The organism is Desulfamplus magnetovallimortis (genome assembly GCF_900170035.1).
GTDB lineage: Bacteria > Desulfobacterota > Desulfobacteria > Desulfobacterales > Desulfobacteraceae > Desulfamplus > Desulfamplus magnetovallimortis.
In genome coordinates, this window is record NZ_LT828552.1 from 102,935 (window position 1) to 160,605 (window position 57,671).

Annotated in this window: 51 protein-coding genes (1 of these 51 cut by a window edge); 12 read left to right on the plus strand and 39 right to left on the minus strand. The window is 40.3% G+C overall.

The annotated features are described in order from the left end of the window. Positions 1-508 precede the first annotated feature (508 nt). From MTBBW1_RS19200 to MTBBW1_RS19210, 3 genes are all read left to right on the plus strand, one after another. Positions 509-889, plus strand: coding sequence for an Lrp/AsnC family transcriptional regulator (locus MTBBW1_RS19200; RefSeq protein ID WP_245809473.1), 381 nt, complete (start codon positions 509-511; stop codon positions 887-889). A 190-nt stretch (positions 890-1,079) separates the two neighbouring features. Continuing rightward, positions 1,080-2,333, plus strand: a complete 1,254-nt coding sequence (locus MTBBW1_RS19205; protein WP_080806097.1) for a diaminopimelate decarboxylase — start codon at positions 1,080-1,082, stop codon at positions 2,331-2,333. Positions 2,334-2,468: 135 nt separating this feature from the next. Further along, positions 2,469-2,807, plus strand: coding sequence for a hypothetical protein (locus tag MTBBW1_RS19210; RefSeq protein WP_080806100.1), 339 nt, complete (start codon positions 2,469-2,471; stop codon positions 2,805-2,807). 214 nt (positions 2,808-3,021) lie between these two features. On the opposite strand, the gene MTBBW1_RS19215 is transcribed toward MTBBW1_RS19210, so the two are convergent. Continuing rightward, a complete protein-coding gene (locus tag MTBBW1_RS19215; RefSeq protein WP_245809474.1) occupies positions 3,022-5,199 on the minus strand; it encodes an acetyl-CoA hydrolase/transferase C-terminal domain-containing protein in 2,178 nt (725 codons plus the stop codon). A 366-nt stretch (positions 5,200-5,565) separates the two neighbouring features. Then, positions 5,566-6,288, minus strand: a complete 723-nt coding sequence (locus MTBBW1_RS19220) for an enoyl-CoA hydratase/isomerase family protein (protein WP_080806102.1) — start codon at positions 6,286-6,288, stop codon at positions 5,566-5,568. Between the two features lie 1,092 nt (positions 6,289-7,380). On the opposite strand from MTBBW1_RS19220, the gene MTBBW1_RS19225 reads away from it, so the two are divergent. From MTBBW1_RS19225 to epmA, 3 genes are all read left to right on the plus strand, one after another. After that, the gene (locus MTBBW1_RS19225; protein WP_080806106.1) at positions 7,381-9,048 is read left to right on the plus strand and encodes a hydantoinase/oxoprolinase family protein; all 1,668 of its coding nucleotides are present in this window, start codon (positions 7,381-7,383) and stop codon (positions 9,046-9,048) included. Positions 9,049-9,210: 162 nt separating this feature from the next. Beyond that, positions 9,211-10,524, plus strand: coding sequence for a histone deacetylase family protein (locus tag MTBBW1_RS19230; protein ID WP_080806108.1), 1,314 nt, complete (start codon positions 9,211-9,213; stop codon positions 10,522-10,524). 179 nt (positions 10,525-10,703) lie between these two features. Further along, a complete protein-coding gene (epmA, locus tag MTBBW1_RS19235) occupies positions 10,704-11,678 on the plus strand; it encodes an EF-P lysine aminoacylase EpmA (protein ID WP_080806110.1) in 975 nt (324 codons plus the stop codon). A 189-nt stretch (positions 11,679-11,867) separates the two neighbouring features. Here the strand turns inward: epmA and MTBBW1_RS19240 are convergent, their stop codons facing one another. The 17 genes from MTBBW1_RS19240 to rpmF all read right to left on the minus strand — a co-directional run bounded on the left by MTBBW1_RS19240 (position 11,868) and on the right by rpmF (position 27,061). Continuing rightward, positions 11,868-12,281 (minus strand): DUF134 domain-containing protein, encoded by a 414-nt coding sequence (locus MTBBW1_RS19240; protein ID WP_342743943.1) that lies wholly within the window; start codon positions 12,279-12,281, stop codon positions 11,868-11,870. 218 nt (positions 12,282-12,499) lie between these two features. Beyond that, positions 12,500-13,777 carry a sulfate adenylyltransferase gene (sat, locus tag MTBBW1_RS19245; protein WP_080806115.1) on the minus strand — a complete coding sequence of 426 codons (1,278 nt, stop codon included), beginning with the start codon at positions 13,775-13,777 and terminating at the stop codon, positions 12,500-12,502. A gap of 411 nt (positions 13,778-14,188) precedes the next feature. Beyond that, complete coding sequence (locus tag MTBBW1_RS19250) at positions 14,189-14,824, minus strand: HAD family hydrolase (protein WP_245809475.1); 636 nt, start codon at positions 14,822-14,824, stop codon at positions 14,189-14,191. Between the two features lie 50 nt (positions 14,825-14,874). Further along, positions 14,875-15,588: an OS_HP2 family (seleno)protein gene (locus MTBBW1_RS30050; protein WP_262987222.1), complete on the minus strand. Its 714-nt coding sequence runs from the start codon at positions 15,586-15,588 to the stop codon at positions 14,875-14,877. 311 nt (positions 15,589-15,899) lie between these two features. Continuing rightward, positions 15,900-18,476, minus strand: coding sequence for a bifunctional anthranilate synthase component I family protein/aminotransferase class IV (locus MTBBW1_RS19270; protein WP_080806127.1), 2,577 nt, complete (start codon positions 18,474-18,476; stop codon positions 15,900-15,902). Positions 18,477-18,509: 33 nt separating this feature from the next. Beyond that, the gene (locus MTBBW1_RS19275) at positions 18,510-19,130 is read right to left on the minus strand and encodes an MBL fold metallo-hydrolase (protein WP_080806130.1); all 621 of its coding nucleotides are present in this window, start codon (positions 19,128-19,130) and stop codon (positions 18,510-18,512) included. Positions 19,131-19,192: 62 nt separating this feature from the next. After that, positions 19,193-19,624: a transcription antitermination factor NusB gene (nusB, locus tag MTBBW1_RS19280; protein WP_080806133.1), complete on the minus strand. Its 432-nt coding sequence runs from the start codon at positions 19,622-19,624 to the stop codon at positions 19,193-19,195. Positions 19,625-19,627: 3 nt separating this feature from the next. Next, positions 19,628-20,107, minus strand: coding sequence for a 6,7-dimethyl-8-ribityllumazine synthase (gene ribH / locus MTBBW1_RS19285; protein WP_080806135.1), 480 nt, complete (start codon positions 20,105-20,107; stop codon positions 19,628-19,630). Between the two features lie 103 nt (positions 20,108-20,210). Continuing rightward, entirely contained in the window at positions 20,211-21,431 is a 1,221-nt protein-coding gene (locus tag MTBBW1_RS19290) for a bifunctional 3,4-dihydroxy-2-butanone-4-phosphate synthase/GTP cyclohydrolase II (protein ID WP_080806136.1), read from the minus strand. A gap of 177 nt (positions 21,432-21,608) precedes the next feature. Continuing rightward, positions 21,609-22,274, minus strand: coding sequence for a riboflavin synthase (locus MTBBW1_RS19295; protein WP_080806138.1), 666 nt, complete (start codon positions 22,272-22,274; stop codon positions 21,609-21,611). A 128-nt stretch (positions 22,275-22,402) separates the two neighbouring features. Beyond that, positions 22,403-23,527, minus strand: a complete 1,125-nt coding sequence (ribD, locus tag MTBBW1_RS19300; protein ID WP_342743944.1) for a bifunctional diaminohydroxyphosphoribosylaminopyrimidine deaminase/5-amino-6-(5-phosphoribosylamino)uracil reductase RibD — start codon at positions 23,525-23,527, stop codon at positions 22,403-22,405. Next, complete coding sequence (gene nrdR, locus MTBBW1_RS19305) at positions 23,511-24,044, minus strand: transcriptional regulator NrdR (protein WP_080806140.1); 534 nt, start codon at positions 24,042-24,044, stop codon at positions 23,511-23,513. Before nrdR ends, ribD begins: the two co-directional genes overlap by 17 nt. Then, positions 24,041-24,532 (minus strand): deoxycytidylate deaminase, encoded by a 492-nt coding sequence (locus MTBBW1_RS19310; RefSeq protein ID WP_245809476.1) that lies wholly within the window; start codon positions 24,530-24,532, stop codon positions 24,041-24,043. Before MTBBW1_RS19310 ends, nrdR begins: the two co-directional genes overlap by 4 nt. Further along, on the minus strand, positions 24,516-25,757 hold the full coding sequence (locus tag MTBBW1_RS19315) for a serine hydroxymethyltransferase (protein WP_080806144.1): 1,242 nt from the start codon (positions 25,755-25,757) through the stop codon (positions 24,516-24,518). The genes MTBBW1_RS19310 and MTBBW1_RS19315 overlap by 17 nt, the downstream gene beginning before the upstream one ends. 102 nt (positions 25,758-25,859) lie before the next feature. Further along, positions 25,860-26,309: a ribose 5-phosphate isomerase B gene (gene rpiB, locus MTBBW1_RS19320; RefSeq protein ID WP_080806146.1), complete on the minus strand. Its 450-nt coding sequence runs from the start codon at positions 26,307-26,309 to the stop codon at positions 25,860-25,862. Between the two features lie 230 nt (positions 26,310-26,539). Next, positions 26,540-26,773 carry an acyl carrier protein gene (gene acpP / locus MTBBW1_RS19325; protein WP_080806148.1) on the minus strand — a complete coding sequence of 78 codons (234 nt, stop codon included), beginning with the start codon at positions 26,771-26,773 and terminating at the stop codon, positions 26,540-26,542. Between the two features lie 96 nt (positions 26,774-26,869). Further along, the gene (gene rpmF, locus MTBBW1_RS19330) at positions 26,870-27,061 is read right to left on the minus strand and encodes a 50S ribosomal protein L32 (RefSeq protein ID WP_080806151.1); all 192 of its coding nucleotides are present in this window, start codon (positions 27,059-27,061) and stop codon (positions 26,870-26,872) included. A gap of 309 nt (positions 27,062-27,370) precedes the next feature. On the opposite strand from rpmF, the gene gltX reads away from it, so the two are divergent. Next, positions 27,371-28,795, plus strand: coding sequence for a glutamate--tRNA ligase (gltX, locus tag MTBBW1_RS19335; RefSeq protein WP_080806153.1), 1,425 nt, complete (start codon positions 27,371-27,373; stop codon positions 28,793-28,795). Between the two features lie 19 nt (positions 28,796-28,814). On the opposite strand, the gene MTBBW1_RS28530 is transcribed toward gltX, so the two are convergent. The 9 genes from MTBBW1_RS28530 to tgt form a co-directional block, all read right to left on the minus strand. After that, entirely contained in the window at positions 28,815-28,955 is a 141-nt protein-coding gene (locus MTBBW1_RS28530) for a hypothetical protein (RefSeq protein WP_186441514.1), read from the minus strand. A gap of 95 nt (positions 28,956-29,050) precedes the next feature. Continuing rightward, positions 29,051-30,037 carry an AmmeMemoRadiSam system protein B gene (gene amrB / locus MTBBW1_RS19340; RefSeq protein ID WP_080806155.1) on the minus strand — a complete coding sequence of 329 codons (987 nt, stop codon included), beginning with the start codon at positions 30,035-30,037 and terminating at the stop codon, positions 29,051-29,053. A 47-nt stretch (positions 30,038-30,084) separates the two neighbouring features. Next, positions 30,085-30,972, minus strand: coding sequence for an Rpn family recombination-promoting nuclease/putative transposase (locus MTBBW1_RS19345; RefSeq protein ID WP_080806157.1), 888 nt, complete (start codon positions 30,970-30,972; stop codon positions 30,085-30,087). Between the two features lie 47 nt (positions 30,973-31,019). Beyond that, positions 31,020-32,162, minus strand: a complete 1,143-nt coding sequence (locus MTBBW1_RS19350; protein WP_080806160.1) for an SHOCT domain-containing protein — start codon at positions 32,160-32,162, stop codon at positions 31,020-31,022. A gap of 297 nt (positions 32,163-32,459) precedes the next feature. Further along, positions 32,460-33,125 carry a hydrogenase nickel incorporation protein HypB gene (gene hypB / locus MTBBW1_RS19355; RefSeq protein ID WP_080806162.1) on the minus strand — a complete coding sequence of 222 codons (666 nt, stop codon included), beginning with the start codon at positions 33,123-33,125 and terminating at the stop codon, positions 32,460-32,462. Positions 33,126-33,271: 146 nt separating this feature from the next. Then, the gene (hypA, locus tag MTBBW1_RS19360) at positions 33,272-33,619 is read right to left on the minus strand and encodes a hydrogenase maturation nickel metallochaperone HypA (RefSeq protein WP_080806164.1); all 348 of its coding nucleotides are present in this window, start codon (positions 33,617-33,619) and stop codon (positions 33,272-33,274) included. A 236-nt stretch (positions 33,620-33,855) separates the two neighbouring features. Beyond that, positions 33,856-34,170, minus strand: coding sequence for a DUF2283 domain-containing protein (locus tag MTBBW1_RS19365; RefSeq protein ID WP_222424110.1), 315 nt, complete (start codon positions 34,168-34,170; stop codon positions 33,856-33,858). Then, positions 34,163-35,344: a pyridoxal phosphate-dependent aminotransferase gene (locus tag MTBBW1_RS19370; RefSeq protein ID WP_080806166.1), complete on the minus strand. Its 1,182-nt coding sequence runs from the start codon at positions 35,342-35,344 to the stop codon at positions 34,163-34,165. Before MTBBW1_RS19370 ends, MTBBW1_RS19365 begins: the two co-directional genes overlap by 8 nt. A gap of 207 nt (positions 35,345-35,551) precedes the next feature. Further along, on the minus strand, positions 35,552-36,667 hold the full coding sequence (gene tgt / locus MTBBW1_RS19375; RefSeq protein WP_080806168.1) for a tRNA guanosine(34) transglycosylase Tgt: 1,116 nt from the start codon (positions 36,665-36,667) through the stop codon (positions 35,552-35,554). A gap of 686 nt (positions 36,668-37,353) precedes the next feature. On the opposite strand from tgt, the gene MTBBW1_RS19380 reads away from it, so the two are divergent. Both MTBBW1_RS19380 and MTBBW1_RS19385 read left to right on the plus strand, forming a co-directional pair. Then, the gene (locus tag MTBBW1_RS19380) at positions 37,354-37,611 is read left to right on the plus strand and encodes a UPF0175 family protein (RefSeq protein WP_080806171.1); all 258 of its coding nucleotides are present in this window, start codon (positions 37,354-37,356) and stop codon (positions 37,609-37,611) included. After that, the gene (locus MTBBW1_RS19385; protein ID WP_080806173.1) at positions 37,604-38,098 is read left to right on the plus strand and encodes a PIN domain-containing protein; all 495 of its coding nucleotides are present in this window, start codon (positions 37,604-37,606) and stop codon (positions 38,096-38,098) included. The genes MTBBW1_RS19380 and MTBBW1_RS19385 overlap by 8 nt, the downstream gene beginning before the upstream one ends. Positions 38,099-38,406: 308 nt before the next feature. Here the strand turns inward: MTBBW1_RS19385 and queA are convergent, their stop codons facing one another. Both queA and MTBBW1_RS19395 read right to left on the minus strand, forming a co-directional pair. Then, complete coding sequence (gene queA, locus MTBBW1_RS19390) at positions 38,407-39,570, minus strand: tRNA preQ1(34) S-adenosylmethionine ribosyltransferase-isomerase QueA (RefSeq protein ID WP_342743945.1); 1,164 nt, start codon at positions 39,568-39,570, stop codon at positions 38,407-38,409. 28 nt (positions 39,571-39,598) lie between these two features. Further along, a complete protein-coding gene (locus tag MTBBW1_RS19395) occupies positions 39,599-39,790 on the minus strand; it encodes a DUF2065 domain-containing protein (RefSeq protein WP_080806175.1) in 192 nt (63 codons plus the stop codon). A gap of 415 nt (positions 39,791-40,205) precedes the next feature. Here MTBBW1_RS19395 and gatB point away from each other — a divergent pair, with 415 nt between their 5' ends. After that, positions 40,206-41,633: an Asp-tRNA(Asn)/Glu-tRNA(Gln) amidotransferase subunit GatB gene (gene gatB, locus MTBBW1_RS19400; RefSeq protein ID WP_080806176.1), complete on the plus strand. Its 1,428-nt coding sequence runs from the start codon at positions 40,206-40,208 to the stop codon at positions 41,631-41,633. Positions 41,634-41,647: 14 nt separating this feature from the next. Beyond that, the gene (locus MTBBW1_RS19405; protein WP_080806178.1) at positions 41,648-42,448 is read left to right on the plus strand and encodes a hypothetical protein; all 801 of its coding nucleotides are present in this window, start codon (positions 41,648-41,650) and stop codon (positions 42,446-42,448) included. Positions 42,449-42,863: 415 nt separating this feature from the next. On the opposite strand, the gene MTBBW1_RS28535 is transcribed toward MTBBW1_RS19405, so the two are convergent. From MTBBW1_RS28535 to MTBBW1_RS19420, 3 genes are all read right to left on the minus strand, one after another. Further along, complete coding sequence (locus tag MTBBW1_RS28535; RefSeq protein ID WP_186441516.1) at positions 42,864-44,531, minus strand: hypothetical protein; 1,668 nt, start codon at positions 44,529-44,531, stop codon at positions 42,864-42,866. Between the two features lie 437 nt (positions 44,532-44,968). Next, entirely contained in the window at positions 44,969-46,732 is a 1,764-nt protein-coding gene (locus MTBBW1_RS19415) for an FG-GAP repeat domain-containing protein (protein WP_080806181.1), read from the minus strand. A 163-nt stretch (positions 46,733-46,895) separates the two neighbouring features. Further along, on the minus strand, positions 46,896-48,233 hold the full coding sequence (locus tag MTBBW1_RS19420) for an alginate export family protein (RefSeq protein ID WP_080806183.1): 1,338 nt from the start codon (positions 48,231-48,233) through the stop codon (positions 46,896-46,898). Between the two features lie 624 nt (positions 48,234-48,857). On the opposite strand from MTBBW1_RS19420, the gene MTBBW1_RS19425 reads away from it, so the two are divergent. After that, positions 48,858-50,474, plus strand: coding sequence for a hypothetical protein (locus MTBBW1_RS19425; RefSeq protein ID WP_080806185.1), 1,617 nt, complete (start codon positions 48,858-48,860; stop codon positions 50,472-50,474). Positions 50,475-50,493: 19 nt separating this feature from the next. On the opposite strand, the gene mutL is transcribed toward MTBBW1_RS19425, so the two are convergent. The 6 genes from mutL to argS form a co-directional block, all read right to left on the minus strand. Next, a complete protein-coding gene (gene mutL / locus MTBBW1_RS19430; RefSeq protein WP_139786825.1) occupies positions 50,494-52,809 on the minus strand; it encodes a DNA mismatch repair endonuclease MutL in 2,316 nt (771 codons plus the stop codon). 58 nt (positions 52,810-52,867) lie between these two features. Further along, positions 52,868-53,050 (minus strand): hypothetical protein, encoded by a 183-nt coding sequence (locus MTBBW1_RS19435; RefSeq protein WP_080806189.1) that lies wholly within the window; start codon positions 53,048-53,050, stop codon positions 52,868-52,870. A gap of 117 nt (positions 53,051-53,167) precedes the next feature. Further along, positions 53,168-54,652, minus strand: a complete 1,485-nt coding sequence (gene gatA / locus MTBBW1_RS19440) for an Asp-tRNA(Asn)/Glu-tRNA(Gln) amidotransferase subunit GatA (RefSeq protein ID WP_080806191.1) — start codon at positions 54,650-54,652, stop codon at positions 53,168-53,170. Positions 54,653-54,898: 246 nt separating this feature from the next. Beyond that, positions 54,899-55,186, minus strand: coding sequence for an Asp-tRNA(Asn)/Glu-tRNA(Gln) amidotransferase subunit GatC (gene gatC, locus MTBBW1_RS19445; RefSeq protein WP_080806193.1), 288 nt, complete (start codon positions 55,184-55,186; stop codon positions 54,899-54,901). A gap of 19 nt (positions 55,187-55,205) precedes the next feature. After that, entirely contained in the window at positions 55,206-55,991 is a 786-nt protein-coding gene (locus MTBBW1_RS19450; protein ID WP_080806195.1) for an SPOR domain-containing protein, read from the minus strand. 11 nt (positions 55,992-56,002) lie between these two features. Further along, positions 56,003-57,671 carry the 3' portion of an arginine--tRNA ligase gene (gene argS / locus MTBBW1_RS19455; RefSeq protein ID WP_080806197.1) on the minus strand. The gene runs 116 nt beyond the window's last position, so 1,669 of the gene's 1,785 nt are visible here — the last part of the coding sequence; the start codon falls outside the window, past its right edge — the gene reads right to left on this strand; it ends in the stop codon at positions 56,003-56,005.

The window sequence follows — 57,671 nt, forward strand, 5'->3', positions numbered from 1 at the left end:
TTAAAAAAGAGCTACATATAACATTGGAATTGATTTTTAATAACTTGCCCATTCACCTCAGCCCCAGCCACATTTTATAGCTTGGGAGGGGGAGTCTGGGTAAGTTCTCAAAGTTGACACCTATGATCTTGTAAGCCTTGTCAACACTGTCTGAATCAGGATTCCCAGGATTAACAGGATAATACAAGATTATCTATCCTGGACATCCTATCCATCCTGGTTATCCTGATTCAGACAAATGCAATAAGTTCTGAAAAAGCAATAAGATGTCGATTTTGAGTAAGTTAATTAAACCCGATTACATTACGAACTCTTTTCATATAGTTGGAACGGTATCACCCCAAACAATTTTGCAAGCCAAGTCGATATAGAGAAGATTATACACTATAATAATAAATTTTTAGAATTTTATTCTTGACAAAAGATCAAAAATAGAATTATCTTCAGATAATGCCTTTGACTTTTTAGCTTTGACAAAGCAATACATTTTAAAATAAGGACAAACCATATGGATGAAGTTGATTTTAAAATTTTAAAGATCTTACAAAAAAAAGCCAGAATTCCAAATGTTGAAGTTGCAAGAAAAATTGGAATGGCCCCTTCTGCTGTTCTTGAAAGAATAAAAAAACTTGAAGCACGTGGTATTATTTCAGGCTATGAAATGAGGGTGAACCCTGCACATTTCAACCGTTCAATGATTGCTTTTATATACATTAAAACCAAAGCTGGAAAAATTTCAGAAACTGCAAAGCTTTTGAGTAAATATCAGGAATTTCAAGAAATTCACTACATTAGCTGTGATGGCTGTCTGCTTGCCAAAGTCAGAATAAGCGACTGTGCAGAACTTGAAAAAATACTTGAAAAAAAATTGCTTCAATACCAGACATAGAATCAACAAAAACCACAATTGCATTATCAACATATAAAGAGAGCGCCAATTTCCCCCTGCCTGAAATCATATAACCCCCCATGTTTGCTGACGCATCAAAAAAAAACATGAAAGCCGTTGTATATCAGCATGTTACGGAGATTTTCTAATAAATATTACAATAACAACCCGTTACAAGGAGAAAACCACCATGCCAATGTCAGAAGCATTTCACAGAAGATTGTCAGAAGTTCTTGAAAAAACAGTTGAACATTTTGGAACCCCGTTCCATATTTATGATGAAATAGGAATAATTGAGACATGTGAAACCTTAAAAAAAGCCTTTGCAGGAAGAGAGGGGTTCAAAGAGTTCTTTGCAGTAAAAGCCCTACCCAACCCTGACATAATGAAGATCATGAAAGATCAGGGATTTGGATTTGACTGTAGCTCTGCTCCGGAGCTTTTGCTGTCAGAATCCATAAACAGCAGGGGTGAAGAGTTGATGTTTACCTCCAATAATACAAGTGTCAAAGATTTTGAAGCTGCTGCTGATTCTGGAGCAATACTCAATCTTGACGATATATCCCTTATACCAAAAGTCATGGCAATGCCGGAGCTTATATGCTTTCGATACAACCCAGGTCCTCGGCGTAAAGGAAACAAGATAATAGGCAATCCAATTGAATCAAAATATGGAGTAAGCCATGATCAAATTGTGGATGCATACAGATTGGTAATAAATAGAGGTGCAAAAAGATTTGGCATGCATACAATGCTTGCATCAAATGAGCTAAACCATGAATATATGGTGGAAACAACATCCATGCTCCTTTCAATGGTGGAACTTGTTGCAGAAGAACTTGATATCACATTTGAATTCATAAATATTGGAGGCGGCGTTGGCATTCCATACCGGCCTGACCAGATACCTTTAAATATTGAGGCAATGGGTAAAGAGTGCATTGATCTTCTCGACTCTTTTGAAGAAAAAAAAGGCTGGGCTCCTCTGCTGTTCATGGAAAGTGGTAGATATATGACAGGCCCCCACGGAGCACTTATAACCAAAGTTATTAACCATAAAAATATATATCGTAAATATGTTGGAGTTGATGCTTCCATGTCATCTCTGATGCGTCCTGGGATGTACGAAGCATATCACCACATCCATATACACGGAAAAGAAAATGCAAAATCCTATGAAACGGTTGACGTGGTAGGGTCTTTGTGCGAAAATATTGACAAATTTGCAGTCCAAAGGTCTCTACCTCTAACAACAGAAGGAGACATCCTGGTGATCCACGATACCGGAGCCCACGGCCACGCCATGGGATTCAACTACAATGCAAACCTTCGTCCCAAGGAACTTCTTCTAAGGGCAGACGGCAGAGTCGAACTTATACGAAGGGAGGAGACACCAGAAGATTATTTTGCAACACTTCGTTTTGAAAAGGACATTTTACATTAACACCTCATAAGTTATAAGTTACCCAAACGAACATCGCACAAAGTATCTCAAAAGCACCTGAAATACAGTTAGCAGTGATCTATTTGCAAGCTTATAACTCATTAAGATTAACACTCAATTGAAGGAAAAAACATTATGATCAAAATAGGTTCCGTCAGTTTCCCCCAGAATGTTGCAGACCAGGTTGCAGAGTGCTATACCTCACTTCCTGCACCTGCTGGAAATGTAAAAATGGTTGATACCTATATTTTTAATGAAGGAGAGCAGGATATAAGGGCATTTTCCATCTTCGAATATGATGATGAAAACGACAGTGAGCTTACAGTTTATCTGGAAAAAAGATATGCGGCATTTTCCCAAATACCTGGTGTTACTTACAAAATAGAAGACTGGATAAGGGTACAGGATGCTCTGAAAATGCTGGCGGATGGGATTTTTGATACAAACGTTATAAGTTCAAATATGAGTTTCTGAAGGGTGTAAAAAAAATGGGCAGACACATCTTTTGTATCTGCCCTTTTTATCTCTATTTTTTGACTCTGAGCGCCATTCCGTCAATTATGCGTAGGAGGTATCTCCTCACTCATAAAAATTTGACTCTCCGTCCGACTCCGTAAATGATGCGTAGGGGGCATCTTCTTTACGAGAGCATGCCCCTGAAAAGGTTATCAAGGCTGGTTTCTATTCATTATATCTGGCCAGATTGACTCAAGGCAAATATAACCATTTTTTGCATAAGACGTTCCTGCATGCTTGAAGGCTTGTCAAGATCCATTCGTTGGAGATAAGGCATGGCCTTTTCCGGAATGGATGATATTGATTTGCTTATAAGTCCGGGCATTATGGCAAATTTGCTCTTTGATGCAATCTCCTTCAGCCCCTTAAGTGCCTTACCCAGCACAATCTCTTCATCTGTCAAATCAGTACCAAACGGGAATGGCTGAAAGTACCCCTGAAGCCTGTAAGGCCCTAGTTTGCTTTCAAGGGTTTCCGGCAAATTGTTCCTGAACTGATCGGGAATCTGCCATTCTGCAGGAATCTTACCTGCCTTTTTGGCTTTAGCCAGAAGACTTTCCTGAAATCTGGAATCTGCAATACATATCAGTCTCTTCATAACTTCCCTGTCCGGTCTTCCCCTGACATCTGCAATTCCATATTCTGTTACAACAATATCTCTTAAATGACGGGGAATGGTTGTATGAGCATACTGCCATACTATATTGGAGACAGAATGTTCTCCTTCTCCCCTTGAACTTCTGATCATTGTAACAGCGCGGCCGTCAGCAAGCTCATGTGCCATTGATACAAAATTATACTGTCCCCCAGGTCCGCTTATTATCCTGTTATCCTCAAGGCCATCTGCAACAACAGCACCTGCAAGGGTTGCCATCAATCCTGCGTTTATGAAGCGCCCATGTTTTCTCTGAAGACGCTTTAACTCCTCATCTCCATAAAGATGGTTGACATAGTCAACACTTCTCATGTCTATAAGTTTCAGCCTCTCTTCATCCATTTCCCTGAGATCTTTATAAAAAGATTGAGGTCCCACAAAAAAACTTGCATAAAGGGCAATCCCGTTTTTCAGGGTATCTCCAAGGCAGGAGGCAACAACTGCTTCAAGATTGTCTGCATCTGACATGTCAAGGGAGTATGTTTTTCCATCAAGAAGCGCAGAGCCATTTTCGTATGTCATATCCTGTTTGAAAATTCCAAATTTCTGGAACAGATCAAACTCGCTCTTCTTGATTCTTGTATGGACAAGCTTTTCCTTCAAAAGTGCTCTGAAAATCTCCTCAACCTGATTTTCTGTAAAACCATTTGCATTTATAACTTTCTGCAAACGAATATCCTCATATACCTTTCTTTTAAGGATATCTGCCTTGAAAAGCTCAATCAAGCTGTCAACAAGCATCTCTGAAGATCCAAGAATGCCCTCTTCAAACTCGCCGATACCTCCCACAGAATCTATCAACTCACCAAATTTTGAGTAGATATCAGAGTCCTGCATAAATTGACGATAGGTATCATTGTGCTTATGGCGCATCTCAATTCCGGCAACAATGGCATCTCCAAGTGAACCAATCCCCACCTGTATGGTACCACCGTCCTTTACAAGGGTACTTGCATGCATTCCAATCATCCAGTCCACACTGTTGACCGGCTCTTTTGGGGCACCAAAAAGTTTAAAATGGTAATCAGGGCTGTCAATAACCATGTCATAGAATCCTGGCTCAACAACTGCCTTCCCGTACATAAACGGCATATCAGGATGCACCTGTGCAATAATGGCATTTTTTTTGCCTTCACGGGCACGCAGTTCTCTGAGGAAATGCCCTCCATCATAGTGGGTATCAGGATTTGAGCCCATACTGTACATAAGTTTTCCATCAATCTCTTTTTGGGCCACAAGCTGACAGATCACATTACATCCATTAATAAAGGCATCTCTGATAGCATGGGTGTAGTTTGAACCAAGATAGTTCTGGGCAGCATGGGAATTACCCATCCACCCTGCAGCTTTGTTGAAAAACTCAACCAGGGTGAAATTTGGTGGGGTCTTGTTTTTTCTCATATCAAGAACATACTGAAAATCAGGGAAATCTTCCCATATTCTCTCAACAAGGGGCTGCATGAAACGTCTTTCAAGCTCACTTGACCATGTTGGTTTTTCCAGAGAAACTGCCGTAATCAAAGTAAATTGAATGGTTGGATCCTGTTTTGCTCTGAGATAAAGAGCATTAATCAGGTGACAGGGCTTTGCAAGGGCAAGGGGAGCCGCCATTACAATTTTTTTCCCGACATTTGCAATAAGGTCGTCAATACATTTTTCAACGTCAGAATAGTATTCAGGTGCTTTTTTTTCCAATAGTGTTCCCCCTTTTTTAATCGTCAAAATTAATTCAGAATATTTCGTCTTCCGTGTATGACTTCAGAATGATAAGTAACTGGACTAAACTTTTTTTCGTTTTTTTTAGTTGTCCATTGGGGAGAGACTTAAAATCTGTCCCCGTTCCATAAATGGAAATAATTTATCCCTATTACTTACTCAAAATCGACACCTATAACATCTTGAACCTTGTCAATAGTGTCTGAATCAGGATTCCCAAGATTAACAGGATAAGGCAGGATTATCTATCCTGAACATCCTATCCATCTTGGTTATCCTGATTCAGACAAATGCAATAACTTCTGATAAAGCAGTAAAATGTCGATTTTGAGTACTTAGTATGGTTTAACCTTCCACAAACAGTTTTAAGCCATCAATAAACTCCGGATCCTCTTCATCCATAACAGCCACAACAGATTTATACATTCTTCTTTTGTGCTCTCCAAATATTCCCCGTTTTTTTGTAAATGTACGGGCAAACTCCATTACATCACTCTTTAATTCATCAATATCGTCACTTGCCTTTTCAATGATGTGATGTTCGGCAAGTTCCAAAGCTGTAACTCTTTTACCAGTCAATTTCAGTTCATTGAACTTATACTCAGGGATAGCTTTGCGCACAAAGGCTATCATTCCAGGCAGAAAGGGAATATTAATATCAACTTCAGGAAAACAGAAAAAACCCCTGTCTTTTTTCATGAATCTGAAATCACAGGCGCACGCAAGCATTGCACCATTACCAAAAGCGTGACCGTTTATAGCTGCAATAACAGGAAGAGGCATCAGAAGGATTCGCTTAAACACACGATTCATACCATACATGAAAGCCTTGATACTTTCAAGATCATTTTCAGCAAGTTTTCCTCCCATCCACTCTATATCAACACCCTGGGAAAAATTTTTCTCATCGGATGAAGTCAGAACAAGAGAAAAGATATCATTATCAGCCTCAATTTCGTCAAAAATCCTGTTCATTGTCTCTGCAAATTCAAGATTCTGACGATTACTGCCATTACACATAGAGACTACAGCCACACTGCCATCTTTTTTCCACTCAATTACAGACAAACCAATTCTCCTTGTTATCTATAAAAACAATTAGTTAAAGGGTTTTAAAAAAGTTGAGATACCCGTGAGAAACCATTGGGGGAACAGCTCTAATAAAGAGGTCAATCGTTTTTTATATCAAATCATCCCACTTATTACAAAAACAGGATATGATTTTAATAAACTATTTTCTCATAAAGTAAAATAGAATTACTATAGATTGTTGTTTTAATCAAGTCACTGCAACTTCTAATTTTATATTTCCCAAAAGAAAACTCCTCACTAATCAGTTCTTTCGCGACCACCAAACATACTATTTAATACAAAAAAGCTCGGAGAAAGGGCATTTTTCATATTAACTACAAAAGTAATTTACACTTTTGGGGAAATATTGGGCATCCTTCATTTGCCGGTTTACACTTTTTCAATGGCAAAATAACCCAACGGTAGAGACGCAATGCTTGCGTCTCTACTCCAGACAAGACGTGTAAACTACTTTAATCTGATATGAAGGATGCCAAATATTGAACCCTGATTAAAGGATTTAAGGATTAACATGATTTAATAATCAGGTTAAGCCCTTAATCATGAAAATCATGGTTCAGAAAAAGTGTAAACAGATAAATGAAACATGCCGGAGAAAGATATTGAAAGCAGATCACAACGAGCTGATTATCAATATCATATATTTCCAGCCTGTAATGCAGCATGCAAAATCTGTTTGACATACTTTGCATTTTCTGATTATCTCAAATGACATAATCACAAGTTACCAACCATTTGCCTTAAATCGCAAATCCTGAATTCTTATCAAAGTAAATGATTTAGGAAAGAGTTTATTTTACCGTGAAAATGACTATCATTTTTATATTTGGGGGTGATTGATACGTAATCAATCATGCCCGTTTACCGTAAAAATGACTATCATTTTTATATTTAGGGACAATTGATGCACAATCAATCATGCCTGTTTACTTGCCCATTGCACAACAGGCGACCTATGCAGCGGTCAGCCGTTTGAGAATTATCATTGGGCATTTTATTGAGTACTCATTCCTTAAAGTCTTGGGAACCAATATCCTGAACACTTAACTTTTTATATAGGAAAAAGCCATGATAATCGGACTCGATGTTGGCGGAACACATGCTGATGCAGTTCTGCTCAGTGATAAAAAAGTTGAAAGAAGTATTAAAGTCCCCACAGACACCTCAAATCTTTTTAATACTGTACTCACCTGCTTCAACCTCCTTCTTGAAAATATAAAACCCCAACTCATACAAAGAGTCGTAATAAGTACAACACTTACCACCAACAGCGTTGTTCAAAAAAACATTGACCCTGTAGGCATAATTGTCTCAGCTGGCCCCGGAATTGATCCTGATAATTTCAGAAGGGGCAACCACTATTATCCGGTTTCGGGTTCCATTGACCACAGAGGACGAGAAATTAAGCCTATCATACATGGAGAGATCGAAGCCGCAGCAGAAAAGATGAAAAAAGATGGTATAAAATATATTGGAGTTATAGGTAAATTCTCTCCAAGAAACCCTTCCCATGAAATCACAATCCACTCCATACTGAAACACCATTTTGATACCATTTTCATGGGACACAAAGTTTCCGGCAAACTCAACTTCCCAAGAAGAATTGCAACTGTTTACCTCAATGCCGCTGTTTTCAGCATGCACAAAAATTTTTTCAATGCCGTCACAGATACTCTTAAGCAAAAAGGGTTAACAGCTCCTATCCAGATTTTAAAGGCAGATGGCGGCACAATGAATCTGCACACATCCATGGAATTTCCGGGCCAGACCATTTTATCCGGTCCTGCTGCAAGCGTAATGGGAGCCATTCCACACGCACCTGACGACAAAGATATACTTGTTCTTGACATAGGTGGAACCACGACCGACCTTGCCGTCATGGTGAACAAAGCCCCCCTGCTTGAACCCGTTGGCATAGGAAGAGGAAAACACAAAAGCCTTATCCGTGCTCTTCATACAACTTCAAAAGGTATTGGAGGGGACAGCGAGGTTACCATCAAAAGAGGTGCTATTGCAATTGGACCTGATCGTAAAGGCCCTGCCATGGCATTTGGAGGTAACACTCCGACCCCCACAGATGCAATGATATATCTCGGGATTATGGATGCCGGAGACAAATCACTTGCAGAAAAAGGCATGGCACAAATTGCATCAAAACTTGAAATTTCACCCCAACAGGCTGCTGAGGCAATTTTTACCAAAACATGTTCCAAAATTGTTGAATTAACCCGTAAAATGGTTGAACGTATAAATAGCAAGCCAGTTTACACAGTTCATGAGTTCCTTGAAGGGTACAAAATAAACCCTCAACAGATTCTGCTTCTTGGAGGCCCTGCTCCCTTTATGGCTGCCAGAATTGAAGAGATATCGGGTATCAAAACCACTGTCGTACCCATGAGCTCAGTAGCCAATGCCATTGGTGCAGCCCTTGCAAGAACCACCTGTGAGATCTCTCTGCTTGCAGATACTGAACAGGGTATTGAGTCTGCACCTGAAGAGAACTATACAGAGACAATCACACGAAACTACCGGAAAGATGATGCCATGAAAACAGCTCAAAAACTTCTGGAAAAAAAAGCCATCCAATCTGGTGCAATAGAAGAGAATCTTGAGTTGGAACTTACAGAATTCCAGGAGTTCAATATTGTCCGACGTTTTTCCCTTCAGGGCAAAATCTTCAGGGTTAAAATGCAGGTCAAACCCGGATTAATAAAGGGTTTTTCCCTTGCAAGCTAACATAAAAGGTATCCTCCTTAAAAGTTTAAAGTTGTCGGGTAGTGCAGAAGCTTGGAAGTGAGCAATCTTAAGTGATCATCCTCAAAAACAACCCATCAGTTTAAACTTGAAGAAGCACTATAATACAAATTAGATGCATTCTCACGCTAAAAAGAGGTCAAAATGCTGAAATCTGATAAAAAAACCGGTCTTGTATTTTTCCCGGCCTTTGACTGGGCCATTGATCCTACTCATCCGGAACGTGAAGAGAGGCTTTTATATACCCAGGATCAGGTAATGGAGGAAGGTATATTTGACATTAACGGGATTACTGAATACAAACCAGAACTTATAAATGCCGATGATATACGTCGTACCCATTTCTGTGTTCCAGACGAAGCATCTGTCACAACCGAATCACACCTTATCAGTGCCGGAGGTGCTGCAGCCATTGGCAGGGCAGTAATGGAAAAGGAGATTGACAACGGATTTGCACTTGTACGCCCTCCAGGCCACCATGCCATGCGTATTGTTCATGGCGGAAGGGGCTTTTGCTACATCAACATTGAAGCTGTAATGGTTGAACTTCTCCGTCAGCAATACGGTATAAAAAGAGTTGTAATTGTAGATACTGATTGCCATCATGGTGACGGAACAAATGACATTTACTGGCATGATCCAGACACACTCTTTATTTCCATACACCAGGATGGGAGAACACTCTATCCCGGGTCAGGGTTTACAGGAGAGCTTGGTGGGCCTAATGCAAAGGGGTCAAACCTAAACATTCCTCTCCCCCCGGGAACAGGAACTGAAGGCTATCTTTATGTAATAAAAAATTCTGTCCTTCCAGCAATAGAAGAGTTCAAACCAGATATAATAGTCAACTCAGCAGGACAGGACAACCACTACACAGATCCCTTGACCAACATGAACTTTTCTGCACAAGGGTATGCAGAGCTTACAACTTTGCTTAAACCGGACATTGCAGTTCTTGAAGGCGGCTACTCCATTGAAGGTGCTCTGCCATATGTAAATCTTGGTATCATACTTGCTCTTGCTGGAATGGATTACTCCAATGTGGTGGAACCGGATTACCATCCAGAACGGCTGAAACAGGCATCCAATGTAACAGACCATATAAAGCGCACTTCAGATATCATTAACAATTACTGGAAGAAGCGCCATGAAATGCGGGAAAAGGCGGGTGCCAACGGTACTATTCAGGAGAGGCACAGAGAGATATTCTACGATACCGATAATATTTTTGAACGACAGAAAGAGAGAATAAGAATTTGCAGGGAGTGTGCAGGTGCACTTGAGATAGACTCCCAGGCAATGCCCGGATCCAGGATAATGGCTGTTCATATTCCTCTTAATGCCTGTCATGCATGCAAAGAGACCGCATACGATATGTTTGAACAGGCAAAAACCACAAAAAAATACAGCAAAATATTTCTTCAAGACAGACCAAAAGATGAGTATATCTGCTTCTAATATAGGCATCTTTACCGTAAAAATGACTATCATTTTTACATTTGGAAATAATTGGATACACAATCAATCATGCCCGTTTGATATTACAACTATTAATAACGGACATGGCGGATTACCGCCACAATCGAAGGGATGAAAGTCATTTTTAAAACAGTCTGTTAAGGAGACTTTCATATAAAATGAAAAAACATATTGAAAAAAGAGCTCTGATGATAAGAGCCATAAGAAGTTTTTTTGAGTCAGAAGGCTACCTTGAAGTGGAAACTCCTTCAAGAATTCCCATTCCAGTACCAGAGGAGAATATTGAACCATTTGAATCAGAAGGGTGGTATCTTCAATCATCGCCTGAAATCTGCATGAAACGGCTGGCAGCTCAGGGATATGGGAAAATATTCCAGATATGCAAATGCTTTAGAAAAGATGAAAGGGGAGATCGACATCTAACGGAGCTGACCATGCTTGAATGGTACAGGAAAGGTTATTCCTACAAAGAACTTATGGCAGAATGCTGTGACCTTATCCGGTATGTTTCTGCATATATACAAAATTATGGGCATGTTTTTCCCCAAAATGAAAAGAGTTCTACAAAAGAAACAAACAGACACAGAAATAGTAACCAGCCTTATCTACTTGAGTATGGAGAGCACCGCATAGCACTTGGTGATAAATGGAATATGATTTCTGTAAGAGATGCCTTCAGGAAATACAGCTCCATTACAATGGAAGAAGCTGAAAAGTCAGGTAGATTTGACGAAATAATGGCATTTGAAATTGAGCCTGAACTTGGCCTTTCAACTCCTGAATTTATATATGACTATCCTGCATCCATGGCTGCCCTCGCAAAGCTGAAATCCAATGATCACAGCCTTGCAGAACGGTTTGAGCTTTATATTGCAGGAATTGAACTTGCCAACGGCTTTTCAGAACTGACCGACCCTGTGGAGCAAAGAGAACGATTTGAAAGAGTACTCGAAAAACGACGGCAATCTGAAAAAGACAAACATGGAGAAATACTGCCTGAAAAATTTCTCTCTGATCTTGGTAAAATGCCACTGACAGCAGGCATTGCACTTGGTATAGACAGACTTGCCATGATTTTTGCCAACGCTTCAACCATTGACGAAGTGGTAACCTTCACACCTGAGATCCTATGAATACAATTTGTCACTTTGAACCTATAGCTTTCCAGAAAAAAATTTTATTTTTTGGTCAAAAAAAATAATGCAGATAACAGATAGTTAGACTTTTACATTATCAATTTAATTATCTGGAATACTATAATAACCCTTCGGGTAGTTTTTTTCCATAAAGTACGTGGCTTATACCCGCCACAATCAAAGGAACTATTTTCTGGTAATATCATCGTCATGACAAGAAGGGCACTCTTCTGGCCGCCCTGTACCAGGGGACTCCTCCCATTCATGATTACATGTATTACACATAAAGATTCTTGGCTTTATGACAATTTCATAGTTCCCGCCTTCAATATTGATAGCCTTTCCATTTATAATTGCATCGGCTATTACCTTTCTGGCATTCCTTAATATCCTGCCAAAGGTGGCTCTTGATACTTCCATCAATTCACCACCTTCTTCATGGGAAAGTCCCTGGAGATCTGCCAGTCGTATTGCCTCACGTTCATCAACCGTGAGATGTACCTCTGTCAAATCAAGCATGGGAATCCCCCGCGGCTTAAAATAACTTACTTCCGGCTTATATCCAACTTTTCTACTAATGACAGGTCGCACCATTTTCATTCCATTTCTGTTTTATTATTGTAATGTATCAACGACTTTAAGATTCTCTGCATCGCTGACACTTTGTGTCATAGTAAATCTGTAACCAGAAAAGGGGACTTTCATGTAAGAAACTCCCCTTTTTTGGTATTTAAGCATTTTAAAACATTTTAAAGCAACACAACAAACAAATTGGATAGTTTACTGTAATCACTAAAAAAGGCAGTTAAACGTGCATCTTACATCTTTGTTCCTTCGGCATGACTCTGAAGTTTAACCTCAACTTTCTCGGTCAGGCTGGCATAGTACTCACGCAGAATGACAAGAACCTCTTCACGTCCAAAATGGTCAACAACCTCTTCATTATTGGAAAGAGCATGACGAAGTTTTGTTCCGGAAAGAATTACTCTGTCGTCCTTGCCATGTGGGCAGGTTCTCATGGAAGCCATGCCATCACATTTGTAGCAATAGAATGTCCAGTCAATCTTCAGAGCTTCGCACTGAAGAGCTTTTCCAGGCTCAGCAGGAGCTGGAATGGCATCAAAGATCTCCTGTGCTTCAAAAAGTGTATAGAAATCACCAACGCCTGCATGGTCACGGCCGATGATCATTTTGTTTACACCATAGTTCTGACGGAATGTTGCATGAAGAAGAGCTTCACGAGGACCTGCATAACGCATATCAAGGGGATATCCACCCTGAACAACCTTATCTTCAACAAAATAACCTTTTACCAGAGTATCAATACACTTTACACGAACTTCAGCAGGAATGTCACCAGGTTTCAGGTTACCGATCAAAGAGTGAATCAAAACACCATCACAAACATCAATGGCTATCTTGCAGAGATGCTCATGGGATCTGTGCATTGGATTTCTAAGCTGCATGGAAGCAACATTTGCCCATCCTCTTTCATCAAAAATTGCGCGGGTCTGGGCAGGTGTAAGATAGACACCTTTAAATTTCTCGGGGAACTCACCTTCTGAAAGGACTTTTACAGGGCCTGCAAGGCAGAACTCTTTTCTGGCCATAACCATCTGAACACCAGGATGATCTTTAAGAGCGATTTCCCAGAATTTATCATCCGCAGACTCTTCTCCATGACCTTTGTAAACCTTCTCTGATTCCCATTTTTTATCTTCTTCGGTCATCTCAAACTTTTCGGTGACCTTCATTGTGGCATAAATCTCACCATTTCTTTCAAGGGTAATCTCATCACCTTCTTTAATGGCATCTGCGTCAGCCTTGGAAGCGTCCAGCATAACAGGAACAGGCCAGAACGTACCGTCAGCAAGAAGATAATCGGCACAAACACCTTTCCAGTCCGCTTTTGTCATAAAACCATCAAGGGGACTGAACCCACCGATACCCATCATGATAAGGTCACCTTTTACCTGGGAGCTTATCTCAATTTTCTTAAGACCAGCGGCTTTTTTAAGTTCTGCCTCAAGTTCAGCACCTTCAAGTTTGCAGCATACAAGACCTTTTCCACCATGTGGGGCAACTAATTTAGACATGTAACTTACTCTCCTTACTATTAAATATTAACCAAAATAAATGTCACTAACCGACATTTATACAAATTCAATCATACCTTATGATTCAAGCCAGCAATTCATGGACAGACCAAATTTTTGACCTTCAAAATCAAAATGTCAAAATCCTTTTTCTGAAGTCTATAATAGAATGAGCAAAAATCTTATCTCAACTAATAATGATTGAGAATTTTGTCAAGAACAAATATCATTTTTGCTTATATTCAATAAAAAAGCCTGAAAATTAATCAACAATATGTCATCTATAGCAAATAAAAGCACAGTTTTTTTTACTAAACATTTATGGATAGATTAATCCCCTCCGACCATAAATTAGGATAAAAACATTACATCAATTAATACTTATTATTAAAAAAATTACTATTAATAAGTTTATTTCATCTTCATCAATTTAACAAGGGAATCCATACTCTCAGCATAAAAATCAGCAGACAGGGATGAATTTTTAAAAGCTGCAAACCATGTTCCTGCATTTTGTGCCGCCTGTTGATCATACTCTGAATCGCCTATAAACAATATCTGACGCGGAAGCAAGGAAAGCTCATTCATAATTTTGACAAGTTCATCAGGTGCGGGCTTTGCATTTTCCACATCTGCTGCTGTCACAACCATCTCAAAAAAAGAAGTCATTCCATGTTTTATGAGTACGTCATGCATTGTATTTGTCCTGTTGGTTGCAATGGCTCGGATATATCCATGGGACTTGAGCAGAGTCAGCAGTCGTCGGGTGCCTGGCTCTCTTTCCATATACTTGATAAACGGATGGTACCCCATCTTTTTTGCAAAGGCAAATATTGGTTCAAGGGATTCCATTTCCGGAAAAAGATATTGAAATGCCTCCCTTACTGTAAACATATGCACCTTGACAAACTGTTCATCACTTAGTTTCGGCTTACCAAAATTACTTAAAAGGGTATCATAATAGTTTCTGTTAGCCTTTGCTGTATCAAAAAGAACACCATCACAATCAAATACCACTGCTTTTATATTATCAATCTCAATTGTCATATTTTTATCTCTGTATCTCTCGCAACCTGATTTTCAAATTTGACCAGGCACTACTCCATTATGTTCCCAAAAACACTGATTTTTATCTCAGGCTGAATGGTGCTGTCGGTTTTCAGTACAATCATATCAAAATAACGGCCAGGGCGATTCATAATATTTCTTACAACAATCTCGCACCCGTCGTTCTGTGTATTGTTTGACTTAATTTCAGCCACAATATGCTTACCCTCCTGTAGCTTCATGGAGAGCACTTTTAATGGATATCCTGGCTCCGGCACCACTGAGACTGATGCTTCAGTTTTTTCGGATTTTTTTCCCATAAGCCTTAAAACCCTTGGTGAAATTCTGACAATGGCTTTTACCACACCTTCAACAGTGAGATTCATGACTTTGTTGACGGGATCATTGCTATGTATTGAGATCACCTTACTAAGTGTTTTTCCGGCATAACCGTTTGTATCAACCTTTATCTGCAGCTTACCTTCCCCACCCGGGGGAATTTTCCTGTCATATGAGACAGCGGTGCAACCTCAGGCCGTCTTAACATTTTCTATAAAAAGTGGTGCCCCACCCTTATTCTGAATTATAAAGTCATGAGCAAGCTTTGTTCCTTCAGGCACATCATTAAAGGTAAACTGTGGCTCAAGCACAACAATATTAGGGACATTATTATACTTGTTCTCAGTTGATACAGAAACATCTATCTTAAAAACAAAGAGACAAAGCAGAAGCATAAAAACAATTCTGTATTTCACAATTCTCATATATTCCTCAATTTTTTAAGTTTTTTTTGAGGACTTTCATACTTTGTATGACAAAGAGTGCTGCCATAGCCGCCATATAAAAATATCCCCAAGTGGCTGTTTTTATGAGGGCTTTCACGCCTCATTGTGGCAGATGATGCTGCCATGGCCGTTTTACATGAAAGTCTCGGTAACAGCCTGTTTTTAAAACGACTTTCATCTCTTCGATTGTGGCGGTGATCCGCCATGTACGTTATATAAAAGTCTCGGTAACAGCCTGTTTCTAAAACGACTTTCATCCCTTCGATTGTGGCGGTGATCAGCCATGTACGTTATACAACAATAAGAAGCTCCCTGTTGAGCCATTCACAAAAAAACGATACAGAATCATTATGACAGGTGGATAATTTCCTGCCATCAATGGAGATAACCCGAACAGCACCCATAAGGGCATTCAGGGCAATCACATTTTCCATGCCGCACAGCTCATCATAGGTCATTTTTCGATGGATAATATTGTACCCTGAAGCAACAAGCCTTTCCCGTGAAGCAGAAAGGGTGACACTTGGGAGGGCAAACTCTGAAATCGGCAAAAAAACATTTTTACCTTCAATCACCATAAGAGCACAGGTATTGGTCTCTGAGACAGTACCATCTGTATTCATTACAAGTGCCTCATCAAAGCCCTTTTCCTTTGCATAGAGACCTGCAAGATAATAATACATGTAGTTAAGGGATTTGTGCTCTGCAATTGGCGTGTGTCTCGGCACAGGATATGTTACGACATCCAGGCCATCTTTCCTGTAGAAACCACCTTCTGGAAAAGTTCTCTTTTTAAGTAATCTATGGCTGTACGGACGTGCAAATACCCCAAAAAAATGTCCTTTTCCACTTACGGAAATACCTCTGCCATCCCTGTCCATATCCTTTTTAGGAGGGCTTAAAGCCACCACGATCTTGACAGCAGCCACTCCTGAATCCAGGCCGTTAAGTTCTACAATGCTCTTTATTATATAATCCCAGCTTAAAGCAGGTAATTGCTCATTAAAAAGAGATTTCCAGCTATTTGCAAGACGTCTTATATGAGAGTCAAGCCTTAAAATAGAACCTTTTTGCACCCTTATGGTTTCAAAAATTCCGGCTCCATACTGAAAACCCGGAAAAGATGCCGGAACAGCCGCTTGTGATTCTTCAACAATTTTGCCGTTTACCCATGCCACTTTAGATGAAGGAGTTTCTTTGCACAAAATATTATCTGACAAAGATTTTTTTCTGCAGAACAGAGTTTCAAGCAATGTTTTGCCTTTATGCAGGGTCTCCTCATACTCTTTTTCAGGGTCAGAATCAAAAACAATTCCCCCACCCACCGAGAAACCGATCTCCCCACCTGCCACAACAGCAGTTCTTATGGCAATGGATAGATCCATTGTATCATGAAAACTTATATAGCCCACAGAACCGGTATAGACATGGCGCCGCACACTCTCAAGCTCATCAATTATCTCCATTGATCTAATCTTGGGGCAGCCCGTAATGGAACCGCCCGGGAACGAGGCTTTTATTAGATCAACCCCTGACTTGTCAGAAGCAAGCTCTCCTTCAACAATGGAAACAAGATGAAAAACATTGTCATAGGGTTCAAGACGTTTATGCTCCTTTACAATCACGCTTTCCCCCACAGCGACCTTTCCAAAATCATTTCTCATAAGATCCACAATCATGGAAAGTTCTGCATCGTCTTTGGTGCTTCCAAGAAGCTCATCACCATTTTGTTTATCTTCACAATCATTTTTGCCCCTCTGAATTGTACCTTTAATGGGACGGGTCTCAATTTTTTTACCAGACTGATGTATAAAACGCTCCGGAGATGTTGAGATGACCTGATGATCACCTGCATTGATATATGAAAAAAAAGGGGCAGGGTTCTTTTCGAAAAGCCTGAGAAAAAGAGAATAAGGATCTCCCTTAAAACCTGTTGTAAAACGCTGGGAAAGATTTACCTGGTAAATATCTCCAGCCTTTATATAGTCAATAATTTTTTCAACAGATGCCATATATTCGGGTTTAGAAAAATTTGATTTAAAACCTCCAGGGTCAATGGAAAAAGAATTTATGGAAGAAAAAGAAGAAGTATGGGCACTAAAGACACCATCCTCATCTTCAAAATGGGGGGAGATAGTTTCCTGATGTTGATCTGAAATATCAATATCTTCCAGATCAATGGGTTCTCCGGATGATGCCTCAAGATCAGGCTTGAGCAAATGGTATGAGTCACAAAAACGATCATTAATCAAAATGTGCGATGGCACACAAAGAAAGATATCAGGAAGATTCTGATCCATACAGGTATTGGGTAAATCTTCAATGTAATCCTTAACATCATAGGCAAAATATCCAAAAAACCCCGACAGAACAGGCAATTTTCCAGGTGGCTTTCCGGAGAAGCATGGGGAAAAAACCTTAAGTTTATCGCCTGTGTAACATGAAGAAAAAAGATCGGATTTTTCCCGTGAGTGACATGAAGAAGCAATGCCGCCCTTTTCCCGTGAGTGACACGAAGAAGCAATGCCGCCCTTTTCCCTTAAGTGCAATGAGGATAATAGTGATGATAATTGCAAATTATATTTACTTACAACTTCTTGAAGCAGATCAAAGGGATCAGCTTCAAACAAAAACTCATCACCCAACAGGCAGGCTTTTACAACACCTGCCCTGACAGATAGAGTCAACCATGGCCGTACAGCCATTATATTATAACGGGCACAGTCAAGGGATGTACCACTCAAAAGAACAACACTGCCAGGCTCCCTTGAAAAAGAGTTTGCAATATGTAAAAAGGGGATTTCCGGCTGCACCTTGATGCACGAAATCCCCTTAAATAATGGCAGTCGGCTCAGAAAAGAGTTCATTCAGATTCCAACCATTTTACCGTAAACATGGGATTATCGCAGAAAAGGATTACTCCTCTTTTCTCTGGCAAGTGTTGTTTCCGGGCCATGACCTGTATAGACACAAGTATCATCAGGCAAGGAAAAAAGCTTCTCCTTGATACTTGAAATCAAAGTATTGTAATCTCCTCCCGGTAGATCTGTTCTGCCTATGGAGCCTGCAAAAAGAGTATCTCCCACAAAAAGATAGCCCTTTGTGTAAAGACAGACCCCTCCCCTTGAGTGTCCTGGAGTATGAATAACATTAAGGGTAATATCCCCAAAGGAAATGGAATCACCATCATTCAGGTTCTTATCAGCTCCTGGAGAATTTTCGGCAGAAAGGCCAAATGATGCAGCAGCTCTGTTAAGCTGAGATAACATGGGTTCATCTTCAGCATGAATCATTATTGGAGCGCCTGTGGCTTCTTTCATTTTTTTATTGGCACCAACATGATCAAAATGACCATGTGTGTTTATAATATACTTAACCTTCAACTTGTTTTCAGCAAGTGTCATCAATATTCTGTCAGAGTCATCTCCTGGATCAATAACAGCTGCCTCTTTTGTCTTTTCACATCCAAGTATATAACAATTGGCCATGATAGGGCCAACTTCAAGCGATTTAACGATCATGGCATTACCTCCTCCTGATCTTTATGAAGCCGGTTGCTTTATGCGAAAGAATACACTGATCTTCAATCTTCAATGTTTTCCAGTTCACGTACTCTGTCAAGCACTCCGTTGATAAAAGCAGCAGAGCCTTTTGTCCCATAGCGTTTTCCAATATCAACGGCCTCATTTATGGAGACCCTTGAAGGAACATCAGGCAGCTTTAGAAATTCATATACAGCTATACGCATTATATTACGATCAACCACAGACATTCTGGATATCTTCCAGTTTTTTGAGCTTTTGACTATAAGAGCATCAATTTGCTCCTGGGAAGAGATGACACCTTGGACCAGGTTCACAAAAAAAGCCTTTTGCGACTCATTAACCTTCTCGTCAATCATCTCCTTAAAATGCTCACAAAATATGGTCAGCAGCTCTAAAGGGTCTCCCTTGTCCATATCAATGTAAAAAAGCGTCTGAAGTGCAAGTTCCCTTGCATTTCTGCGTTCACCCATTACTTAAATGGCCTTTTTCTGAAAATCGTTCATCAGATTCGCCATCTCTATGGCTGAAAGGGCTGCATCAAAACCTTTATTACCAGCCTTTGTTCCAGCGCGCTCTATGGCCTGCTCTATGGTATCTGTGGTAAGAATACCAAAAATAACCGGAACTCCACTTTCAAGGCTAACAGAAGCAATTCCCTTGGAGACCTCTGCACAGACATAATCATAATGTGATGTAGCACCCCTTATGACAGCTCCAAGGCAAATTACAGCGTCATATTTTTTGGCAAGCACCATCTTTGATGCAACAAGGGGAATCTCAAATGCACCAGGCACCTTTACAATGGTGATATCCTCATCTGATGCCCCGCTTCTAATCAGAGCATCCATGGCACCACCCACAAGCCTCTCTGTAATAAAATCATTGAAACGGGAAACTATAATTCCAAATTTTTTTCCATCTGCCCGCAAAGCGGACTCAATAACATTTGGCATATGTTAATCCTTACTGTTACCGTGAAAATACCCCTCATAATTTTCATAATCGGGGGGGCGAAGTAAGAGGCAAGGCATGCCTTGTCTCTACTGCCATGATGGTTTAATCAAGATCGGCAACACACTCCTTGAAAGTGTGTCCCATTTTCAGAAGCTTGCACCGAAGGTAGCCTTTATTGAACTTATTTGGGGTAACTTCAATGGGAACCTGCTCCACAACACTCAACCCATATCCTTCAAGGCCTACCATCTTGGTTGGATTATTTGTCATCAATCTCATTTTTCTAACACCAAGGTCAGCCAGAATCTGGGCACCGACTCCATAGTCTCTCATGTCAGCCTTAAAACCAAGCCTCAAATTAGCTTCGACTGTATCACACCCCTGATTCTGGAGTTCGTAGGCCTTAAGCTTGTTTACAAGCCCTATACCTCTGCCCTCCTGGCGTAAATAGAGAATAACTCCGCTGCCTTCTTCATCCATCATCTGCATGGCCTTATGGAGCTGGTCACCGCAGTCACATCTCATGGAGCCAAAAATATCACCTGTCATGCATTCAGAGTGCACCCTTACAAGCAATGGCTTTTCAGGATCAATATCACCCTTGACCATGGCAATATGGGTCAGATTATCAAGATCATTTTCATAGGCAATGATCTTAAAGTCTCCTCCATACTCAGTGGGAATAGTTGTAACGGCTGCCTTTCTCACAAAAGATTCATTTTTCAGGCGATACTCCACAAGATCAGCAATTGTACATATACCAATACCATGTTTTTTGCTGAACTCTTCAAGTGATGGCATGCGTGCCATGGTACCATCATCATCCATAATCTCACAGATTACCCCTGCTGGTTTACATCCGGCAAGGTGTGCAAGATCAACAGAACCTTCTGTCTGCCCTATTCTTACCATTACACCGCCTTCCCTTGCCCTTAATGGAAATATATGGCCAGGTCTTGCAAGGTCATCAGCAGTTGCCCCGTCTGCAACAGCAACTTTTATCGTAGTGGCTCTGTCAGCAGCAGAAATTCCGGTTGTTACACCCTTTTTAGCCTCAATAGATACAGTGAAACCTGTACCATACTGGGATGTATTATCTTCAACCATGGGCGGAAGCCCCAAACGATCGGCCATCTCGCCGGTCATGGAAAGACATATGAGACCTCTCCCATATTTAGCCATGAAATTGATAGCTTCCGGGGTTACAGCCTCTGCTGCCATGGTCAGGTCACCTTCATTTTCCCTGTCCTCGTCATCCACCAGAATCACCATTTTACCAGCTTTAATATCCTCAATAGCCTGATCAATTGTAATATGCGGCATTTATTTAAATTCTCACTCCTTATTTTGGCATGCTTCATTTCCCATTTTACACTTTCTGGAAAGAAAACTCTGAGTAGCGGGAATTTCTCACAAAAAAGTGTAAAGTACCTTTAGAGTCATATGAAGGATGCCCTTATTTTGTATCAGAAGTCTTTGCATTGAAAAACATCCTGATAATCAAATAAAACCTTTCCTGGCCAGAAGCTCCATGCTTATATCCTTTTTAGACGAGATATCTTCAGAAGCACTATTACGACCATGATCTAAAAATTTTCTGACATACTTTCCCAGCATATCTGTTTCAATATTAACCTCATCTCCGACACTTTTCATCCCAATGGTTGTAATGTCAGCAGTATGGGGTATGACGCTCACCTCAAACTCTGTTTCAGAGCATCTATTAATAGTAAGACTTATTCCATCCACAGCAACAGATCCTTTTGTGATCATTTCAGCGGCAATACTTGGTTGAACCTCAATGACAACGATCACAGCATTGCTGTGCCTGACCTTGGAAATAATTTTGCCTGTGCCATCAATATGACCTGAAACAAGATGACCATCAATACGATCAGAAAGCCTCAAAGCACGTTCAAGGTTCAGTCTTGCTCCGCTTTGCAATTTCTTGAAAGTGGTTTTAGACACTGTTTCAGGAGCAACATCAACAGAAAAAGAGTGCTTTGCAATGGTCACAGCGGTAAGACATGCACCATTGACTGCAATGGAATCTCCAACTCGGGTTCCGGCAAGATCCATATCAGTATCTATGGAGAGTCTTTTTCCCTCCCCGCTCTGGTGTACTGTTCTCAATGTGCCGGCTCCTTCAATGATTCCGGTGAACATGGCATTTACTCCCCAAGGTAAGTAATTGATTGTTAATAACTTGCCCATTCACCTCACCCCCCAACCCTTCTCCATGGCTGGAGAGGGTGAGTTTGGGTAAGTTAATTCAACCCGATTACTAAACAGATTTATTTTAAATATCCGGAAACAAGAGTGTCATCATCAAAACGGGCAATGTCAACCCTTTTTAGCTGAAAAGCATCTTTCATTAAAAGAGGGCCTTTACCTCTGCATACAGGAATACCATCGTCGCCTCCAAGTATTTTAGGAGCAATAAAAAACATAACCTTGTTAACAAGAGTTTCGGAAAGAAAAGAGCCTGCGACCCTGCCACCGCCCTCTACAAGTAGAGACATTACTCCAATTTTCCCAAGTTCATTCATAAGATAAGGTAAATCAAGACGGTTATATGTTTCACCAGCATTGTTTCTGCAAGGCACTCTTATAAGGGTAGCACCCATGGCTTGAAGCTCTTTAGCCTTTTGCATTGAAGCATCAATGGATGTTACAATAATAGTTTCCGCATTGGATGGTTGATTCAATACCCTGGCATCAGGGGAAATGGAAAGTGAGGAGTCAAGAATAACCCTTTTAGGGTCTCTGGTTTCAACTCCTTCAAGACGGGCGGTGAGAGAAGGGTTATCATTTTTAAGGGTTCCAGAACCTACAAGAATGGCTTCACAGGCATGACGGAGTTCATGAACATACTTTCTGGAAGCAGAAGATGTAACCCAGCGGGAGTCACCTGTTGATGTAGCAAGCCTTCCGTCAAGGGTTGCAGCACACTTTAATATTACAAATGGTTTTTTGTCGTTCTGGACATACCATATAAAATCCTCAATCAGGGTCTCAGCCTCTTCTCTGCAAACCCCCACATCAACAGGAATGCCCATACTCCTGAGAAAATCAATCCCACCACCTTTTACAAAAGGGTTGGGATCTTCTGTGGCAACAACAACCCTCCTTATACCGGCTTCAACTATCTTTCTGGTACATGGAGGTGTTTTTCCATAATGATTACACGGTTCAAGAGTAACATAAATATCAGCACCTTCTGCATTTTTCCCTGCATCGTTAATTGCTTCAACTTCAGCATGTGGCAATCCCGGTGCATGATGCCATCCCCTGCCTACAATATTACTGTTCCTGACAACTACAGCACCAACCATTGGATTGGGGGAAGTGTAACCCCTGGCTTTTGCAGCAAGGGCAAGAGCCTCTTGCATATACTGGATATCATCCATCTCTGACATCTGTCTGCTCCACTGAAAATGCTCCACCTTTATCATTGCCAGTGGAAACAGAATGGTCTGTCTCACATGGTACATTGAGCGCTTTTAATGCCTCAATGAAATCATCTACACTGCTGAACTCCCTGTAAACAGAGGCAAATCTTACGTAAGCCACATCATCAATGCGATGAAGGTGCTCCATAATTTTTTCACCAACAACCCTTGTGGAAATTTCCTTGATATTCATATCTCGAAGATCACGCTCTATTGTATCCACAAGGTCTTCAATCTGTGCTGCACTTATAGCTCGTTTTCCGCAGGCTTTTTTGATGCCTGCCATAATTTTACCCCTGACAAACTCTTCCCTGCGACCATCTTTTTTCACGATCATAACAGGTACATCCTCAATGGTTTCAAAGGTGGTAAAACGGCGTGAACAATCCTGACACTCCCTTCGGCGACGTACCTCTGTCTCTGTTCGACTCAATCGTGAGTCAATGACCCGGTTGTTGAGCTTTCCACAATAGGGACATTTCATGATTCAACCTTTCCATTAATAATCGTAAAAGATATCCCAGCCTGTGAAAACATCTCTGCTGACATGGGATCATTATATGCCTGCCGGAAACATACATGCAGTATGCCGGCATTAATAATCATTTTCGCACATATGGAGCAGGGCTGATTTGTACAGTACAAAACAGAATTTTTAACTGAAATACCGTGACATGCAGCCTGTATAATTGCATTCTGTTCTGCATGAACTCCTCGGCAAAGCTCATGTTTCTCTCCGGAAGGGATCATCATCTTTTCCCTGAGACATCCGGTTTCACTGCAATGGGCAATTCCTGAAGGTGCGCCATTATATCCGCTGCATAAAATTCTTTTATCCCTTACAATTATGGCACCTACTTTTCTGCGCAGACATGTCGAACGGGTGGCCACAAGATCAGTTATACCCATGAAATAGTCATCCCAGGAGGGTCTCAAGATATCCAGGTCAGACATCCTATCTGCCTGTTCCATAAAGAGGAAACTGCCTGCACAAATCTTTTACCCTGCCTGCAACAGAATTAATATCACAGCTCTTATCCAGCACATCACATATACATGCTGCAACTTCTTTCATCTCAGATGTTTTCATTCCCCGAGAAGTCAAAAGAGGTGTTCCTATCCTGATACCGCTTGTGACAACCGGCCCAAGAGGATCGTTGGGAACAGAATTTTTGTTAACAGTGATACCCGCAGTTCCAAGCATCTCTTCAGCATCTTTACCGGAAATTCCCTTGCCTGTGAGATCTGCCAGCATAAGATGGTTGTCTGTGCCGCCGGAAACAAGTCTGACTTCTCTTTTCTGAAGTTCATCTGCCAAAGCAGATGCATTTGCAACAACCTGCTTCTGATACTCCTTAAATGAAGGTTCAAGAGCTTCCTTGAATGCCACTGCCTTTGCAGCAATTATATGCATCATTGGCCCGCCTTGAATACCCGGAAAAACCTGGCTTCTTATCTTTGCGGCATGTTTTGCCTTGGAAAGGATCAAGCCTCCTCTGGGGCCTCTGAGTGTTTTGTGTGTAGTTGAAGTAACAACATCTGCCCAGGGCACAGGTGAAGGGTGGACACCTGCAGCAACAAGACCTGCAATATGCGCCATATCCACCATAAAAAGGGCATTATATTTTTCAGCAACAGAGGCAAAACCTTTAAAATCTATCTGCCTTGGATAGGCACTTGCCCCTGCAAGAATCAAAGCCGGCCTGTTCTTTTTGGCAAGAGATTCAACTTCATCAAGATCAATAGTCTCATTTTTACCAGACAAACCGTAATGTACAAAATCAAAAAGACGGCCGGAAAAACTGACATCACTGCCATGTGTAAGGTGGCCACCATGGGAGAGATCCATCGCAAGCACAGTATCCCCTGGCTTAAGCATAGCAAAATATGCTCCCATGTTGGCACCAGAGCCTGAATGAGGCTGAACATTTACATACTCAGCACCAAAAAGCTGCATTGCTCTTTCAATAGCCAGAGACTCTATTTTATCAACATGGAGACAACCGCCGTAATAGCGCTTTGCAGGATAGCCCTCAGCATATTTATTGGTCAATACCGAACCCTGGGCTTCCATAACCGCACAGCTTGCTGTGTTTTCCGAGGCAATCAGTTCAAGACCGCTCTCCTGTCTTAATGCCTCGTTGGAAATCATTCCGGCTATTTCAGGATCCACAGTTTCAATGGCAGCACTATTCAATCCAAACTCCTTAACTTTTATTCTGTTTATTATTTTTCCAACACTACAGATACTAAGCACAGCAAGAACTCATGACTGACGACTTAGTTTATCACCGGTCATTTATTTCAGGATATCCTCAATACTTTGAATTCTTTTGAGATGGCGACCACCTTCAAAGGGAGTTTCGAGCCAAACCTTAACAATCTCAATAGCAAGAATATCTCCTGTGACCCTTCCGCCAATTACAAGAATATTTGAATCATTATGTTCCCTGCTCATTCTTGCAGAAAAAAGATCACTGCACAATGCAGCCCTTACACCTGGAAAACGGTTGGCTGCCATGGACATGCCAAGACCGGTACCGCAAAGCAGAATTCCTTTTTTAAACTTACCTGAAGAGACAGCACCCGCAACTTTTTTTGCATAGTCAACATAACTCACAGAAGCATCACTATAAGTGCCTGCATCCTCCACATCAATTCCGGATTCTGCAATAAAAGCCCTGAGCTTCTCCTTGAGAAGAAAGGCTCCATGATCACTTCCAATAATAACCCTTTCCAATTCACTCATCCCTTTTTTGTTCTCCCTGGCTTTTAACTCCGGACCAAGTCAATGATCTCTTGGACAAATAGACATCCTGACATGAATAGAGATAAAGCAGGATGCCTTTTGAAAAAAACAAACAGATCAGAATTTTGGCATCCTTCATATCATCCCAAAAGTAGTTTACACTTTTTTGATGGAAATTCCTGATAAATGGGCATGTATCCCAGAAAGTGTAAACCGGTAAATGAAGGATGTCAGAATTTTGACTGAATATAATTTATGGCATCCTGCACAGTGGTCAACTTATCAGTCTCATCCTCATCAATATCAATCTCAAATACCTCCTCCATTGTCATTAGAAGCTCAACAATGGTAAGGGAATCAGCACCAAGGTCATCAACAAGGGACGCTTCAGGAACAACATCCTCAATATCAAGATTAGGCAACTTCTCCGCAATAATCTTTCTGACTTTTGTCTCAATACTCATAAGATAACAATCTCTCATCCATCAATATTAACGCCCTGAAGCGTACAAAAAAATTCACTGCATGAAATTTTTGCTAACACCCATGCCCTAAAAATTTTATTCTTCGTCTTCAATATCCTGGACAAGAACATTTCTTCCACGATACATACCGCATGCAGGGCACGCTGCATGGGGAAGTTTTGCCTCATCACACTCAGGACAGACTGCCAGTGTAGGCACTGCAACTTTCTGGTGGGTTCTTCTTTTTCTGCTTCTGCTTTTTGATGTTTTACGCTTTGGTACAGCCATTAATCTTCTCCTAACTCACTATTTTGTTTCACAATATATCAACAATGTCTTTCTACCAGATAAACACAAACTTCTAATTTAATTATAAAGAATTGTCAAGAAAAATAGGGCATAAAGTCAATTTTTCAAGTTAATTTTAATGCATCTCCCCTACCCTAATCATATCTTACCCTTGCCCTAATCATAATGGTATGGTAGAGAATCTCCAAAAATGGGCATACTTAAATATCTTCGGCAAACACTATAAAATTTCTGGTGAAAAATGCCCTGTTTTGATGTTGAAAAAACCACAATTAATATGGAGAACGCATGGACACTGTTGTTACAAGATTTCCTCCCAGTCCCACCGGCTACCTTCACATCGGTGGAGCAAGAACTGCCCTTTTCAACTGGCTATACGCCAGAAAAACAGGGGGCAGGTTTATTTTAAGAATTGAAGATACTGACGAAGCACGCTCCACAAAAGAGTCCGTTGATGCTATTTTTAAATCCCTTGAATGGCTGGGGATAGACTGGGATGAAGGGCCTTTTTTTCAGACACAAAGATATGATATTTACAAAGAATATATAAATAAACTTGTAGCATCCGGCCATGCCTATTACTGCGACTGCTCTCCGGAAGAGGTCAATGCCATGCGTGAAAAGGCCAAAAGTCTTGGTAAAAAACCAATGTACAACGGTAAATGCAGAGAACTCAACAAAGAGTGGAAACCAGGCATGGTGGTAAGGCTTAAAGCTCCGGCAATGGGCACAACTGTGGTGGAAGATGTTGTAAAAGGAAACACAGCCTTTCCCAACAGCGAGCTTGACGATTTTATTATCCAGAGAAGTGACGGCAGCCCAATGTATAACCTGGCTGTTGTGGTTGATGATATCACAATGGGAATAAACACAATAATAAGAGGTGATGATCATCTTGTAAACACGCCAAAACAGATGCTGATTTATAAGGCTCTTGAAGCTCCGCTTCCACTTTTTGCCCATGTTCCAATGGTACTGGGCTCTGACAAAGCGAGACTTAGCAAGCGCCATGGGGCAATGTCAGTAAGTGAATATATGGATATGGGCTATCTTCCTGATGCTATGCTCAACTATCTTGTAAGATTAGGCTGGTCTTTTGGAGATCAGGAATTTTTCAGAAGAGAGGAGCTTATAGAAAAATTTTCATTAGAGCATATAGGACGCTCTCCATCCATGTTTGATATGGACAAACTTACAGCAATCAATGCCAAACACATACAGGATAAAAGCTCGTCTGAACTTGCTCCAATCTTTTCTGCCCATCTTGCAAAAAGAGAGATTGCATTGCCTGACACACAAGACAATCACGACGGCGACACTAAAAGAGTTGAAAAAATCATTGAAACCCTTCAGCCAAGAAGTAAAACCATGGTTGAGATGGCAGATGCTGCTATTTTCTATTTCAGGGAATCAATTGAATTTGAGGAAAAAGCAGCCAAAAAATTTATCAATTCTGATGCAGTGGAGCTTCTAAAGCTTTCAGCAAGATATATCAAAGAACTCAAACCCGATGAATTCACAGAGAAAAACCTTGAAGATGCCATGAAAAAAGTCATGGAAGAGACAGGACTTAAATTCGGAAAAATTGCACAGCCGCTGAGGGTTGCACTTACAGGCGGTACAGTAAGCCCAGGTATTTTCGAGATGATTCTTGCTCTTGGTCAAAAGAAAACCGTGGAAAGAATACAAAAAGCCATTGAACATATTCAATAAGCCATTTTATATGAAAGTCTCAGTAAGTGGCTGTTTTTAAAACGACTTTCATCTCTTCGATTGTGGCGGTAATGCCGCCATGGCCGTTATATGAAAGTCTCAGTAATTGGCTGTTTTTAAAACGACTTTCATCTTTTCGATTGTGGCTATCATCAGCCATGTACGTTATCAGAAATTATCCATAACATACTGATATATGTAACCTACAAAGGCTGGACAAAGATATTTGTCCGGCCTTTGCATTATGCTAAAAACCTACTCATTATGGCTAAAAAGAATTCCTGAGTATCCCACAAAACTACTTCCAGGGCTTTTGTCATAACTTGTGGCATAATCAAACTCTATCCCCTTGACAGCACCCATTTTTTTGACAGCACCAACAGCCGCTGCCACAGCTCCTGCACAGCAAAGATTCCGATTGCCAATCCCCTGGGCAATGATTTCATCACTCTCCATGGCAACCATTGCCCTTATGGCCTTTTGATCATTTTCATTTTTCATCCATTCCAAAGCCTTTGCACCTGAACCTGCCGGAAAAAAGCCATAATTTTTTCCATAGTGGGTCATATCTGTGGAGCCTATGAAAACCACGCTAAGGTTCAGGGAATCTGCACATTCCACAGCAGCAGTTCCGACTTTTTCAGCAAAATTTGTTGGAGCCACTCCAACAGGCACTATTGAAGCATTGGGAAAAAAATATTTTATAAAAGGCAGTTGAAGCTCAATGGTATTATCATCAGGGAATGTGGAAGCAGACATCTTCCTTATAGATATCCTGTCAGCAAGGGAAGCGGCAAGAGGTTGATGGACATCAAGGTAGCCTAAAGGTGTTTCCCATTTTCCTTCAACCATAATACATGAACTTGAGGAAGGATGCATGTGCATTCCAAAAATTACAACAGCATCAATATTTTCTCCGGAATTGCCATTATGTTCAGTTTCCGGTTTACTGGGAGACAACAATTCATCTTGCTTTTCTACTGAAAAATCATGACCCAGGGTTTTAATTTTTTCTGTTTTACGAATAAAAGGAGAAGATGCAATTGCTGATATGACCCGACATGCAATTGAACCTGAAAAAAACCATCCTGCATGGGGAACTATCCCACCTGAAAATTTTCCACCCTTTAAAAGGGCTGATTCATTACTGTTTTCTGTCAAAAATTGCTCAATGGCTTTCCGGCACTGAAGGGCATCTTCCGGATACCATGAGCCTGAAAATGCTGCTCTTTTTTTCTGCATTTTATAACCTTTTATCTACAACATTATCTTGTCAATGATCTTTTAAATTATCTTCTATTATCTTTCATTGCTTTGATTTCTTCCAGAGCAATCCCTGTAGCTTTACTTATACTTTCAAGGTCAAGAACTCCCGCTGATATCAAATTGGATGCTATTTGCCTTTTCTCTTCATTTTTACCCTCTTTTTTACCCTCTTTTACTCCGATTGTATAAGAGGATTCTACCATGCTGGCCTGATAATGAAGATCATCCTGGTATCTTTCATAGGCAAGTCTTTCTTCTTCAGGCAATTTTAGAATATCAAGCTCCTCTTTGGCCTTTTTCAATCCTTTTGCCTTGAAATTATCCTTTATTTCTTCATTTTTTAAAAAATATATCCATTCATCCAGCGTATTTTTGGCAATATCATCAAAATTATTAACTTTTATAAGATAATATTCAGGGAATATCTCGTAAGCTTTACTTTTTTGATAAAGTTCCTGCTGACCCTGGGATAGTTGAAGCACATCTTTTTTGTGAAGACCCGTAAATGATGTCGAACCATAATAAACATAATCCATGCCATGACCAAGATCAAAATATAGAATGCTTACAGAAATCACTTTTACTATTTTTGAATAAGGCTCTCCCTCTTGTAGGTGTTCCGTTATAACCCTTGAGGCACCGTATAAAATTCTTTGAAGGTAATCAAGTTCTCGATCATATTGAACTTCAATAATAATCACCTCTTCTTTAGAATTTTTTACCTTCAAATCAACACGGTTGAATTTATCCCAACGGTTTACCTTGTTGCTTTCGCTTTCCAGAACCTCAAGAATCGTTATATCATCATCAACAAGCTCACTGAGAAAGCCCTCCAGTATCTCAAAATTGGCCTTACTTCTCAAAAGCCTTTTCATTGCCCAGTCAAAGCTGATAAGTTTTCTTTTTGACATGATTTTCTCTCCCAGTGTTGCACGGTTAGGTTCTTTCGAGTATAGTTTTAATACTTATCTATCAATCTTTTTTTTTGCTGGGTATATTCTTGCTCGGTTATCAACTCTTTATCATACAACTCTTTAAGTTTAATCAGCTTATCTTCTAATGTGGCTTCATCAACTAACATATTTTTATCCAACATCAAATCATGCTTTTCGTTTATCTTTCTTTCTGAAACAGTTGCACCCTCCCCAAAAACATATTTGATATCAAATATTTGGGAACTCCCATGAATGCATAAAAAACTTAATCCCCAGCCTTCAAGAGTTGTTGGGCGATCAGGACAATTAAAATAAATATAAGCAGTTTTTTTTTCACCTGGTATTATATCTGCGTCAGTAAGAAATGTATTCGTTATATACTTACGAATTTTAGCATTGGCCTTTCCAGCCTTAGTCCCTGATATAGTACCGAAAATAATTCCACCTGCAACTCCACTAACAACACTACGCTTTACAACGCTGTAACAAGCCTGATCTTTTGCTTGATCAAGAGACATTTTAGAAACAGTCATACCATTTGGCCGTAATAATTTAATTGAATTAGTATTAATTTTTATGAAATCACTTGAATGATTTGCAATTTTAAATTCAATGGGAACCATGTAATGATGCATTGATGGTTTATCTGTTATATACCCATTATAAAATCTAAATTTAGCCTCCAATTTTAAAGAGATTTCATCTATTATATCAACATATCCACCATTAATAGATATCGCACCAGGAGCAATTTGCTCTTTACTCTCAAGTGCAGCTAATGCAGAATTTGCTTTTTCAATATTACTTGAAGATATTATTTTGGCAGAATCAATTGCCTTTGACAAAATAGTGACGTTTTCCTTTGTATTCGGCATTATATATGCTAATGTCTTTATGGCATAAACGCGAATATCTTCATCAGACTCAGTTTTTATAAAATCAACGATACCTGGAATGGCATCCGCAGCAGCCTCTTTTTGTCGTGAAATACACTTTAATGCTTGAACTCGCGTTTTATCGTTCTCATCATCAAGTGCAAAAACAAGTGCAGGAATTGCCTGAGTAGATAAAAGCTGGCCTTTTTGAAGGCCATAATTTTGATACCAAGCTCCGCCGGAACAACCGATAAAAAATACACCAACCATAATCATCCAAATCTTTTTCATATCACATCCTTTGGTACTCAAAAACGACACCTATGAGCTTTTTAACCTTGTCAATACTATCTGAATCAGGATGCCCAGGATAACCAGGAATTACAGGATAAAAATCATGAGCATCTTGTAAATCCTGGTTATCCTGATTCAGACAAATTCAATAAATGCCAAAAAGGTGTCGCTTTTGAGTTGGTATATTCCGATTTCTGACTTAACACTTTTCTGAAAAATACACCTCAAAAAGGAGATGATTCTCCGGAAAGTGTAACGCTGTAAATGAAAGATGCCCAAGTAATTCATGCAAACTCATTTTTTCCAGGCTTGAATCTGTCCGTTCAACCACTCAATCCATTGATCAAAACCCTCTTCGGTCTTTGCAGAAAGTTTAAATACCGGCATCATTGGATGTACTGTCTTCATATTATTTACGGCAAGGTCAGCATCTACATCAAGATAGGGCAAAAGATCAATTTTATTAAGAATAGCTGCATCAGCAACCTGAAACATCAATGGATATTTAAGGGGTTTATCCTCTCCTTCTGTGACACTCAAAACCACCACCTTGACATTTTCACCAATATCAAATTCAGCAGGACAAACCAAATTTCCAATATTTTCAACAATCAGAAGATCAAGGGAATCAAGCGTCATCTCCCTTGCAGCTTTGTCAATCAAATGTGCTGCCAAGTGGCAATCTCCACCAAACTGATCGGTATTGATCTGAACCACTGCTGCCCCTGTTGCTTCAAGACGGTCAGCATCATTTCTTGTACAGATATCCCCTACAATGACCCCTGTTCTTGTTTCCGGCATGATTCTTTTCAGAGTCTTACAAAGGGTTTCTGTCTTGCCTGAGCCTGGAGAACTCATCATGTTAAGAACAAAAACCCCTTTTTCCCTGAAATAATTGCGATTTTTGTCAGCCATTGTTTCATTGACTTCCAGCACTTTTTTCTGAATAGTTATCTCCACTTTATAATCACCTTATTTTTTATAGTTTTCCCGATAATTTAGTTTACTGAATTTCTCTTTTCCCGACTTTAAGAAAATTATGCAATCATTGGACTATTCGTAGGATACAGAATCAATTTTTGCGCCATTGGTAGATACAGGCCAGATTAATCGGCAAGCTCCAGGGATGAAATCTCAAGTTCCCTGCCAGACAGAATTTCCACTGCCCCATCACGGCATGATGGACATGTAAAGACAGGGCCGTCAACTTCCCATTGATGAGCACATGCCTTGCATTTAACCACAACAGGCACCTTTTCAATCACAAGCTTTGCTCCTTCAAGGGAGGTATCCTTGGTTATGATCTCAAAGCAGAATTTAAGACTATCCTCCACAACGGCTGCGAGATTGCCGATCCTTAAATTCAGTTTTTCAACCTTTGGATTTACAATATCAGATGGTATGGAAGCAATGGCAATATTGACCATCTGCTGGGCAACTCCCATTTCGTGCATTTGTCTATTTCTCCTTTTTACCGTGAAAACACATTCTGTTTTCATGATCGGGGGTGGCCGAAATATCATTTGGCCATGAGGGTTTACCTTGGAAATGGATACAATTTTCCGTATTCAGGGATGGCTGGATGGCAGCCATGACCGTTTACTCAAAGTCGAACAGTTAAGCCAGGCCACTTATGGGGGCATTTTTCAGCTTCAGAGAAATTCAGGCTCAATGAATAATGTTCAATGTGTCAAGCGGACAACCTCTGTTCATTATCAATCTGCTGAAATGATAAATACGGAAGATTTGAATGCTCTCTGGCGTGTTCTATAGTCATGCTTACTATATTTCCATGTATGTCAACGTCAAGATAGACATTCTCGGAAACCTCTATAGTTTCATTTATGTCCTTATTTGAAAATTCAACGAGTGCGGTATCTGTGTCTGGGAAAAATTTAATTTTCATCCTGCATGCCTCTCTTAAAATTTCTGTCAAAAAAAGCGTTGTGTACTGTCTCCCCATCTTCCAGAAGAATAACTCTTTTATAGGATAATTTTCAAACAAAACGCTGAATTACCCGCTTAAATGCCGGAATGGATTTAATTATTGTCTCATCTTCAACGCAGAAGGCAAGCCTGAAATAGCCAGGCGCTCCAAAACCGCTTCCTGGAACAGCAAGTATCAATTCATCCAGAAGCGCACGGACAAATTCAACGTCATCTTCTATTGGAGAACGTGGAAAAAGATAAAATGCACCTGGTGGTGTAACAAAATCATAACCTGCATCACTTAAGCCTTTGCAGAAGATATCCCTCTTTCTTTTATATGCACCAATATCAACGCTTGCTCCTTGAATCATTGGCAGTACCCGTTGCATGATGGCAGGTGCATTTACAAAGCCAAGAATCCTGTTTGTCAGGGTCATGGCCTGGCGAAGTTTATCCCTGTATTCTGCTTCTGGATTAATGGCAAGATAGCCTATTCTTTCTCCCGGGAGTGAAAGATCCTTTGAGTGGGATGTTGCTACAATACTTTCATTGTAACATTTAAAAACAGGAGGAACCGTGACATTATCAAATACTATTTTCCGATATGGTTCATCAGATACCAGATAGATGACTTTACCATATTCGTGGCTCTTTTTTCTTAGAACAGTTCCAAGCTCATCAAGACTTTTGGCAGAATATATCTGTCCTGTGGGGTTATTTGGGGAGTTTATAAGTATTACCCTGGTATTTTTGGTAATAGCTGCCTCAACAGCCTCTATATTAAGGGTAAAATCATCCTTTGAAGGTACTGTTTTTAAAACACCACCATGATTTTCTGCATAAAATGAGTACTCGACAAAAAAGGGAGAGGAGACAAGCACTTCATCTCCAGGGTTTAAAAGAGCTTTAAATATTACATTCAATCCACCGGCTGCGCCACAGGTTATAATGATATCATCTGCTGTAACTTCAGCAGACTGCTCTTTGCGAATATTCTCGGCAATGGACTCCCGAACAAAAGGAAAACCACTATTGGGCATATATCCGTGAACCCATCTGTCCCTGCTTGATGCAACCTTTTCAAGGGCTGACTGAAACTCGTCAGGTGGTGATAAATTGGGGTTGCCAAGACTGAAATCAAAGACATTTTCACTGCCATGCTCCGCCTTAAGGGCTGCTCCCTGCTCAAACATTTTCCTTATCCAGGATGATTTTACAAGACTCTGTTCAATTTTTGCTGCAATTGTCATATTAAATGATTTCTCCAGTTTTTTTCCGTGAAAACAGATCAGATTTTCATATTATGGGATTATTGACACCAAAACATATCTGTTTTGGGCATCTTTCATTTGCCAGTTTACACTTTCCCTAACAGAATGCCCGTTTTTAGGGGATCCTGTTCTGGAAAGTGTAAAGTACTTTCTGTATGATATGAAGGATGCCCTGTTTTGTACTATTTATTTTAATCCACACTCAAGCCTTGAATAAAACGATTTTTTGAAAAGATTAAAACTGCCTTGGGCTACAGCCTGCCTTATGTTTGCCATAAGGGTTAAATAGTAATGAAGATTATGAATTGTATTCAATCTGTAGGCCAGAAGTTCACGGGATTTGTAAAGGTGCCTAAGATATGCTCTGGAGTAGTTCCGGCAGGTATAACAGTTACAAGATTCATCAACAGGAGCTTCATCCATTTTAAATGCGGCATTGGATATATTCAAAGTTCCCCCTGATGTAAAAAGCTGACCATTTCTGGCATTCCTTGAAGGCATAACGCAGTCAAACATATCCACCCCCATACCAACAAGTTCAACCAGGTTTTCCGGTGTACCCACTCCCATTACATATTTTGGCTTTTCATAGGGAAGCAACGGAGCTGTATGGTCGGCCATCTCGTACATCATCTCGGTTGGTTCACCCACACTTAACCCTCCAATGGCATATCCGGGAAAATCAAGATCCTCAAGCTGCTTTGCAGAAAGAGACCTCAACTCCTTGTACATCCCCCCCTGCACAATACCGAAAAGTGCATTGGGTTTGCCATTGTCACGCCAGAACTCAAGACCGCGTTCCGCCCACATGGTCGTTTTTTTCAGTGCTTCCATTGTGGCACCCTTATCTGCCGGATGCCCAATACACCAGTCAAGTGACATCATAATATCAGAACCCAATAGAGACTGGATCTCCACAGCCTTCTCAGGAGTAAAGATATGTCGGGAGCCATCAATGTGGGATTGAAAGTCAACACCTTCATCACTGAACTTTGCAAGCTTTGCCAGGGAGAAAAACTGAAAGCCCCCACTGTCGGTCAAAATGGGTGAATCCCAGTTCATGAAATGGTGAAGCCCTTTCATATGATCAATAACATCACACCCTGGCCTCAGATAAAGGTGATAAGTGTTTCCAAGGATGATCTGTGCACCACAGTTTTTAAGCTCTTCAACAGAAACAGACTTGACACTTGCAAGTGTGCCCACCGGCATAAAAATCGGGGTCTGGATTTTTCCATGAGCTGTATTAATAATTCCGGTACGGGCTCGGGTTTCCGGACATCTGGTTAATATTTCAAACAAAACATTTTCTCCAAAGCATTATGTATGTTGCACTGTCAAAGGCAGAAAAAAAATTATAAACAAGGATTGAATGTTGCCGCAAAAAGTTAAAGAACACCAAACTGCTGTTAGTGCTACTTCAAGTTCATCAAAATCGACACCTTGCTATTTTTTTATCAGATAAGCATACAAGTGTTAACTAAATCTGGACAAGCCAGAGCCAAAGAGGTTTTCCGATTCTCTTGCCAAAAAAATACAAAAATCGGAAATATGAAACTAAAAAACACCTCAATATAATCAACACTTCGGACATTTTTTCTAAGTACCTATTTTTATTGAACCCATTATTTCGGGTTTTAAAATACCTGGTTCAATAGTTTCAATAGGTTATCTTTTCAAGATACCTTGATATCAAAAAACTGTCCATCATAAAAAACAAATTAGTCTGGCAATATTCGTGGATTAGATCTACATTAAAGAGACATCTCCTCAAAAAATAAAAATAATGAAATTATGGCATCTTTCATTTATCGGTTTACACTTTTCTGAACCATGATTTTCATGATTAAGGGATTTTCTTGATTATTCATCATGTTAATCCTTAAATCCTTTAATCATGGTTCAAAATTTTCCGAAAAGTGTAAACTACTTTTGAGCTGATATGAAGGATGCCGAAATTATAGTCTATTGTTCGTTATGGAGGACACATGCAACAGAATCAACTCAGTATAAAATATCCTCAAAATTGGTTGGATACGCTTCAGCTAACACAGCAATCTTTTGAAGAGGAAGCCAAAATGGCAATGGCTGTTAAATTGTTTGAAATGAAGCGCCTCTCTTCAGGAATGGCTGCAAATCTTGTCGGCATGCCCAGAACTAGTTTTCTACTCAATCTTCATCGTTTCAATGTGTCCATGATCGATCTTGATGAAGATGAACTGCTATCGGATATTAAAAATGCCTGAACCAAAACAACTTGTCATGAATACTGGCCCCATCCTGGCTTTGATTGCAGGGTTGGGTAATTTACAAATTTTAAAATCGTTATATGATCGGGTCATTGTTCCTTATGAAGTTTGTCATGAAATTATAGCCGGTGGTTTGACAGGATTCGGTACCACAGAGTTCAATGACGCTGATTTTCTTGATAAATTGAGCGAACCCACAATCGTCCAGCCACATTTACAGAATTCTTTGGATTTGGGTGAAGCTTCAGTTATTCAGACCGCACTCGATAAAATGATACAAACCGTCTGCATTGATGAGCCTGTTGGCAGAAGAATCGCTCGCTTGAACGGTTTAAAGCTAACCGGAACCCTCGGCATAATGATTCGTGCCAAAAAAGAAGGGCACACATTTTTGTTACGAGAAGCTATCGATAACATGCAAACACATGGTATTCATTTAAGTGACAAAATTATCTCATTTGCACTTAAGCAGGTCAGGGAATAGAAAGAATTTTCATAACTACTCAGACATAATAAACACATGATACGGTATGTTTCTTGTCATGACTCACAACATATAGATTGAACAGCCAAGCTTTCTTTCTTAAAGATTGTTTTTTGGGCATCCTTCATATCATACAGAAAGTGTAAACTGGGAAATGAAAGATGCCGTTTTTTGAGTGATAAAATTACAATATATTGTTATTTACTATTTCATAAAAAACAAAATGTAGTGCCTGAGTGGTTACGATTTTTTTCTGATATCCGAAAAAACTTTACAGTATATTCAACAAAAGGCTGACGCTCCAAGTCTCATTCAATAAACATTGCATCTCCATAGCTGAAAAAGCGATATTTTTTTTCCACAGCCTCTTGATACGCTCCAAGGATCATCTTTCTGTCACAAAAAGCAGAGACCAGCATCAACAAGGTCGATTCAGGCAAATGAAAATTTGTGACCATTGCATCAACGACTCTGAACTGATATCCAGGATAAATAAAAAGATCGCATGTACCACTTCCGCTTTTTACAGCATCTGTCAGTAAAGATTTTCTTTCAGAAGCGTCTGACTGATAACAGTGATCATCCAAAGAATGCTGAAGAGTTTCAGCCTGGAGTGCCGCATATTCAAGGGTTCTTACAGAAGTTGTACCGACAGCTATGACGCGGCGTCCCTCTTTTTTTGCACTGTTGATGGCACGGGCACACTCCTCTGAGATGGAGAAAAACTCCGAATGAATCTGGTGTTCCCTTATATCTTTCACCCGGACAGGGGAAAAAGTCCCATACCCGACATGAAGGGTTATCTCGGCAAACCTTATGCCTCTTTTTTTCAAACGTCCAATAAGCCCATCAGTAAAATGAAGTCCTGCTGTGGGAGCTGCCACAGCCCCTTCCTTTGAGGCATATACTGTCTGGTAATTTAACCTGTCCCTTTCTTGAAGCTCCCTCTTTTGCCCATCTCTTCTGATGTAGGGCGGGAGGGGGATTTGGCCGTATTTTGCAAGTTCTTCAGTAAAATCACCTTTACAGAAAAAACTTACCATAAAAACAGCACCCAGATTCTCTTCAACCCTTGCCCTGATACATCCATCACCTGAACCAATAGCATTTTCTACATTGGAGTAAAGGAAAAGAAAAGTACCTGCTTTCGGACTCTTTGATGCACGGATCATGCACTCACACTGAAATATACCCTTTTCCTCCTGCATACGCACTCCACCCGCGTAATCAAGAAGAAGAACCTCAACTTTTCCGCCGCTTTGTTTCACGCCCTTCAGCCTTGCCGGAATAACTTTTGTGTTATTAACAACAACAAGATCTCCATCCCTCAACATAAGTTCGATTTCTCTGAAGCTGTGGTGGGAAGTCCTGCCGTTTTTTCTGTCAAGATGCATCATTCTCGATGAATCTCTCTGGGCAACAGGATATTGGGCAATCAGCTCTTCGGGAAGGCTATAGCTATAATTTGACAATAAATACAATAGTCACCAAAATCTTTTATTATAAAATATTTTTTCCCAAATAGACTATTCCCAATCCTAAAAACATGAGAATAGCACCAAACCTTCTCAATGCATTTTCCGGAAGTTGGGTAACCATTGCAACCATTTCCCTCATCTTTTCAGGAAAAGCAAAATAGGGCAATCCTTCAACAATCATAACCATTCCAATAACGCATAGAAAAAATTTCATATACCCCCACGGCGGTTTAGCTCCACAATTGAAAAGATGAAAATATTCTGCTGGAATTCCATAAGGCAGAAGAGACTATAACACAAAAAATTAATATTGATAAATCAAATCATCGGGGTTATAAGATATATCTGGAATTATTCATAAAAACGATTATTACGTCTCTCTGATGCAATAAAAGAGAGAAAACCAGAACATTATTAAACCGTAGAAGCACAGGCTTTTATCCGTAAAAAAACGGGCATCTTTCATATCAACCCCAGAGTAGTTTACACTTTTTTGATGGAAAACTCCGATAGATGGACATGGTTTTCCAGAAAGTTTAAGGCGGTGGATTAAGGATGCCAGAAAACGGGCTTTTTTTCAGACCACACAATTATTTCAACACTTTTCAAAATTATCAGGAATAAAGATTATGCAGTACGAACCTGTAATAGGACTTGAAGTTCACGCCCAACTGAAAACAGAAACAAAAATATTTTGCGGCTGCTCCACAAAATTTGGTGCTCCACCCAATGCAAACACCTGCCCTGTATGTACAGGTATGCCTGGAGTTCTTCCTGTATTAAATAAAAAAGCTGTCACATTTGCCATCAAAAGTGCCATTGCCACAAACTGCACCATTGCAAGGGAAAGCAGGTTTGACAGAAAAAACTACTTTTATCCGGATCTGCCCAAGGGCTACCAGATATCCCAATATGCTTACCCCATTGCAGAACATGGCCATCTTTCAATAGAGATTGAAGAGGGGCTTGAAAAGATAATTGGCATAACCCGAATCCATATGGAAGAGGATGCAGGCAAGCTTATCCATGAACCGAGACGGGACAGAAGCATGGTTGATCTAAACCGTACAGGTGTCCCTCTTGTTGAAATTGTCAGCGAACCAGATATAAGATCTCCGGCAGAAGCTGCTGCCTATCTAAAAAAACTTCATGCAATCCTGCGATATATTGATGTTTGTGACGGCAATATGGAACAGGGAAGCTTCCGCTGTGATGCCAATATCTCCCTCAGACCATTGGGAGAGGAAAAATTTGGTACCAGGACAGAATTGAAAAATCTAAACTCATTCAAGCATGTTGAAAAAGCTATTCAATATGAAATTCAACGTCAGGCATACATCCTTGATGAAGGGAAAAATGTTATTCAGGAGACAAGGCTCTGGGATCCTGCCAAAAACATAACTAAATCCATGAGGGGCAAGGAAGATGCGCATGATTACCGCTATTTCCCAGACCCAGATCTTGTTCCCCTTATTGTGGATGATGAGTGGATAAACAGTGTAAAGGCTGATATGCCGGAACTTCCGGACGAAAAAAAGATGCGATTCATAAAAGAGTATGCCCTTACTGACTATGATGCTGCTGTATTGACATCATCCAGGGAACTTGCAGACTACTTTGAGGAGACAGCAAAAAAAATATCAGACAAAAAACTTGCTGCAAACTGGATCATGGGACCTGTAATGGGGCTTGTTAAATCTGAAGGCAATGCAATTGAAACCCTTCCTGTTTCATCAGCGTCACTTGGAGAGCTATTACAACTTCTTGAAAATAACACAATAAATGCAAACGGAGCAAAAATAGTTTTTGAAAAGCTTGTCAACTCAGACCAATCACCTGCGTCCCTTGTTAAAGATATGGGGCTTGAACAGGTATCTGACCAGTCAGAGCTTGAAGGCGTAGTTGATGAAATCCTTGAGGCAAACCCTGCCGAACTCAACTCATACAGAGAGGGTAAAACCAAGCTGTTCAGCTTTTTCATGGGGCAGATAATGAAAAAAACAAAGGGAAAGGCTGACCCTAAGATAATAACAGAACTGCTGAAAAAGAAACTTTAATAGCGGAGTACACCTTGATAAAACTATTTTTCGTATTTTTTTGCATTGCATTTCAAATAGTTATAACCCCTGCAACACTGTTGGCCAGCAATGAGCTCAATGCTGAGGAAGGGATTAAAAAGATTGCCATTATACCATTTACAATAAATTCTGAAAACAAGACGCCGTACATACAGAAAGGAATCTTTGACATGCTATCGTCAAGATTATCCTGGAAAGATCACGTTGTAACTGCATCTTTATCGGAAATTAGAGAGATTATCTCATCACTTCATATGGCAGGTGGCTATCCTGGCAATGAAAAACTTGAAAACATGGCATCTGCATCAGAATCCGACTATGTTGTTTATGGAAGCCTCACTGAATTTGATGGTGCCTTCAGCCTTGATACTATAATATTCAATCCTGTATCAGAAACAAAGAGCACATTCTCTGTTCAGGCAAAGTCCATTGAAGAACTCATATCAAGGGTGGAAGTAGTGGCAGCCCGCATAAATATGGAAGTTTTCAACAGAAAAACAGCAGCACTTTCAATTCTGGAACAGGAAGAGAACAACAAGAAAAACGCCACTGAAAATATCCGTACAAACCCTGAAAAATTAATGGGTGGAACTGCTCTCCAGGATGAGGATGATGAGACAAACAAACCATTCTGGAAATTCTGGGGAAATGGTGTCGGCAACGACGGTGAACCAGACTCGTATTCACAAGACAAAACAGAAGAAGATGGAGAGAAGGTAATACTTCTCCCGACAGAGGATAACGATGAGGAGGATGAGCTTAAAAAGAAAAAACCTTTCTGGCAATTCTGGTAATCTGGCAGTTCTCGTAATCTGGCAGTTCTCGTAATCTGGCAATTCTGGTAATCTGGGGCTTCTGGTAATCTGGGGCTTCTGGTAATATATTCACTCAAAATCGACACCTATAACATCTTGAGCCTTGTCAATAATCTGAATCAGGATTCCCAAGATTATCAGGATAAGGCAGGATTATCTATCCTGAACATCCTATCCATCCTGGTTATCCTGATTCAGACAAATGCAATAACTTCTAATAAACCTCCATGTTTGCTGACGCATCACAACGAAACATGAAAGTAGTTATATATCAGCATGTTATGGAGACTTTCTAATAAAAATACAAAAGGGGAGCAGAATATTTTCTGCTCCCCCTTTTTCATGCAATAGTAAAAATACTACACAAAAAACTGAATTTTAAACATCAGCAAAACTAAAAGGTTACTGTCAACGAATGATAAAGGGTATATATCTCGGTTTCAACATTAGGATCAACCACACCACCGCTTGCTCTGGTTGACCAGTAGTCACCGCCGTCAAGATATGCTCCTATTGCTTTATATTGAAGGTTGTCTGTCAGATTCCAGGTAAAGGTTACATCACATTCCATTCCCTGATCATCATCATACCCTTCTCCTTCAGGAACTTCATCAGCGGTGGATAAGGCACCTATTACACCAAGGTTTATATTTTCTGTTACATCAAAATCAAACCCTGCGTAAAACATCTGATATCCATCACACATTGCTGTTGAAGGTGTCGCAAAACCGTTACCAACATGGTTTCCAACTCCATTTCCAAGGGTTGTATTCATGCCGTGATCGTCAGCATTGAGAATAAAAAGCTTTGCCCAGTCAACACCGGGAGAAACAAATCCCATTGACTCAATATCATTATCTGTATAGTCAGCATCGCCTTTTGTATGGGCAAATCCTGCCTCAATACCAAACGCACCAAAATCATAACCTGCTTCTGCAAAATAACCAAATGATTTTACATCTCTGTCTTCTACACCAGGGACATCATATTCAGTGGTTCCAAATACATAATCAAGCTCTGCCTGAATGGTCAGATTGCCGAATGTACCCTGGAAATAGGGGGCAAGAAGATATACTTTTCCTTCGTTTGTTGGGCCTCTTCCGGAAGTAGATGAGATGGCGGTTAACGAAGAAGCATTCACGTCATTTGCCCAGTCGCCATCAATTGCAGCAGCATAGGTCTGTGCCTGGGCAGCAGCAGCAGCAGCAGAAGCAGCATCACCGGCAGCAGCATATGCAGCAGCAGCATCAGCGTAAGCCTTGGCAGTGCCGGCAGCAACAGCATTTGTACCATACCATGCTGCATATGAAGTAAAACTGTCGCCCATATCATTATCCGCAAGATATGTTCTATAGTCAGAATCGTTTCCATTGGCTTTGTATGAATTTGTCACATCTTCCACTGCAAATGCCTGACCAGGATCCTGGAATCTTTTAAAATTATAGAAAGCGGAAAGAAGACCAGTTGAATATTTTTCAGTTTTATAGGTCAAGCCGATATAGTATTTATCATTGTCCATATCACTTACAGCAGTGCCCATGTCATTTTCAGTTACTTTTTCTGCAACAGCACCAAAATAGAGCTTTCCTTCTCCCATGGGAATTGGCAGAACGTATTTTATTCTGTCAGTATCTGATTCATCATCACAAAAGGTGGTTCCCCAGGTAATACCCTGCATTCTACCAACCTGGAAAAGACCTATTGGGCTTATGTATGACAGATATGCTCTGTCAAAGTCAATGTTGTCATCATCAATGTCACTGTCCCAGCCATTTCCATCATCACCATTGGCAAAGGCAGAGTCATTTGAACTCAGAACTTTTTCAAGAGCGTCAAAACGTGTGGACAGGGAGAGATTGTCACTGATTTTAAAATCCGTCTGTACACGGAGTCTCATCTGGCGGTAATCACTTGATGCATCAGTATCAAGCATGTTTTCATTTGAATTATAGATTCCTTCAACATAAAACTCACCACTGAAATCTACTTCAAGGGCTGCAGCCGGCAGAGCCAGCCCCAGGATAAAACAGGAAAACAGCACACAAAGTACAACTTTTTTCATCTTTTTCTCCTTAATTTACTTCTGGTTAATATTCCTCCTCCAAATTATACATAAGACTTATCTTTGATTTTCGTTAAACGGAATCTTTTGCAAACACCTAAAATAAAACCAATGTAATTTGTAAAGGCATAGCATAAATAATTGGGTTTAAGTAACTTACCTAAGGCCCTCGCAAGTCTGTAAGAGTTAGCTGGGGTTGAGATGAATAGGCAAATTATTAAAAATCAATTCATAAGGGGATTCCATAAAACAGAATCATTGATAAATCACTAAGTATCAAACTTGTCATCTTGTGGAAGTGCAACCATTGAAATGTAAAGGCAACCATTGAAATCAGCTACAGAAAATTCAGGTGTCAGGACAGGTGTTGATATTGTTTCTTTATACACACGATCTTAATATTGTCAAGTGTTTTATCTGGTAAACGCCGTTATTAATTATTTCAATATCTTCTCAACAACAACCGTTGTGTTATTTTTATCCAAAATTGTTCCACTGTTCTTTATCAACATATATGCCAACTCTTTTCCTGTTTCTCCATCTAAGTCATCAAAAGAGATATCTGCTATATAACCTCCAACAGGAGATTCCTGCAACAAGCTTAACATATTCATGTTCTTCCATGTCATTATCTCTACATAGCCCTGATTAAATTTTCTGAAACCAGAGAGGTATCCCTTTGCTACATCCTCATTTATAAAAGTGATAACCTCATCACCACCGTCATTATTCAAATCAGCCAAAAAAATGCGTTGACTCAGATATCTTCTTTTTTTAAGCTGATTTGTCCCCATATCTTCGTCAATAAATAGTGCTGTTGACCCGAAAGCGCGGCCACTCTTCCACATTTTTTGACCACTTTCACTACCCAGATTCAAATAAGAGTCTTCATCAAGCCATATAAAGGAGCTTGTTTCAGCCATTGCAGATTGTTCTTTGCCATGTTCCACCGTTTTTCCAACTGCAAGGCCAAATAGTTCAAAAGAGGATGGAATTTGTTTGGTCTTCTTGATAATATGGCTACCCTCAAGCCCAATTTCATAAATGGGGCCGATGAATGTATCCTCAATGCCTCTTTTTTGCCCCATAAGAATGTCACGGTCATTGTATGGAATCTTCCTGAAGTACCAGCCTTCATCCTGAAGCAAAGTCTCAAATTGAGAGCCATTCCACTCCAGCACAAAGGAGCGGAGTCGGTTACCCCTGCCAAGGGCTGTCACCCATGCTTCTGCCCTGCCGTTTCCATTTGCGTCAGCAGCATCCACACTAATTTGGTCAATATAGTGACCAACCTTATATTCACCCTTCCTTACAAGCTGATTATGGCCAAAAGTGAATAAAAAAAGATTATGGGCATCAATAATCACAAGCTCCTTTATCCCATCGCCATCAAAATCAGCAATTGTCATGCTCCGGGCTTCCATATCAAGATTCCGGCTTCTGAAAAGCTCACTTCTATGAATTTTTCCTGAAGTTTCTTTTGAAGAGAAGGATGAGTCGGGTGCAATTGCGGCTGTGCTATCCCTAGAAAAGAGGGTGGATTTCCTGGAAACCGAAAAGGATGGCTCCTGTGAGGTGGCGGCACGGTTTTCTTTTGCTCCAGAGTCAGACAAAGATACAATACTATCAGAAGCTAACGTATCACCCCTTAGAAAACCTTTAATTTTGCCGGAAATAACAGAAGCATGACGCATGACATCTCCTATTCCACTTCCATTTTCCGAGAAATAGTGAAGTTCTGGGGAGTAGGCTGAAGCATCAGAGGAAGACAATGAAAAAAGCATAAGCCTGACATCACTGCTTACACTCTCTCCAACAATGGTTATTGTTCCCACAATAAAAGCTTCAATACCTTGCAACTCAGGAATCACTGCTATCTTGTCACGATTAAGTTCATCGTTATTGAGATCAATTCCGGAAGGAACAGTGTCAAAACATTTGACTTCAAAAAGGCCGTCAGCAGCAATACGGCTGCAAAGCATCTTGCCCATGCCCTGACCGATAAATGAATAATCCTCTTTTGCAATAACGTTGAATGGAAAAACAGCAACTTTAATTTCAGATTTTGCACCCCTTGCAGTAGCTGTTTTTATTAGATCATTATTTTTCAAGGGCAATATTGATTGGATTGATATTACAAAAAAAACAAGGAGGGTCAAATAAATAGTATTGCGATTATTGCGTATGATATTTTTTATCATTATAAATACTCAAATTTTAAACGATTTTAAATAATGAGGAAGATGAAGTGACAGCATTTTTTACGGTGGGATAAAAACAGGTTAAGCCAGACAGAACAAAAAATATCTCCATCTGGCTTAACTCACATTTTTCAATTAAAAATCAATCAAACAAATGTTTTTTTTAGAAACTCAAGCTAAGTCTTGCACCCAGCTCATAGGGATTTGCATCATCAGCGAACTGAAGACCAGTTGTTGGATCCTGTGTGGTTCTGTCGCCAGCAAAAAGGTAAGCACCGATAATGTCAAGATTCAGATTCTGAACCAGCTCATAGGTAACAGCAAGATCAACTTCAAAACCAAGATCTTCCTCTCCACCGATCACGTCTTTTTCAACAAGAGTTGCATACCAAAGGTCTGCAGAAAGTTTCAGTTTATCCATTGGTTTTACAGTTGCACCAAAGTTATATGCAATAATGTTGGAGATCTTGTCACCACAAGAACCATTGGATACCATATCATCCATCATACCATAACCCATGATCTCAGCCCAGTAGTATGACTGGCCATACCAAGAACCCTGAGAAGGTACCCAGAACTCATTAAGCTCATTATCATTTTCTTCAATATCATCGCCAGATGCGTAGAAAATCTGTCCATGAATATTAGCCATTCCAAGTCCAACATCAACACCAGCAGCAGCAAGATATGCAGAAACATCCAGATCCTCACCAGCAGCATTATCTATTGAACCAGTCTCATAAAGGCCGGTAAACCATACACTTGCAGCACCCATGTTAGCGTCAACATCAAGGCCAAGGAAAACAACGTTCATATCTTCAGCATCAGCAAGAACGTCATTAATTTTTGGATTAACGCCATTAAAACTGTAATCTATACCTGTACCCTGAATAGCAGGATTCCAAGTGCTGATATCATCAGAAGTTGCCCAAAGCAATATAGGATTTACTTTTATATCGCCGGCTGAGAAAGATGGAGCAAATGCAAGATAGTCAACATCAGCATCATCTGCATCCATGCCATTTCCACCTTCATAAGGCCTGATCCAGATGAAAGGAAGGGTGAAATTTCCACCGTTAAAGCTTACAACAGCACCGGTGAAATCATCACAGAAAAGGAAACCACGTGAAAGGCAGGCACTCTGTGTTCCAACCTTTGCATTAACAGGACCTACGCAGAAGTCAGCATAAGTATTTTTGATCTCAAAAACCTTGCCGTCAGCACCGATGTCACCATAACCGGTATCACCCCAGTCTGCATCAAACTCAAACTTGTTGACAAATTTAAGATTGTCATTGATTTTTGCTGTGAAATAGAGACGGGTTCTTGTATCAACTGCATTGTAATCATAAGATTCTGTCTGGTCTTCTCCTGTAAAATTGTTATAGGAGAATGCCCTTGTACGCCAATAGCCACCAAATTCGGCCTCAAACGCAAAAGCTGGCGCAACAAATGCCAGCCCCACAACTGCAATAAAGCATGCAACCAAAAGTTTTTTCATCTTTTTCCTCCTGAAAATTATAAAACCATATTTTTTCTGCAAGCAACATACTACACCATGCAGCATGAAACCCGAAACTGAATCTCAGCCTAACGCCTCCAATCGTCAAACCAAATCCAGTTTTCAATACAGAAAAACAGCACCCTATCATCTTTTTAGAATGCTGAAAGAGCTAAGTAGCAATCTTTTTTCACCATGTCAAGAAAAAAACCGATTAAAAAAAAGCTTTTTTTTAGTCAAATCAGCATAATCACAGTTTTTTTGATTTTGGCAGAAATATTTTTTGAAAAAAAAGCTAACAATTTGAAATTACAGATAGCCTAATGAAACGCTATCTTTTAAAATTATAAGGAATCGGACTTAAATAACTTGCCCATTTACCTCACCCCCCAGCCATCTCCATTATTGGAGAGGGGGAATTTGGGTAAGTTAATTAAACCCTATTACAATGGGGATAGATAAAATTATATTGGGGATAGATTACTTTCATCCAGAAAGCAGTTTAATGTAGAATAGCAAAAATTCTATGCCAAAAACCTAAAATCACTTTACATTCAGATGTTGTGCAGGTAAATTCTATATTTTTTTAAGTTGATATATTTACCCCATTCAGGAGCCACAATTTTGAAATATTTTAAATTTTTTACAATTGCTTTATCATTAGCAGCCTTTTCCTGTTTTCTCAACACATATACAGCATCTGCTGAACCCGTTAAAATCGCCATTACACCTATAACAATTCAATCTGCTGAATCATTAGATTTCCTTGAAAAAGGTATTCAACAGATGCTCATTTCCCGCTTGAATATTTTAAATGTCTCACAGGCAGAACCTGCACCTTCGGGTGATCTTTCACTATATGATACTGATTATATTCTTTCAAGCAATGTTGTTCTCTTTGGGGAAAGTGTGAGTACTGATGCCGTTCTAAAAGACAAAAAAACAGGGAAGATCTTACTTAACTTCAGCAAAACAGGGGAATCAAAAGGAGAAGTCCTTTCACACATAAGCCTTCTTGCAGACACTGTTGCTCAAAAAATTTTAAAACAGGATATCTCGGTTGAATACACTGAAAAAACTGATAATACACCATCATCTGCCCAACAAAAATCAACTGGCGAAGCGCAAACCAATTTTACTGCTGAAACCAAATATACGACTACAAAGAAGAGACTGCCCGAAAAACCAATGAGCCTGTGGAGAAGCAAAAAAATAGAGTCAGAAATTGCAAGCATGTCAGTTGGTAATGTAGCAGGGGGCATACAAAATGAAATTATCACATGTTCAGACAAAACCGTTACAGTTTTCAATTATTCAAGTAATCAGATCACTGTTTTCACACAATTTGATGCAGATGCAAATCAAATTTTTCTCACCGTAGATACTGCCGACCTGAACAACAATGGAGTTGAGGAAATATATGTAACTGCAATAGAGACAAAAACACTAAAGCCGCAATCATTTATATTGGAATGGAAAGATGGGGGCTTTCGCAGCATTCAGAAAAACCTGCAATGGCTTTTCAGAAAATATGGAACAAACAGCAACGACCGAAATATTCTGGCAGGGCAGAAGATGAATAACACTTTTAGTGGACTTGCCCCTGGAGTTTTTAAATTCAGCATGGGTGCTTCCGGAGAACTGAATGGGACAAAACTTAACCTTCCTGAAGATATAAACCTCTACAGCTTCTGTTACGGAGATGCCACAAACAGCGGGTCTTCAGATAGTGTTGCTGCAATTTCCCTTAAAGGCAATCTTTCTGTTTACTCACCGAACGGTGAACTTTTATGGGAAGGAAGTGATGAATATGGAGGCTCAAAGCTTGCCATAAACTATAAAGGAAATTTATATACAAGGGATGACGGTTTTCAGTTAACACCTTTTTACCTTCAACAAAGAATCATGGTCACTGACTTTAATGACGATGGTTCCAACGTTGTAATTGTTGTAAGAAATTCTGACTCAACATCAGGATTACTCGCAAAAACACCTATTTATAAAAAAGGGCATATAGTTTCTTTAAAATGGAATGCAATGGGCTTTGCTCCTGAAAAAAGCACCCAGACTATACCGGGTTACATCTCTGATTTTACTGTAACTGACCTTGATGGAGACGGAAGAACTGAACTTGTCTTTTCAGCAGTGAAAACAGAAGGAATTTTAAGCAATGATATTTCAAGCAGAATATATTCCATGAGTGGGTTCAGCCAGAACATGGATAACATCATGTCTGAATAAGGCATGTTTCATCATGATCTTATCCGGTTCTTTTGAAGCTCTTTTCAATCTCTCTTCTTGAAAATTCAACAATCAAAGGACGCCCGTGAGGACAATGAAAAGGAGCTTGGCAACTGTCAAGCTCCTGCATTAAAGCTTTTATCTCCTCTGATCGCAGGGAATGATTTGCCCTGACAGCATTATGGCAGGATATAAGAATCAGGATATCATCAAGCCAGTCTCTCCCCCCAAATGACTCTACCACGCTGTTTTTCAATGAAGTATGATTTTTTTCTTCAAAAAAGTCATCTTCAACTCCGGATGTCAGAAGCATATCAAGAATATCCATCAGAAGAGGTTTGATCACTTTGTTATCAATAATACCAGGAATTGATTTAATCACAAATGTATTGTCACCAAAAGGCTCCACTTCTATTCCAAGGGTGCTCAGCCCCTTCATAATTTTTTCAAGCAGGGCAGACTCTCTGTAGTTCAATTCAAGTGTTTCAGGAACAATCAATCTCTGGGAAGGCGGTCGGAAAGATATTGATCTTTTTTTCAGCTTCTCAAACACAACCCTCTCATGGGCTGCGTGCTGATCTATGAGAACCATTTTATCTTTGAATTGAGCAACAATATAGGTTCCAAAAAGCTGCCCTATTATATTCAGAGATGCAAAAAAGGAAGAATCTCTTCCCTTATCTGGAATTTTTGATAAAAACCGATCTCCTGACTTTTGTGCTGCAAACTGTCCTTCTGGCTTCAGCGATATAAACGGCTCATCGGAACTTTGTGATCCTGATTTGGAATCGTAATCTTTTCCTGTTTCTGAAGAGTATTGATCTCCTGTTTCTGAAGTGTATTGCTCTACTGTTTCTGAAGAGTCTTGCTCTCCTGTTTCGCAATCATATTTTTGTTCTGTTTCGGAAGCGCACTGTTCCACTGCCATTGACCTATCCATTGCATTAATAGAGTCATATAAATCACTTAAATTCTGTCTGGCATGAAAATTCAATTCATCATTTTCATAATGTGGCACATTACAATCTTGCCATAAACCGCTATCATGATCGTCATCTAAACAAGGCTCATCATGTTTTTTTTCCCAGTCAAAAAGAGAGAGATCAGAATAATCTACCTTTGTTCCTAATGAAGAATTTTTAATTGTCTTCTGTTCCTCTCCTACTTCAAGTGCGTCTGTAGCCCCGCAATATCCAGGTTGAGAGTCAATCTTCTCACATATAATAGAGTTTTCTCCCCTTGAAAGAGCTTCATTAACAGCGGTTGAGACAGCTTCAAACACATTGCCCTGATTGACAAATCGTACCTGAAGCTTTGCCGGATGCACATTAACATCAACCTCATCACAGGGAATCTCCAGAAAAATTGCAGCAACCGGAAATTTCCCTTTCATAATACGCCCCTTAAAGCCACGAACAATTGCAGAGACTATATTACGATCAGAAACAACACGGCTGTTGACAAACAGAAGAATCCTTGCTCCGCTGCTCCTTGTAACAAAGGGGCTTCCAACATAACCTGTAACAATAATATTGCCAGATTGAAATTGAACCGGAAAGAGGCGTTCACTATTACTAAAGTGACCAGTTCCATGCCTACTAACAAGGAAATCACTATCATTTAAATGGCTATCTTGAGAAAGAGAATGATTAGAAAAAACAGATGGCTCATTTCTGTCAAGGCTGTTTTCAACGCCAAGAACTTTTTCTATCCTTGAAAGCATTGAATCTGATGAGGTAAAATGTCTGACAGTGCGCCCATTATGATTAAGGCAAAATGTGACATCAGGAAAAGCAAGTGCAAAAGCTGACACAGAGTCCGCAATATGTCCCATCTCAGTATTTACACTTTTTAAAAACTTTCTTCTGGCCGGTGTGTTGTAATAGATATTTTTAACCTCAACCATTGTTCCGGCAGGTGCCCCGGTATCGCTGACATTAATAAATTTACCACCATCTATCTCAATTTTTACACCATGGCCAGAATCATGGGTTCTTGAAACCAGTGTAAAGCGTGAAATTGAAGCAATTGAAGGAAGCGCCTCACCCCTGAAACCAAAACTTTTAATTGAGAAGATATCTCTGTCATCGACAATTTTACTTGTGGCATATCTTTCAATTGACAAAAGAGCGTTATCCTTAGACATTCCATAGCCGTTATCAGAAACCCGTATCAAATCCCTTCCGCCTTTACTTACCTCAATCAGCAAACTTGTGGCTTTGGCATCAAGGGCATTTTCAATCAGCTCCTTGACAACGGAAACAGGTCTTTCAACAACCTCTCCTGCTGCAATTTTGTTGGAGATGGTCTCAGGCAAAATTCTTATGTCAGGCATAGCAGTCAAAAAAGTCTTCACTCGGCAAACAGTTGATATCTCTATCTATCATAATTTACTACTCTTCCATATTACTCACAAATCTGAGTAAAAACTCTGAATCATCAGGTGCTAAATCAAACCTCACTGCAGCATTTTCTGCAAGAACTACCGAAGATTGATCAGCATTTTCTTTTCTTTGTTCGGAAATCCAGGCAATAGCCTTGCGCAGATTTTCACCCTGGGGTTGAACTGTTGTCATAAAAAGATCTCCTTTTTAATAGATTATATCGATTTTCCATAACCCATTGATTTTATATAAAGTTATATTTTAAAAATCTTGATAAAATCATTTGCTTAGCCAAAATCGGTATAATGACTAATATATAAGCTGGGGTTTTACAGAAATTTCAAGGGCACGTTCAAGACCATATCCAGCCTTGAGCAACGGAATTTCGTTAAAACGATCCGCCATTATCTGAAATCCTATGGGCAAACCTTCAGAAGAAAATCCGCATGGTACTGAAAGCCCTGGCAAACCTGCCATATTAGTTGAAAGGGTAAAGATATCAGTCAAATACATTGTCAGAGGATCATCCACATTCTCCCCTATTCTGAATGCCGGTGTGGGTGCAACAGGAGAGATAATTATATCACACTCTTTAAATGCCTTTGAAAAATCTTCACGAATCATGGATCTAACCCTGGTTGCCCTGCCATAATAGGCATCGTAATAACCTGCTGAAAGGGCGTAAGTACCAGTTATAATCCTGCGCTGCACCTCCGCACCAAAGCCTCTGGATTTTGTCTTTTTGTACATATCAATGAGGTCACTTGCATTCCTGTCCCTGAAACCATATCTGACACCATCAAAACGGGCAAGATTGGAGCTTGCCTCGGATGGTGCAATGACATAGTAAGCGGCAACAGCATAGTCTGTCTGGGGAAGTGATATTTCGATCATCTCTACCCCCTGATCTTCAAGGACTTTACGTGCATTGTTAAAAGCCGCCTCAACATCAGGATCAAGTCCTTTTACAGACATGAATTCCTTTGGGATACCAGCCTTCATACCCTTCAGAGATGAGCTTTTATCCTGGTCAAAGGATTGTATTGCAGACATAAAATCAGGTGTATCCACATCAGCAGAGGTTGAATCCCTGGGGTCATGCCCGCAAATAACATTCATCAGAAGAGCAGCATCCGTGACATCCCTTGTTATTGGTCCAATCTGGTCAAGAGACGATGCATAAGATACAAGGCCAAAACGGGATACCCTACCGTATGTAGGTTTAAGGCCAACAACACCGCAATGGGATGCGGGTTGACGAATTGATCCTCCTGTATCAGTACCAAGAGCTGCTGTACACATACCCGCAGCCATGGCAGCAGCAGAACCACCGCTTGAGCCTCCAGGCACACAATCCCTGTTCCAGGGGTTCCGGGTAATGTGAAAGCCAGAATTTTCCGTTGAAGAGCCCATGGCAAATTCATCAAGGTTTGTCTTTCCAATTATGACAGCGCCTGCATCTTTGAGAATCTTAACAACAGTGGCATCATACTCCGGCACAAAATTTTCAAGAATCTTTGACCCACATGTGGTTCTGACTCCCCTTGTGCAAAGCAGATCCTTTAAAGCTATGGGAATGCCCAGCAAAGGCAGACGCTCTCCTGCGGCAATACGTTTATCTGCTTCACGGGCAGATCTCTTAGCACCTTCCGCATCCACAGTAATATATGCTCCCAAATCACTGTCTAAGCGCTCAATCCTCCCAAGCAGCTCGTCAACAAGATCAGCGGAAGTGACTGCACCTCCATCCAGCTCTGCTCTTGCCTGCTGAATCGTCATTTCATGCAACTTCATGATAAATATTTTCCTGTTTAAGCATTTGCGATTCAAAGTAAAAAAAGCCCACAAACTTTTTTTCCGTAAAAACGCATTTGTTTTTCATAGTTGGGGTGGCCGAAATCCGGCCATTTAGTAATTTAGTAATTGGGTTTAATTAACTTACCCAAACTCCCCCTCGCAAGTCTGTAAAATGTGGCTGGGGGCAAGGTGAATGGAGAAGTTATTAAAAATCAATTCCTTAGCTTTAAATTTTACAACAAACTACCCCACAACACGGGGAACTACATAAAAATCCTCATCCCTCTCAGGAGCATCTGAAAGGGTAACATCAGGACCTGGTGAGACTTTTACAATATCCTCCCGCATTACGTTGTTCTGAAATGCCGCACCTGACATCAATTCTGCTCCGGAGACATCAGCATCCTTCAACTTATCTATATATTCAAGAATATTGCTTATCTGGTCAGCAAATTTATCAACCAGAAGATCATCAACTTCAAGTCTTGCAAGATGGGCAATATATTCAACATCCTTACGTGAAATTTTCATGACTTACCTTTCAAAATCGCTACTCTTTTCGTATGATTAACCCCTTGACACCTTCCTGTTCAAGCATCTTCAACTGCTCCTTTGCCTTTGAAATAATACCAAAAGAACCGGTTCTGACCCTGAACCACACCTTATCATCTACATTGGCAACACTTTTATAAGCATTATAACCCTTTGCCTCAAGTTTAGATATATGCCTTAGTGCATCCTCTTCATCAAGATATGAAGCTATCTGAATTGTATATGTGTAGGCGGAAACATCAGGGGAAAAAGAAGATGTCTCTTGGACTTTGTCAACCATTTCCGGGAGGATTCTCTTTTTCTCTTCTGGTTCTGGCAGCGCACCATAGGGTGGATCATCAACTTTACCTTTTGCAGACAGATGCTTAATGCCAGTGCCTACAACTGCTGCCCGGGCAGTGTTGCCAGCCACTTTTTGTGAATCCATGGTCATTGCCTTACGGCTTTTCTTCAAAGGAAGGGAATTTTCTGCCAGTAAAAAACCATCTTCATTATCCTGGATAGTGCTCCCCTCTTTTTCTCCTGGCTTCTGAATATCAGAAAACTCAGAAGATAAATCCAGGTCACTTTCGTTTGCTTTCAATGCAGCGTAGAAATCCAACTCAGGCTTTTTGAAAGGAACCTCATCCTCCCTGCCGGTGTTAAAAAGAAGAGCCAGTCGATGCTGAAACCATTCTGTATCAAACTCAACAGGAGATGTTCCACGCCCCACCAGAAGCCCTGCAAAAAACATCCATGCGCACAAAGCAAACAGTGCTGCGTATTTTAACCATCCCTTTAACATGGAGAGATACTCTACATCCTTTCCGGTGCAGAAACCCCAAGGAGACCAAGGGCATTCCTTATCACCTTTTTAACAGAAGAGACCAGAAATAGACGTGCCAGGCTCAACTCCATGTTATCTGTAATTACCTTATGCTTATTATAATAGGCATGGAATTCCGAAGCAAGGGACATAAGATAAGTAAATAGAACATGGGGGTGCAGAGTGAGTGCTCCTTTTTCAACCACGTCTGAAAATGATGAGAGAAGCTTTATAAGGTTTATCTCTTCTGGTTCAACAAGAAGATGCAAAAACTCTTCAAAAAGCGATGTATTGTCAAGGGCATTTATATCTGAAAGTATGCCTTGTTCGCATGCCCTTGCCACCATGCCGGAAATACGGGCATGAACATACTGAACATAATAGACAGGATTTTCACTTGTCTGCTGTTTTGCAACTTCAAGGTCAAAATCAAGTCCACTGTCATAACTTCTGCTCAGAAAAATAAAACGCGCTGCATCTCTGCCGACCTCATCAACAATATCTTTTAAAGTAACAAACTCTCCGGATCTTGTTGACATTGCCACCTGTTCCCCTGCTCTCAGAAGATTGACAAGTTGCACCAGAATGACATCAAACTGCTCTCGACTTCTGCCGGATGCTTCAATGGAGGCATTGATACGATTTATATAACCATGATGATCAGCGCCCCACACATCTATAACACGATCAAACCCTCTGTTGAACTTTTCCATGTGGTATGCAATGTCAGAAGCAAAATATGTTGTCAAGCCGTTCTGCCTGACAACAACCCTGTCCTTCTCATCGCCATACATCTGGGTTTTAAACCAGAGCGCTCCATCTTTTTCGTAGATAACGCCCTTATTTTTATACTCTTTTATGGAGTCCTGAACCATACCTGAATCATAAAGACTCTGCTCACTGAACCAGCGATCAAAGGTGACTCCAAAATTTGAAAGATCATCCTTTATTCCCTGCAAAATTTTATCAGCAGCATATTTTGCACAAAGAGCCACAGGATCATCGGAAGCCAAAGCATCTGCCTTTTGCTGCTCATCAACAGAAGAGTCATTTTCTTCTGTCACACTTTCAAGTGGAAGAGCTATTTTTTCAGCATCAGGTTCTGTTGCCTTTTTCAACAAAGAGTTACCTTCACTACCAATAAGCTCACGGGCAATATCGCATATATAGTCTCCCTGGTAGCAATCATCAGGAAATGATATGTTTTTACCGGCTGCCTCGCATAATCTCAACCATACAGAACGGCCAAGGGTTCTGATCTGGCGACCGGAATCGTTAATATAGTACTCCTTGCTGACATCAAAGCCTGCAAAGGCCAGAATGTTGCCAACAGCATCCCCAACAGCAGCTCCACGGCCATGTCCTATATGAAGGGGGCCTGTGGGATTGGCACTTACAAACTCAACCTGCACCTTCCTGCCCTGCCCCATTTCTGAACTGCCAAAGGCCTTATCCTCTTTATGAATGATGCTAAGAATAGGGTACCATGCTGATTTTTTTAAAACAATATTGATAAAACCAGGACCGGCAATCTCGGTTTTTTCAACTATTCCATCTGGATCATGAATGGAAGCAACAATGGCTTCGGCAATCTTTCGGGGAGCCATTTTCTGTATGGAAGCAGAGACCATTGCAACATTTGTGGAAAAATCCCCATGG

Bases quoted from the DNA above. Each gene is read 5' to 3' on its own strand.
- MTBBW1_RS19200 (WP_245809473.1), top strand. From the start codon at position 509: ATGGATGAAGTTGATTTTAAAATTTTAAAGATCTTACAAAAAAAAGCC.
- MTBBW1_RS19205 (WP_080806097.1), top strand. From the start codon at position 1,080: ATGCCAATGTCAGAAGCATTTCACAGAAGATTGTCAGAAGTTCTTGAA.
- MTBBW1_RS19210 (WP_080806100.1), top strand. From the start codon at position 2,469: ATGATCAAAATAGGTTCCGTCAGTTTCCCCCAGAATGTTGCAGACCAG.
- MTBBW1_RS19225 (WP_080806106.1), top strand. From the start codon at position 7,381: ATGATAATCGGACTCGATGTTGGCGGAACACATGCTGATGCAGTTCTG.
- MTBBW1_RS19230 (WP_080806108.1), top strand. From the start codon at position 9,211: ATGCTGAAATCTGATAAAAAAACCGGTCTTGTATTTTTCCCGGCCTTT.
- epmA (WP_080806110.1), top strand. From the start codon at position 10,704: ATGAAAAAACATATTGAAAAAAGAGCTCTGATGATAAGAGCCATAAGA.
- MTBBW1_RS19240 (WP_342743943.1), bottom strand. From the start codon at position 12,281: ATGAAAATGGTGCGACCTGTCATTAGTAGAAAAGTTGGATATAAGCCG.
- sat (WP_080806115.1), bottom strand. From the start codon at position 13,777: ATGTCTAAATTAGTTGCCCCACATGGTGGAAAAGGTCTTGTATGCTGC.
- MTBBW1_RS19250 (WP_245809475.1), bottom strand. From the start codon at position 14,824: ATGACAATTGAGATTGATAATATAAAAGCAGTGGTATTTGATTGTGAT.
- MTBBW1_RS19270 (WP_080806127.1), bottom strand. From the start codon at position 18,476: ATGAACTCTTTTCTGAGCCGACTGCCATTATTTAAGGGGATTTCGTGC.
- MTBBW1_RS19275 (WP_080806130.1), bottom strand. From the start codon at position 19,130: ATGATCGTTAAATCGCTTGAAGTTGGCCCTATCATGGCCAATTGTTAT.
- nusB (WP_080806133.1), bottom strand. From the start codon at position 19,624: ATGGGTGAACGCAGAAATGCAAGGGAACTTGCACTTCAGACGCTTTTT.
- ribH (WP_080806135.1), bottom strand. From the start codon at position 20,107: ATGCCAAATGTTATTGAGTCCGCTTTGCGGGCAGATGGAAAAAAATTT.
- MTBBW1_RS19290 (WP_080806136.1), bottom strand. From the start codon at position 21,431: ATGCCGCATATTACAATTGATCAGGCTATTGAGGATATTAAAGCTGGT.
- MTBBW1_RS19295 (WP_080806138.1), bottom strand. From the start codon at position 22,274: ATGTTCACCGGAATCATTGAAGGAGCCGGCACATTGAGAACAGTACAC.
- ribD (WP_342743944.1), bottom strand. From the start codon at position 23,527: ATGTCAGAGATGGATGATATCCAGTATATGCAAGAGGCTCTTGCCCTT.
- nrdR (WP_080806140.1), bottom strand. From the start codon at position 24,044: ATGAAATGTCCCTATTGTGGAAAGCTCAACAACCGGGTCATTGACTCA.
- MTBBW1_RS19310 (WP_245809476.1), bottom strand. From the start codon at position 24,532: ATGGAACAGGCAGATAGGATGTCTGACCTGGATATCTTGAGACCCTCC.
- rpiB (WP_080806146.1), bottom strand. From the start codon at position 26,309: ATGAGTGAATTGGAAAGGGTTATTATTGGAAGTGATCATGGAGCCTTT.
- acpP (WP_080806148.1), bottom strand. From the start codon at position 26,773: ATGAGTATTGAGACAAAAGTCAGAAAGATTATTGCGGAGAAGTTGCCT.
- rpmF (WP_080806151.1), bottom strand. From the start codon at position 27,061: ATGGCTGTACCAAAGCGTAAAACATCAAAAAGCAGAAGCAGAAAAAGA.
- gltX (WP_080806153.1), top strand. From the start codon at position 27,371: ATGGACACTGTTGTTACAAGATTTCCTCCCAGTCCCACCGGCTACCTT.
- MTBBW1_RS28530 (WP_186441514.1), bottom strand. From the start codon at position 28,955: ATGGCTGATGATAGCCACAATCGAAAAGATGAAAGTCGTTTTAAAAAC.
- amrB (WP_080806155.1), bottom strand. From the start codon at position 30,037: ATGCAGAAAAAAAGAGCAGCATTTTCAGGCTCATGGTATCCGGAAGAT.
- MTBBW1_RS19345 (WP_080806157.1), bottom strand. From the start codon at position 30,972: ATGTCAAAAAGAAAACTTATCAGCTTTGACTGGGCAATGAAAAGGCTT.
- MTBBW1_RS19350 (WP_080806160.1), bottom strand. From the start codon at position 32,162: ATGAAAAAGATTTGGATGATTATGGTTGGTGTATTTTTTATCGGTTGT.
- hypA (WP_080806164.1), bottom strand. From the start codon at position 33,619: ATGCACGAAATGGGAGTTGCCCAGCAGATGGTCAATATTGCCATTGCT.
- MTBBW1_RS19370 (WP_080806166.1), bottom strand. From the start codon at position 35,344: ATGACAATTGCAGCAAAAATTGAACAGAGTCTTGTAAAATCATCCTGG.
- MTBBW1_RS19380 (WP_080806171.1), top strand. From the start codon at position 37,354: ATGCAACAGAATCAACTCAGTATAAAATATCCTCAAAATTGGTTGGAT.
- MTBBW1_RS19385 (WP_080806173.1), top strand. From the start codon at position 37,604: ATGCCTGAACCAAAACAACTTGTCATGAATACTGGCCCCATCCTGGCT.
- MTBBW1_RS19395 (WP_080806175.1), bottom strand. From the start codon at position 39,790: ATGAAATTTTTTCTATGCGTTATTGGAATGGTTATGATTGTTGAAGGA.
- gatB (WP_080806176.1), top strand. From the start codon at position 40,206: ATGCAGTACGAACCTGTAATAGGACTTGAAGTTCACGCCCAACTGAAA.
- MTBBW1_RS28535 (WP_186441516.1), bottom strand. From the start codon at position 44,531: ATGAAAAAAGTTGTACTTTGTGTGCTGTTTTCCTGTTTTATCCTGGGG.
- MTBBW1_RS19415 (WP_080806181.1), bottom strand. From the start codon at position 46,732: ATGATAAAAAATATCATACGCAATAATCGCAATACTATTTATTTGACC.
- MTBBW1_RS19420 (WP_080806183.1), bottom strand. From the start codon at position 48,233: ATGAAAAAACTTTTGGTTGCATGCTTTATTGCAGTTGTGGGGCTGGCA.
- mutL (WP_139786825.1), bottom strand. From the start codon at position 52,809: ATGCCTGACATAAGAATTTTGCCTGAGACCATCTCCAACAAAATTGCA.
- MTBBW1_RS19435 (WP_080806189.1), bottom strand. From the start codon at position 53,050: ATGACAACAGTTCAACCCCAGGGTGAAAATCTGCGCAAGGCTATTGCC.
- gatA (WP_080806191.1), bottom strand. From the start codon at position 54,652: ATGAAGTTGCATGAAATGACGATTCAGCAGGCAAGAGCAGAGCTGGAT.
- gatC (WP_080806193.1), bottom strand. From the start codon at position 55,186: ATGAAAATTTCACGTAAGGATGTTGAATATATTGCCCATCTTGCAAGA.
- MTBBW1_RS19450 (WP_080806195.1), bottom strand. From the start codon at position 55,991: ATGTTAAAGGGATGGTTAAAATACGCAGCACTGTTTGCTTTGTGCGCA.